This is a genomic window from Nonomuraea zeae (assembly GCF_005889725.1).
Taxonomy (GTDB): Bacteria; Actinomycetota; Actinomycetes; order Streptosporangiales; family Streptosporangiaceae; genus Nonomuraea; species Nonomuraea zeae.
This window is the reverse complement of record NZ_VCKX01000067.1, coordinates 1-47,094: the sequence shown is the minus strand read 5'-3', so window position 1 is coordinate 47,094 and position 47,094 is coordinate 1. Positions and strand designations below refer to the sequence as shown.

Annotated in this window: 45 protein-coding genes and 1 pseudogene; 13 read left to right on the top strand and 33 right to left on the bottom strand. The window is 71.1% G+C overall.

Translation table 11 applies throughout. The features are described from left to right. Nucleotides 1-689: 689 nt before the first annotated feature. Together ETD85_RS22390 and ETD85_RS22385 are read right to left on the bottom strand one after the other, a co-directional pair. Nucleotides 690-1,046, bottom strand: coding sequence for a VOC family protein (locus ETD85_RS22390; RefSeq protein WP_138691719.1), 357 nt, complete (start codon nt 1,044-1,046; stop codon nt 690-692). A 198-nt stretch (nt 1,047-1,244) separates the two neighbouring features. Then, nucleotides 1,245-1,703, bottom strand: a complete 459-nt coding sequence (locus ETD85_RS22385) for a helix-turn-helix transcriptional regulator (protein ID WP_449290110.1) — start codon at nt 1,701-1,703, stop codon at nt 1,245-1,247. Nucleotides 1,704-1,910: 207 nt separating this feature from the next. Here ETD85_RS22385 and ETD85_RS22380 point away from each other — a divergent pair, with 207 nt between their 5' ends. Further along, nucleotides 1,911-2,615 carry a DUF6879 family protein gene (locus tag ETD85_RS22380; protein ID WP_338087168.1) on the top strand — a complete coding sequence of 235 codons (705 nt, stop codon included), beginning with the start codon at nt 1,911-1,913 and terminating at the stop codon, nt 2,613-2,615. A 69-nt stretch (nt 2,616-2,684) separates the two neighbouring features. On the opposite strand, the gene ETD85_RS64745 is transcribed toward ETD85_RS22380, so the two are convergent. The 7 genes and pseudogenes from ETD85_RS64745 to ETD85_RS22350 form a co-directional block, all read right to left on the bottom strand. Further along, nucleotides 2,685-3,026, bottom strand: a complete 342-nt coding sequence (locus tag ETD85_RS64745; protein ID WP_206058458.1) for a hypothetical protein — start codon at nt 3,024-3,026, stop codon at nt 2,685-2,687. Nucleotides 3,027-3,042: 16 nt separating this feature from the next. Then, nucleotides 3,043-3,324 (bottom strand): annotated as a pseudogene (locus tag ETD85_RS67530) (tetratricopeptide repeat protein); the annotation flags it as partial. A 208-nt stretch (nt 3,325-3,532) separates the two neighbouring features. Further along, nucleotides 3,533-4,756, bottom strand: coding sequence for an acyl-CoA dehydrogenase family protein (locus ETD85_RS22370; protein ID WP_138691716.1), 1,224 nt, complete (start codon nt 4,754-4,756; stop codon nt 3,533-3,535). Nucleotides 4,757-4,783: 27 nt separating this feature from the next. After that, complete coding sequence (locus ETD85_RS22365) at nt 4,784-5,776, bottom strand: ABC transporter ATP-binding protein (RefSeq protein WP_138691715.1); 993 nt, start codon at nt 5,774-5,776, stop codon at nt 4,784-4,786. 6 nt (nt 5,777-5,782) lie between these two features. Then, entirely contained in the window at nt 5,783-7,795 is a 2,013-nt protein-coding gene (locus tag ETD85_RS65865; RefSeq protein ID WP_138691714.1) for a dipeptide/oligopeptide/nickel ABC transporter permease/ATP-binding protein, read from the bottom strand. Continuing rightward, nucleotides 7,788-8,726 carry an ABC transporter permease gene (locus ETD85_RS22355; protein WP_138691713.1) on the bottom strand — a complete coding sequence of 313 codons (939 nt, stop codon included), beginning with the start codon at nt 8,724-8,726 and terminating at the stop codon, nt 7,788-7,790. The genes ETD85_RS65865 and ETD85_RS22355 overlap by 8 nt, the downstream gene beginning before the upstream one ends. Further along, the gene (locus ETD85_RS22350; RefSeq protein WP_138691712.1) at nt 8,723-10,348 is read right to left on the bottom strand and encodes an ABC transporter substrate-binding protein; all 1,626 of its coding nucleotides are present in this window, start codon (nt 10,346-10,348) and stop codon (nt 8,723-8,725) included. The genes ETD85_RS22355 and ETD85_RS22350 overlap by 4 nt, the downstream gene beginning before the upstream one ends. A 108-nt stretch (nt 10,349-10,456) precedes the next feature. Between ETD85_RS22350 and ETD85_RS22345 the strand changes: the two genes are divergently transcribed. Next, complete coding sequence (locus tag ETD85_RS22345) at nt 10,457-11,116, top strand: TetR family transcriptional regulator (protein ID WP_138691711.1); 660 nt, start codon at nt 10,457-10,459, stop codon at nt 11,114-11,116. Between the two features lie 75 nt (nt 11,117-11,191). On the opposite strand, the gene ETD85_RS67305 is transcribed toward ETD85_RS22345, so the two are convergent. Genes ETD85_RS67305 through ETD85_RS22325 form a run of 4 tightly spaced genes read right to left on the bottom strand, consistent with a single transcriptional unit; the run spans nt 11,192 to nt 15,937 of the window. Then, the gene (locus ETD85_RS67305; RefSeq protein ID WP_138691710.1) at nt 11,192-13,129 is read right to left on the bottom strand and encodes a DUF6807 family protein; all 1,938 of its coding nucleotides are present in this window, start codon (nt 13,127-13,129) and stop codon (nt 11,192-11,194) included. Continuing rightward, on the bottom strand, nt 13,126-14,181 hold the full coding sequence (locus ETD85_RS22335; RefSeq protein ID WP_138691709.1) for a mandelate racemase/muconate lactonizing enzyme family protein: 1,056 nt from the start codon (nt 14,179-14,181) through the stop codon (nt 13,126-13,128). The genes ETD85_RS67305 and ETD85_RS22335 overlap by 4 nt, the downstream gene beginning before the upstream one ends. Further along, a complete protein-coding gene (locus tag ETD85_RS22330) occupies nt 14,178-15,050 on the bottom strand; it encodes a 5-dehydro-4-deoxyglucarate dehydratase (protein WP_138691708.1) in 873 nt (290 codons plus the stop codon). The genes ETD85_RS22335 and ETD85_RS22330 overlap by 4 nt, the downstream gene beginning before the upstream one ends. Next, nucleotides 15,047-15,937, bottom strand: coding sequence for an NAD-dependent epimerase/dehydratase family protein (locus ETD85_RS22325; protein WP_138691707.1), 891 nt, complete (start codon nt 15,935-15,937; stop codon nt 15,047-15,049). Before ETD85_RS22325 ends, ETD85_RS22330 begins: the two co-directional genes overlap by 4 nt. Before the next feature lie 192 nt (nt 15,938-16,129). Between ETD85_RS22325 and ETD85_RS22320 the strand changes: the two genes are divergently transcribed. From ETD85_RS22320 to ETD85_RS22295, 6 genes are all read left to right on the top strand, one after another. Beyond that, nucleotides 16,130-17,083, top strand: a complete 954-nt coding sequence (locus ETD85_RS22320) for a LacI family DNA-binding transcriptional regulator (RefSeq protein WP_138691706.1) — start codon at nt 16,130-16,132, stop codon at nt 17,081-17,083. A gap of 213 nt (nt 17,084-17,296) precedes the next feature. Further along, nucleotides 17,297-18,256 carry a carbohydrate ABC transporter permease gene (locus ETD85_RS22315; RefSeq protein ID WP_138691705.1) on the top strand — a complete coding sequence of 320 codons (960 nt, stop codon included), beginning with the start codon at nt 17,297-17,299 and terminating at the stop codon, nt 18,254-18,256. Between the two features lie 79 nt (nt 18,257-18,335). Next, nucleotides 18,336-19,106, top strand: a complete 771-nt coding sequence (locus ETD85_RS22310; protein WP_379507385.1) for a carbohydrate ABC transporter permease — start codon at nt 18,336-18,338, stop codon at nt 19,104-19,106. Between the two features lie 45 nt (nt 19,107-19,151). Then, entirely contained in the window at nt 19,152-20,435 is a 1,284-nt protein-coding gene (locus ETD85_RS22305) for an ABC transporter substrate-binding protein (protein WP_138691703.1), read from the top strand. Between the two features lie 9 nt (nt 20,436-20,444). Beyond that, on the top strand, nt 20,445-21,725 hold the full coding sequence (locus tag ETD85_RS22300) for a Gfo/Idh/MocA family protein (protein ID WP_138691702.1): 1,281 nt from the start codon (nt 20,445-20,447) through the stop codon (nt 21,723-21,725). Next, nucleotides 21,715-22,740, top strand: a complete 1,026-nt coding sequence (locus ETD85_RS22295) for a dienelactone hydrolase family protein (RefSeq protein ID WP_138691701.1) — start codon at nt 21,715-21,717, stop codon at nt 22,738-22,740. Before ETD85_RS22300 ends, ETD85_RS22295 begins: the two co-directional genes overlap by 11 nt. A 40-nt stretch (nt 22,741-22,780) precedes the next feature. Here ETD85_RS22295 and ETD85_RS22290 read toward each other — a convergent pair whose 3' ends face one another. The 7 genes from ETD85_RS22290 to ETD85_RS67525 form a co-directional block, all read right to left on the bottom strand. Next, nucleotides 22,781-24,550, bottom strand: coding sequence for an ABC transporter substrate-binding protein (locus ETD85_RS22290; protein WP_138691700.1), 1,770 nt, complete (start codon nt 24,548-24,550; stop codon nt 22,781-22,783). 19 nt (nt 24,551-24,569) lie between these two features. Further along, entirely contained in the window at nt 24,570-24,845 is a 276-nt protein-coding gene (locus tag ETD85_RS22285; RefSeq protein ID WP_138691699.1) for a DUF2160 domain-containing protein, read from the bottom strand. A 2-nt stretch (nt 24,846-24,847) separates the two neighbouring features. Next, nucleotides 24,848-25,600 (bottom strand): carbohydrate ABC transporter permease, encoded by a 753-nt coding sequence (locus tag ETD85_RS22280; RefSeq protein WP_240779301.1) that lies wholly within the window; start codon nt 25,598-25,600, stop codon nt 24,848-24,850. A 73-nt stretch (nt 25,601-25,673) separates the two neighbouring features. Beyond that, entirely contained in the window at nt 25,674-26,627 is a 954-nt protein-coding gene (locus ETD85_RS22275) for a carbohydrate ABC transporter permease (protein WP_206058457.1), read from the bottom strand. Next, nucleotides 26,624-27,718 carry an ABC transporter ATP-binding protein gene (locus tag ETD85_RS22270; RefSeq protein WP_138691697.1) on the bottom strand — a complete coding sequence of 365 codons (1,095 nt, stop codon included), beginning with the start codon at nt 27,716-27,718 and terminating at the stop codon, nt 26,624-26,626. Before ETD85_RS22270 ends, ETD85_RS22275 begins: the two co-directional genes overlap by 4 nt. Then, complete coding sequence (locus ETD85_RS22265) at nt 27,711-28,802, bottom strand: ABC transporter ATP-binding protein (protein WP_170246791.1); 1,092 nt, start codon at nt 28,800-28,802, stop codon at nt 27,711-27,713. Before ETD85_RS22265 ends, ETD85_RS22270 begins: the two co-directional genes overlap by 8 nt. 99 nt (nt 28,803-28,901) lie before the next feature. Beyond that, nucleotides 28,902-29,087 carry a TetR/AcrR family transcriptional regulator gene (locus ETD85_RS67525; protein WP_170246790.1) on the bottom strand — a complete coding sequence of 62 codons (186 nt, stop codon included), beginning with the start codon at nt 29,085-29,087 and terminating at the stop codon, nt 28,902-28,904. Nucleotides 29,088-29,273: 186 nt separating this feature from the next. On the opposite strand from ETD85_RS67525, the gene ETD85_RS22260 reads away from it, so the two are divergent. Next, a complete protein-coding gene (locus ETD85_RS22260) occupies nt 29,274-30,413 on the top strand; it encodes an FAD-dependent oxidoreductase (RefSeq protein ID WP_138691695.1) in 1,140 nt (379 codons plus the stop codon). A 9-nt stretch (nt 30,414-30,422) separates the two neighbouring features. Here the strand turns inward: ETD85_RS22260 and ETD85_RS22255 are convergent, their stop codons facing one another. Both ETD85_RS22255 and ETD85_RS22250 read right to left on the bottom strand, forming a co-directional pair. After that, nucleotides 30,423-32,093 carry an alpha/beta fold hydrolase gene (locus ETD85_RS22255; RefSeq protein WP_138691694.1) on the bottom strand — a complete coding sequence of 557 codons (1,671 nt, stop codon included), beginning with the start codon at nt 32,091-32,093 and terminating at the stop codon, nt 30,423-30,425. A gap of 66 nt (nt 32,094-32,159) precedes the next feature. Beyond that, the gene (locus ETD85_RS22250) at nt 32,160-32,960 is read right to left on the bottom strand and encodes an SDR family NAD(P)-dependent oxidoreductase (RefSeq protein WP_138691693.1); all 801 of its coding nucleotides are present in this window, start codon (nt 32,958-32,960) and stop codon (nt 32,160-32,162) included. Nucleotides 32,961-33,054: 94 nt separating this feature from the next. Here ETD85_RS22250 and ETD85_RS22245 point away from each other — a divergent pair, with 94 nt between their 5' ends. Continuing rightward, nucleotides 33,055-34,659, top strand: a complete 1,605-nt coding sequence (locus ETD85_RS22245) for a DUF4434 domain-containing protein (protein WP_138691692.1) — start codon at nt 33,055-33,057, stop codon at nt 34,657-34,659. 3 nt (nt 34,660-34,662) lie between these two features. Here ETD85_RS22245 and ETD85_RS22240 read toward each other — a convergent pair whose 3' ends face one another. The 6 genes from ETD85_RS22240 to ETD85_RS22220 all read right to left on the bottom strand — a co-directional run bounded on the left by ETD85_RS22240 (nt 34,663) and on the right by ETD85_RS22220 (nt 40,266). Beyond that, nucleotides 34,663-36,777 carry a peptidase domain-containing ABC transporter gene (locus tag ETD85_RS22240; protein WP_138691691.1) on the bottom strand — a complete coding sequence of 705 codons (2,115 nt, stop codon included), beginning with the start codon at nt 36,775-36,777 and terminating at the stop codon, nt 34,663-34,665. A gap of 20 nt (nt 36,778-36,797) precedes the next feature. Further along, nucleotides 36,798-36,986, bottom strand: a complete 189-nt coding sequence (locus ETD85_RS22235) for a hypothetical protein (RefSeq protein ID WP_138691690.1) — start codon at nt 36,984-36,986, stop codon at nt 36,798-36,800. After that, nucleotides 36,983-37,987, bottom strand: coding sequence for a TIGR04500 family putative peptide maturation system protein (locus ETD85_RS22230; protein ID WP_138691689.1), 1,005 nt, complete (start codon nt 37,985-37,987; stop codon nt 36,983-36,985). The genes ETD85_RS22235 and ETD85_RS22230 overlap by 4 nt, the downstream gene beginning before the upstream one ends. Continuing rightward, the gene (locus tag ETD85_RS22225; protein ID WP_206058456.1) at nt 37,984-39,033 is read right to left on the bottom strand and encodes an MvdC/MvdD family ATP grasp protein; all 1,050 of its coding nucleotides are present in this window, start codon (nt 39,031-39,033) and stop codon (nt 37,984-37,986) included. The genes ETD85_RS22230 and ETD85_RS22225 overlap by 4 nt, the downstream gene beginning before the upstream one ends. 48 nt (nt 39,034-39,081) lie before the next feature. After that, the gene (locus tag ETD85_RS63240; RefSeq protein ID WP_170246789.1) at nt 39,082-39,231 is read right to left on the bottom strand and encodes a hypothetical protein; all 150 of its coding nucleotides are present in this window, start codon (nt 39,229-39,231) and stop codon (nt 39,082-39,084) included. Nucleotides 39,232-39,333: 102 nt separating this feature from the next. Beyond that, nucleotides 39,334-40,266: an arginase family protein gene (locus ETD85_RS22220; RefSeq protein WP_138691688.1), complete on the bottom strand. Its 933-nt coding sequence runs from the start codon at nt 40,264-40,266 to the stop codon at nt 39,334-39,336. A 28-nt stretch (nt 40,267-40,294) separates the two neighbouring features. Here ETD85_RS22220 and ETD85_RS22215 point away from each other — a divergent pair, with 28 nt between their 5' ends. The 3 genes from ETD85_RS22215 (at nt 40,295) to ETD85_RS22205 (ending at nt 42,573) form a co-directional block, all read left to right on the top strand. Beyond that, nucleotides 40,295-40,825, top strand: a complete 531-nt coding sequence (locus tag ETD85_RS22215) for a CGNR zinc finger domain-containing protein (RefSeq protein ID WP_138691687.1) — start codon at nt 40,295-40,297, stop codon at nt 40,823-40,825. Between the two features lie 159 nt (nt 40,826-40,984). Further along, nucleotides 40,985-41,281, top strand: a complete 297-nt coding sequence (locus tag ETD85_RS22210; protein ID WP_138691686.1) for a hypothetical protein — start codon at nt 40,985-40,987, stop codon at nt 41,279-41,281. Further along, on the top strand, nt 41,281-42,573 hold the full coding sequence (locus ETD85_RS22205) for a DUF6745 domain-containing protein (protein ID WP_138691685.1): 1,293 nt from the start codon (nt 41,281-41,283) through the stop codon (nt 42,571-42,573). Before ETD85_RS22210 ends, ETD85_RS22205 begins: the two co-directional genes overlap by 1 nt. Before the next feature lie 25 nt (nt 42,574-42,598). Here the strand turns inward: ETD85_RS22205 and ETD85_RS22200 are convergent, their stop codons facing one another. From ETD85_RS22200 to ETD85_RS63235, 5 genes are all read right to left on the bottom strand, one after another. Next, nucleotides 42,599-43,429 (bottom strand): CPBP family intramembrane glutamic endopeptidase, encoded by an 831-nt coding sequence (locus ETD85_RS22200; RefSeq protein WP_138691684.1) that lies wholly within the window; start codon nt 43,427-43,429, stop codon nt 42,599-42,601. 107 nt (nt 43,430-43,536) lie between these two features. Beyond that, nucleotides 43,537-44,370 (bottom strand): STM4011 family radical SAM protein, encoded by an 834-nt coding sequence (locus tag ETD85_RS22195; RefSeq protein WP_138691683.1) that lies wholly within the window; start codon nt 44,368-44,370, stop codon nt 43,537-43,539. Then, nucleotides 44,364-45,635, bottom strand: coding sequence for an STM4012 family radical SAM protein (locus ETD85_RS22190; protein WP_138691682.1), 1,272 nt, complete (start codon nt 45,633-45,635; stop codon nt 44,364-44,366). Before ETD85_RS22190 ends, ETD85_RS22195 begins: the two co-directional genes overlap by 7 nt. Beyond that, the gene (locus ETD85_RS22185) at nt 45,622-46,458 is read right to left on the bottom strand and encodes an STM4013/SEN3800 family hydrolase (protein ID WP_449290108.1); all 837 of its coding nucleotides are present in this window, start codon (nt 46,456-46,458) and stop codon (nt 45,622-45,624) included. The genes ETD85_RS22190 and ETD85_RS22185 overlap by 14 nt, the downstream gene beginning before the upstream one ends. Next, on the bottom strand, nt 46,445-47,094 hold a 650-nt coding region (locus tag ETD85_RS63235), incomplete at its 5' end, for an STM4014 family protein (RefSeq protein ID WP_170246788.1). The genes ETD85_RS63235 and ETD85_RS22185, both read right to left, overlap by 14 nt.

The following is a 47,094-nucleotide window of genomic DNA, read 5'->3' as shown; positions in this document are numbered from 1 at the left end:
GGAGGGACGGAGTGCGCGTCCGGCTGACGTCGGCCGGACGGGTGAGTGCCTGTCCAGGTGACGCTGGCCGGGGTCGCGCATGATGTGAGCGACAAGGCGGTTGCGGTCCCTCGGGCCGGCCGTGGGGGCGCTGGGCTTCCGGTCGCATGGCCGCGTGGCGCACCCACCTGAACGAGCCGGTCGTCCGGGCGGCCGGCCTCCGACGTGCCGGCCTCCGACGTGCCGGTCTCCGACGTGTCGCGCTACGGATCAGCTGGCCGCAGGTCGGTCGGTGACCGTCCCGGTGTCGTCGGCTCGCGGCCGGGCAGCTCGACCCGTGGAGGTGCCGGTTCGCAGGGGCGTTGTTCGGGCAGGGTGCCGGTCCGCTGAGGCACTGGCGCCTCTCTGGGGTCCCGGCCCGAAGCGCCGCCCGAAGCGCCGCCCCCAAGGTGCCGCTCCAAGCACAGTCTCAAGGCGCCGGCGTGAGAGCCCCCTCAATACGCCGCTCAAGGCACCGGCCTGAGGGCCGCCTCAATAACCGTCTTACGGCACCGGTTCGAGGGCCGCCTCAGCACGCCGCCTCGCGGCACGGGCCCGAGCCGCCTCAATATGCCGCCTCACGGCACTGACAGATAGTCGTCGATGTCCGAGGCGGGCTGATGCTCGGGTGTCGCGACCCCGGGCCAGTGCCCCAGTTGGGGCGGCGGCGGTCACTGGTCCTGGAGGAGCCCGAGGATGTTGCCGTCAGGGTCGGTGAACGTGGCGACCAGACGGCCGCCGCCGACGTCGTGTGCGGCTTCCTTCACGGTGGCCCCCGCAGCGGTGACCTCGGCCAGCTTCGCCTCGATGTCCGATACGTGCCAGTACGCCACCGGGACGGTCATGCCCTGCGGCCCGCCGCCCGGCACCAGGCCGATGTGCTGGCCCTCGGCCTCGAAACCGACGTAGTAGGACGAGTCGGCCGTCGGCTCCACGCCGAGCAGGGCGGCGTACACCGCCTTGGCCTTCTCCAGGTCGGACACCGGGTGCAGGACGGTCTTGATGCCTTGGGTGGAAGAGCCGGTCATGGTCGCTCCTGAAGTCGTGGGTCGCGATCGACCCGATATGTCTAGCTGGATGGGAAGGGCTTCGGTGCATGGGTGTGCGCCATGGTTGAGCACGTCGGGCGTGGGCCGGTCGTGATTCGGCGCACCCCGGCGTCGTCGAAGACCGTGCAGGTCAGGGAGTCGTCCAGGGTGAAGCGTGAATGGCGATGCCCATGACGCTCAGACTAGGCGTGCCTCGGAGACCGGCGCTTCTCGATTCCTGCTCGGTCTGGTCACCTGTTTCACCACACACGACGGCATCCCTGCCGTCGTCCGCGCCGCCCGGCTCCGATAGACGCTGGGCGGCACCCCGACCAGCTCGGTGAAGCGCGTGCTGAAGGAGCCCAGTGACGAGCAGCCGACCGCGAAACAGACTTCGGTGACGCTGAGATCACCACGACGCAGCAACGCCATCGCACGCTCGATGCGCCGCGTCATCAGATAGCCGTACGGCGACTCGCCGTACGCCAGCCGGAACTCGCGGCTGAGGTGCCCCGCTGACATGTGCACCCCGCGAGCCAGCGCCTCCACATCCAGCGGCTGCGCGTAATCCCGGTCGATCCGGTCGCGGACCCGGCGCAGTCGCGCGAGGTCCCGCAAGCGCTGCGCCGCAGCGGGTCTGCTGGTCACTTTTGCGATCGTGTCACATCGCACCGGAGTTTGCCCAGCCGCCTGCCCGAGCCCCGGGGGGCCGCCACGCCTCCCGGGTCAGGCTTACGCAGGCGCGTCTCGTCGGCAGGCCGTTGGGTCGGGGGATCGATAGATGTCGGGCTTGATGGGGCAAAATTGCTGGTACATGCCCGACAACGGCGACTTCGCGGTGATAGGCAGGAATGACCTGCGAAGATGAGCGGCAAGCGTTGCTGGATGTGTCCGTCGGACAGGGCGAACGCCTGGTGGTTGTTTCGCGGAGCATGCTGTTGGCCGCCACAAGGGATATGCCTGATGCTCGACCGCATTCACGAAATACCGGGCGTTGTGTTGAGCGCGGATGGTTATCTCGATGATTTCTGGCCAAATTTCCGGAACATCGATGACGTGTTCTGGAAGCTGGAGCGGATCCAGAGCTTCCGCCAGGCCGGGGAGCCGAGCTGGGCCGCGATGATGGAGGGCGACTGGCACCGCTCGCTCAAGTTGGTCGATGCCAGGCCGGTCCCGGGAGGGAAGCCAGGCCGCCGGGCCGAGAGCGTCGTTCGCCGGCGGATCCGGGTCGTCGAGCAGCCGGTCACGCCTTACCTGCAGTGGGAGATGCATCTTCTGGCGCCGCGGGTGGCGGCGGCCGAGAAGGTGCGGGTGCTCGACTCGGCGGAGGTGGCCGATCTCGAGATCGACCGGCCCTTGCCGGAGCTGGTGGTGCTGGGCTCCCTGGTGATGTACGAGGTCACGTACGACTCGGCCGGTGCCCACAGCGGGGCCCGGCGGATCGATGACCGCGAGGTGATCGCGGCCTGCCGGGGCGAGCTCGACAAGCTGTACGCGGTGGGCGAGGACTTCAGGACCTACTACGAGCGGGAGATCGTGCCGCTGCCCGCCCCCAGGGTGACCGTCTGAGGCGGGCCTTCGCGTTCGCCCGCTCCCGGGTGACCGTCTGAGGCGGGGCGATTTCCGGGCGAATCCGGTCTACCCGCGCGTGATGGTGAGGTGCATGGCGGTGTAGTCGAAGGTGATCGCGTACGGTTTGAAGAACTCGTGGGTGAAGTTGGCGATCAGGTCGAAGCCGAACAGCGCCGACTGACCCGGGCCGGGGAAGCCGGGAAAGACCTTTTCGACCGCGTGGCCGCGGATGTTCCGCCCGACCGCTCGCCCCAGGCTGACGCGCTCGGCCGTGATCAGATAGAGCTTGTTGCCGCCGGGCTGCTCGACCGGGTGGTCGTAGTCCACGGTGATGCCGCCCGCCTGCTCGGCGATCGCCACCGTGGTGTCGAGGCCGCTGGCGATGCCGCCGGTGTCGATGGTGACCACCCTTCAGCAGCGGCACCGCCCGGCTGAGCCGATCTTGCCGGACGAAGCACTCGGCCAGCCGCTGGGTCGAGGCGACGTCGCCGGGTTGCAGGGCGCGGGCCTCGGAGAGCTGTCTCTCCGCCTCGTCGAAGCGGTTGGAGAGCAGGGCGATGTAGCCGATCTGGGCCAGGGCGTGCGCGTTCTTCGGATCCGTGCGCAGGAGCCGTCGATAGCCGCGTTCGGCGGAAGGGAACCTGCCCGCCTTGAACAGCTGGTCGGGGTCGTCCGCGGCGGCGGCGCTCGGGGCGGCGTCCAGCACGGGGAGGAGCGCGCCCGCGGTCAGGGCCAGTCTTGCCCGCTGGAGGAAGGCGCGCCGGTCGAGGAGGCGGGGAGCCGCGGCTCGCGGCCCACCACGGTCCCGGCGGGAGACCGTGGTGGGTGCCAGGTTACGGACAGGGGCCGGGGTACAGGTGCGGGGTCGCAAGGGCCGGGCACCAGGCCGCAGGGGTCGGGCTACAGGGGCCGGGCTACAGGGGGAGACCGCCGGTGGCCGAGCTGGTCGAGCCGGTGGCCTGGTAGGCGGCGATCGTGCGCTCGGCGATGCGCATCTGGTGGATCTCGTCGGCCCCGTCGGCGAAGCGGGCCCAGCGGGCGTGCTGGAACATGTTGGCCAGCGGCGTGTCCGTCGAGTAGCCGAGAGCCCCGTGCACCTGGATCGCCCGGTCCACGATCCGGTTGAGGCTGTTGGCGACGAAGTGCTTGGCCATCGACACCTCCGTACGGAAGTCCTCGCCCTTGTCGATCTTGGAGGCGGCGTGGAGGACCATGAGCTTGCACTGGTACAGCTCCATGGCCGAGTCGGCGATCAGCCACTGGACGCCCTGCTTCTCGGCCAGCAGGGAGCCGTGGCTGTAGCGGTTGAGCGCGCGGTCGACCATCATGTCCAGGGCCGTCTCGGCCTGCGAGATCCAGCGCATGCAGTGGGCGAGGCGGGCCGGGCCCAGGCGGTACTGCCCCAGGCGGTGGCCGTTGCCCCGGCCGCCGAGGATCTGGCTGTCGGGCAGGCGCAGGTCCTCGATGACGATCTCGCTGTGGCCCGTGGAGCCGTGCATCGTCTCGACCTCGCGTACGTCGTTCCAGCCCGGGTTGGGCAGGTCGACGAGGAAGGCGGTGTTGGCGCCGCGTGAGCCCTCCGGGACGTCCTCCTCCGTCCGCGCGATGAGGATGGCGAAGCTGGCGCGGCGGGCGTTGGAGATGAACCACTTGTGGCCGTTGATGACCCACTCGTCCCCGTCGCGGACGGCCGTCGTCCTGATCAGGGTGGGGTCGGAGCCGGCCACTTCCGGCTCGGTCATGGCGAAGCACGACATCTTGTGGCCGTCGAGAAGAGGACGGAGGTACTTCTCCTTCTGCTCGTCGGTGGCCCAGTGCAGCAGGGTGTGCGTGTTGCCCTCGTCGGGAGCGCTGCAGTTCAGGACCCACGGGCCGATCCGGGTCTTGGCCGCCTCCGACTGCACCATGGCCAGCTCCACGTGGCCCAAGCCCATCCCGCCCCACTCCTTGGGCATGTGGGGCAGCCACAGGCCCTCGGCCTTCGCCTGGGAGCGGAGGTGGAAGATGGTCTTGAGGTAGGCGTCGCGGTCGCTCTCCTTGACCTCCTCCATGGCGGGAGCGACCGTGCCCTGGATGAAGGCGCGGACCCGCTTGCGGATCTCCTCGTGCTCGGGGGCGAGGGTGAAGTCAATGGCCATGGACAGTGCTCCTTAGCAGCAAATCGGTCAAAGGGCTGCCCCGTCCTCCAGGGCGGGGTAATGGCAGGCGAGCCAGTGGTTCTCGCCGACCTGCCGGATCTGGGGCTCCTCGTCGGTGCACCGTGCCGCCGCCCGAGGGCAGCGGGTACGGAATCGGCACCCCGAGGGCGGGCTGACCGGCGACGGCGGCTCGCCGCTGATCAGCGTGTCGGCCGGGGGCAGGTCCAGGCCGCCACCGGGGATCGAGGCGATCAACGCCCGCGTGTACGGATGCGCCGGCCTGGAGATCAGGTCGGCACTGGGGGCGAGCTCGCACACCTTGCCGAGATACATCACCATGATCCGGTCGCTGATGTTCTTCACCACGGCCAGGTCGTGGGCGATGAAGACGAGAGTGAGGCGGTAACGATCCTTCAGGTCCTCCAGGAGGCCGAGGATCTGGGCCTGCACCGAGACGTCCAGCGCCGACACCGGCTCGTCGCAGATCACCACCTCCGGGTCGAGGATCAGGGCCCTGGCGATGGAGATGCGCTGGCACTGCCCGCCCGAGAACTCGTGCGGGCGCCGTACCGCGGCCGTCTTGGGGTCGAGCCCCACCGCCTCCAGCACCTCGTCCACCCGGTCGCCGGGGAGGCTCCACACGCGCGGGCCCTCCCCGACGATGTCGCGGACGCGGCGGCGCGGGTTGAGCGAGGAGATCGGGTCCTGGAAGATCATCTGGAGGCGGCGGCGGGTCCGGCGCAAGGACTCGCCGTGCAGGGTCGTCAGCTCCAGGCCGTCCAGCTGGACCGAGCCCGAGCGGGGCGGCGGGAGCTGGACGAGTGCCCTGGCCGCGCTCGACTTGCCGCAGCCGGACTCCCCGACGATGCCCAGCGTCTCGCCGCGCGCCAGGTCGAAGCTCACCCCGGAGACCGCCCTCACGGTGCGGCCACGTCCGGCGGGGAACTCCACGACCAGATCCTCCACCCGCAGCAGCACCTCGTCACGAGGACGGAGGTGAGCACTTCCGCTACCGGCCACTTGATCTCAGCTCCTCTTACGGCTTCTGCGAGGGGTGGTGACGGGGGTCGCCGGCTCGTCATCGAAGCCGGTGGCGGGCGCGGGCGTGGGTGCGGTCGCCGGCTCGTCCGCAGCGGGCGCCGGCTCGGCGGCGGGTTCGCGGGTGACGGGAAGGGGGATGGGCGAGGGAGCCCCGGTGCCGGGAGCCGAGCGGTCGCGGGGGTACCAGCAGGCGTACTGGTGGCCGTCCTCGAACAGCGGCGGCGCCTCGATCGCGCACCGCTCCTCCGCGTACGCGCACCGAGCCCGGAACGCGCACCCCTGCGGCAGGTCCACCAGATCCGGCGGCCGCCCGGGGATGACCCGCAGCCGGTGATGCACCGGATCCGTCAGCCGGGGCGCCGCCTGCAACAGCGCCTCCGTGTACGGCATCCGCGCCCGCGCGAACACCTCGGCGGCAGGCCCCCGCTCCACCACCTTCCCCGCGTACATGACGATCACCTCGTCCGCCCAGCGCGCCACCACGGACAGGTCGTGGCTGACCAGCACCACCGCCATGTCCCGCTCCTCGCGCAGCCGGTGCAGCAGCCGCAGCACCTGGTCCTGGATGGTCACGTCCAGCGCGGTCGTCGGCTCGTCGGCGAACAGCACGTCGGGCCCGCACGACAGCGCCATCGCGATCGTCACCCGCTGCCGCATCCCGCCCGAGAGCTGGTGCGGGTAGCGCCGCAGCATCCGCGCGGGATCGGGGATCCCGACGGAGGCCAGCAGCCGCACGGCCTCCGCGCGGGCCTGCCGCCGCCCCATGCCCAGGTGCACCCGCAGCGGCTCCGTCACCTGGGTGCCGATCGTCCGCACCGGGTTGAGCGCGGTCATCGGGTCCTGGAACACGGTCCCGAGCTTGGGTCCGAGGACCGAGCGCATCTCGACGGAGCTGTAGGTGGTCAGGTCGTCGCCGGACAGGTACACGTTCCCGCCACGGACCGAGGCGCCGGGCAGCAGCCCCAGGATCGAGCGGATCAGCATGGACTTGCCGGAGCCGGACTCGCCCACGATGGCCAGCGTCTTGCCGCGTTCGAGGGTGAAGGAGACCCCGTCCACGGCCTTGACGACCCCGCGCGGGGTGACGAAGTGCGTGCGCAGGTCCTCGACCTGGAGCAGGCAGTCGCGCACGGGGTGGGTCGTGGTGGGCAGGGAGAAGGCCGCCGCCTGCCGGGCCGGCTCCAGGCCGCTCTCGCGTACGTCCGCCAGGGACCTGAGCCGGTCGCCCACCAGGTTGAACGACAGCACGGTCAGGAACATGACCACCGAGGGCGCCAGGACCACGTGCGGCGCGGTCTCCATGAGCGTGCGGCCCTCGTTGATCAGCCCGCCCCAGGTCGGCGTGGGCGCCTGGACGGACAGGCCGAGGAAGGCCAGGCTGCCCTCGGCGACCACGACCACGGCCATGCCGATGAAGGCGTACGAAGCCGCGGGGACCGCCACGTTCGGCACGATCTCCCGCCACAGGATTCGCCCGTCGCGGGTGCCGAGCACGCGGGCGGCCAGCACGAACTCGCGCTCGGCGTAGGTGAGCGTGGCGCCCCTGATCAGCCGGACCCAGGAGGGGATGCCGAGCACGCCGAGGACGATGAGCACGTTGCGCAGGTTCGCCCCGGCGAAGGCGACCACGGCCAGCGCGAACACCAGCGCGGGGAACGCCTGCGCCACGTCGTTGACGGCCATGATGACCGCGTCCGCGGCCTTCCTGCGGTAACCGGCCAGGATGCCGAGCGGGGCGCCGATGCCCAGGCCGAGCAGCACGGCGCCGACGCCCACGCCGAGCGAGACGCGGGCGCCGTACACGACCCTGCTGAGCACGTCGCGGCCGAGGCCGTCGGTGCCGAACGGGTGCGCGAGGCTGGGCCCCGACTGGGGCGGCCCGGCGAGCGTCTCGTCGTAGCGGGCGAACGGCAGCACGTCGGCCAGGAGCGCGGCCAGCAGCACCAGGCCGATCCAGCAGGTCGCCGTCCAGAAGCCGAGCCCCAGGCGCCTACGCACGACGGATCCTGGGATCGACCGCGGCGTACACGAGATCCACCATGAAGTTGACGGCCACGTAACCGACCGAGATGAGCACGACGCCCCCCTGAACCGCCAGGTAGTCACGGGAGAAGATGGAGTCGACGATGAGCCGCCCGACGCCGGGCAGGCCGAAGAGGGTCTCGATGATCACGGTGCCGCCGATGAGCGCGCCCAGGTTCAGGCCGACGGCGGTGATCAGGGTGATCGCGGACGGCCGCAGCGCGTGCCGCCACAGGATGCGGCGCGGTGACAGGCCGCGGGCGCGCGCGAGCGTGATGTAGTCCTCCTGGAGGGTCGCGATCAGGTCGGTACGCAGCAGCCGCGCGTACACGGCGAGCTGCCCGCAGCCGAGCGTGATCGCGGGCAGGATCACCGAAGTGAGGTTCCAGCCCAGGTCGAGCGAGATGGGGGTCCAGCCGGTCGCCGGCACCACCCGCCAGGTGACGGCGAACACCAGGATCAGCAGCACGCCGAGCACGAACACGGGGGTGGACAGCAACGCGAAGCTGAGCGCGGTGAGCGCCTGGTCCAGGGCGCGGCCGGCGTGCCGGGCGGCCGCCACGCCCACCGGGATCGCCAGGCCGAGCGCGATGATCTGCGCGGCCACCAGCAGCTCCAGCGTGACGGGCAGCCGGTCGGCCAGCTCGGCCGCGACCGGCATCCTGGTGATGTAGGAGTTGCCGAAGTCGCCGGTGAGCAGCCCGCCGAGCCAGTCGAAATAGCGCACGAGCAGTGGCTGGTCCAGCCCGAGCTCCTGGCGGAGCTGCGCGCGGGCCTCCTCGGTCGCCGACAGGCCCAGGATCTGCGTGATCGGATCGCCGGGCAGCAGGTTGAGCAGGGCGTACGACAGGAAGGTCACCACGAGCAGCACTACCAGGAGCCGGACCAGCCGGTGGACGATGATCACCGCTGGGTGACCCAGATTCCCGAGAACGGGTGGTACGGAATGGGCGATCCGGTCAGCGGCAGCCCCTTCTCGCCGTCGGGCAGCACGTGCTCGCCGATGCCGCGCACCTTGGTCTTGGCCACGATGGCCCCGGTGTTGAGGTGGTCGATGAACACGAACGGCACCAGATCTCGCAGCCGCTCCTGCACGATGCCGTACGCCTGCTTGCGCGCGGCCTCGTCCGGGTTGCTCCGCCCGACGTCGAGCGCGTTGCTCAGCTTGGCGTCCTTGAGCCGGGTGAAGTTGAGCGAGATGGCGCCGACGGGCTTGGCGTACGCCTGGTGCATCCAGATGTACTCGCCGTCGGGGTCGGGGGCGGAGAACTGGGTCCACACGGTGGCCGCGAAGTTGCCGGTGACCGCCCGGTTGATCAGGTCGGCCTGGTCGGCCTGCTTGATGGACACCTCGATGCCGGCCTTGCGCCACATGTCCTGGGCCAGCTCGACGCCCTGCATGGTGTTCGGGTCGGGGGTGGAGATCAGCTCGAAGCGGATCGGGCCCTTCTCCGCCTCCACCTCCTTGACCAGGGCGGCGGCCTTGGCCGCGTCGTAGTCGGGGTAGCCGCCCCTGAGGTACCACTTGGAGTCCTCGGACCACGGCCCGTCGGCCGGCTTGGTGAGCCCGCCGCGCAGGGTCGAGATGACGGTCTTGCGGTCGGTGGCGTAGGCGAGCGCCTTGCGCACCCGTACGTCGTCGAGCGGGGCCACGGCGGTGTTGAGCATGAACATGTACTCGGGCACGGCCATGCCCTGCGCCCGGTGCACGGTGTAGGCGTCCTTCATGGCGCCGAACTTGGTCAGGTCCTCGTCACGGGAGGTGCCGATGACGTCCACGCCGCCGGATTCGAGCGTCTGCGCCCGTGTCTGGCTGTCGGGCAGGATCCGGAACTCGACCTCGTCCAGGTAGGGGAGCCCCTGGCGCCAGTAGCGCGGGTTCTTGGTGACGACCATGCGGTTGTCCGGCACGTACTCCTTGAAGATGAACGGGCCGGTGCCGACCGGCTTGAGGCTGCCCGCCTTGGGATCGGCGAGCGTGGCCGGCGGGACGATCATGCCGATCTGCGCGGCCAGGTAGTAGGGGAAGGCCACCCACGGCTGGTTGAGCTTCACCTTGACCGTCATGGGGTCGGCCAGTTCGAAGGACTTGATCGGGACGAACACGGCCGCGTTCAGCGGCGAGGCCTTCTGGGCGTCCAGATTGGCCTTGACGATGTCACCGGTCAGCGAGATGCCGTCGGAGAACGAGACCCCCGACCTGACCTTGATCGTCCATTCGTCGTACTTGTCACTGGGGGTGAGCGACTCGGCCAGGTACGGCTTCCAGTCGCCGTTGGCGTCCACGCTCACCAGCGGTTCGATGATCGTGCCCGCCATGCTGTAGCTCTGCGCCGCGAACTGGTCGGTGACCGGGTTGAACCCGTTGGCGTCCGCACTCAGCGCATAGATCAGGCGCCCGCCCTGCGCGGGTCCCGAGGTGTTCGTCGGTGAGCCGGCCTGCGGGGCGGCGACCGGCCGCTGGCCGCTACACGCCAGCATCACCACCGAGGCCAGCAGCAGAGTGGCCGGTGTTCTCCAGCGTTTCATTCACGCCTCCTCCCGGTTATCCCCCCGAGAGCAATTTCACCGATAGTACTATCGGTGAAAAAGCGCACAAGTCCCGCAGGACAATCGTTACGGGGAGGGGAGGGAGCAATGACGAACACGCCGCTCACCAGGAGTGAGGCCAAGGACCTGACCAGGCGCCGACTGATCAGGGCCGCCCTGGCGATCCTGGACGAGGAGGGCGAGGCCGGGCTGACTACGACCAAGGTCGCCAAGGCCGCCGGTCTCGCGCAGTCGAGCTTCTACGTGCACTTCAAGGACCGGCAGGAGCTGCTGCGGGTGCTCGCGGAGGAGGGCGGCGAGCGGCTGCGCCGCTCGATGCGGGAGGCGCGCCGCAAGGCCCGCGAGGCTCCGGACGACCTCGAACGCCACCGCGACACGTTCCGGATCCCCCTGGAGGCGATCTGCCGGCACCCGGAGCTGCTGCGCATCCAGCTACGCGCCCGGCACGACCCCTCTTCCTCGCTGCGCGACTTCGCCACGGAGACGGCGGCGGCCTACCGCGACCACCACGCCGCCGACCTGGCCGCCCTCGGCTACACGGCCGACGACGAGCGCGACCGGCGCCGCCTGGAGATGATCGCCGACGGCATCAACGCGGCCACCAACGCGCTGGCGATGGGCCATCTGGAAGGCCGCTACCCCGACCTGGAGGAGGCCGCCGACATCCTGGTGGCCCTGTCGCGCGGCGCGCTGCGGCTGCTCAGGTCCACCAAGCCGACCACCACCACGTCAGGCGGGCCCGCGTAGCGGGGTGCGGGCCCGCGACATGCGCGGCTCGGCCGCCCGGCGGAAGAGCGCGCGACGGGATCGTCCCCGGCGTCGCTACTCCTTCGCGATCAGCTCCGACACCTCGGCGGCCAGCGCGGCGGCCGACGCCGCGTCCAGCCGGCCGTCCGCGACGACGGTGACGACCCGCCTGGTCAGCGTGCCCTCCACGACCAGCGGCCGGTCCCAGGCCAGGGCCTGGCCCACGCCGGGATACTCCTCCACGCGCACGAACCAGGGGTCGCCGGCCGACTGGACGAAGACGAGCGTCCAGTCCCGGCCCTCCGGCGTGCGGCCGGACATGGCGACCCACGGGCTCGTGCTGCCGTGCACGGCCCGCTCGTCGCCGGGCAGCGTGGTCCTGGCGGACGAGGTCCCCGGCGCGCGCCAGAAGAAGCCGCCGTAGCCCGCGCCGGCCCGGCCCTTGGTGGCGGAGCTGTTGATCTCCACGGGCGCGCCGGTCAGGTTCGTGAGTGTGAAGGCGAAGTCCAGCGCCCAGGCGTCGCCGAGCGGCCGCGCGGCGACCGTGCGCTCCTCGCGCGCCATCAGCCGCCCACCGGGTCCCGTCCACTCCAGGAGCTCGGTGAAACCGCCGTCGTCGAGCCGGGAGAACTCCCGGTGCCGCTGCGCGCCGTGGTCGTCCAGCCAGGCCGGCCCCTGGTCCTTGACGTAGGTGCGGCCGCCCCAGAAGTTCGCGCCGCCGAGGTCGGAGATCGCCACGCCGACCCCGAGGTGGTGCACGTGGTCCGCCGGGCGCACCTCGGTGACCTCGACGCCGCCGAGCGTGCGCACCCGGTGCAGGTACGGCCGGGGCGAGTCGGTGGCCGGCAGGTCGGGACGGATCTCGTACGCGGCCACCTCCCGGCTGTTGACCCGCAGCTCCACCTGCGCCCACGGGGGCTCCAGCTCGGAGTAGAGCGCCAGATCCTCCGCGCTGCGGGCCGTCAGCGCGGCGATGCCGGGCAGGACCCTGCTGACCACCTCGCCCGACTCGTCCGTGGTGAGGACCTGGTGCCGCGCCGGGATCGGCAGCGGCTCGGGCGCGAGCCGGACCGCGTCCAGGACCTGCGTGAACGTCTCAGTGCGGGCCAGCGGCACCAGCAGCTCGGCGCCCGTCCTGATGTGGTCGATCAGGTTCACCAGCAGGTCGGCGCGGTCGTGGACGGTGGTCGTGACCGTGCCGTCGGCCAGCTCGACCCTGAGCCGGTCCTGCGTGTAGACGAGCGTGGCCCGGCCCGCGTCCCCGTGCACGACCAGGTACGGCTCGTGCCGCTCGGGCGCGCACAGCGACACGGCGATCGTGATCACGAGACCGTCGGCCATCCGGACCCGCAGGCAGGACGTGTCGTCGGACTCGATCGGATAGGCGTGGTACAGCTCGGTCTCGATCTCCGCGATCGGCCCGTCCACCAGGGCCAGCGCGGTCGCCACGGCGTGCGCGAAGGGGTTGGTCAGCGCGCCGTCCACCACGTCCACGCCGTCCAGTCGGCGCCGGCCCGCCCAGGCCGCCCGGGTGAAGTAGGCCGTGGACCGGTCCCAGGCCCCCGCGCCGCCGATGCCGCGCACCCGCCCGAGCGTCCCGTCCGCGATCAGCCGGCGCAGCTCAGGTACGGCCGCCGAGCCGAGCGACTGGAAACCGACCTGGCAGGCCAGCCCCGTCTCCGCCACCACGGCGGCGATCCGCTCCTGCTCGGCCGGGCTCGGCGCGGGCGGCTTCTCCAGCAGCACGTGCGACCCGGCGCGCAGCGCGGTCACCGCGAGGTCCGCGTGCGTGTGGATCGGCGTGCAGATGATCGTGATCTCCGCGCCGGTCTTCTCGATCAGCCGGCCCAGGTCGGGCGACTGCAGCGGCGCGCAGAAGTCCACCTCGGCGGGCCGCACGTCGCAGATCCCGGCCAGCTCGATCAGGCCCTGGTCCGTCAGCCTGCGCAGGTTGCCCAGGTGGTGCTGCCCGTGCCCGTGCGCGCCCGCCAGGATGACCCTGACCGCTGTCATTCCGACCACCTCAAACCCAGTCCGGTGTGCTCTCCCGCGCGCAGCATGCCACCCGACACCCGCACCGGGTAGGGCTCAGCCAGCAGCCCGAGTGCCGCGAACGAGGCGTCCTCCACGTCCTCCGCCATGACCGGCAGCGGCAGGGCCAGCGCGAGCTGCCCGGAGACCTCGCTCAGCAGGTGCGGGTAGACCGGCACGTCGTACGTCCTGGCCAGCTCCGCGATCCGCAGGAAGGGCGTGATGCCGCCGACCCGCACCACGTTCGGCTGGACGACGTCGCACGCGCCCGCCGCCAGCAGGTCGCGGAAGCCGTAGGAGGTGTAGACGTTCTCGCCGACCGCGACCGGCACGTCGGTCGAGCGGCGCAGCTCCACGTGCGCGGCCACGTCGTCGGCCGGCAGCGGCTCCTCGATCCAGTGCAGGTCGAACTCGCGCAGCGCGGCCAGCGCCCGCCGCGCCCTGTGCAGGTCCCACCGCTGGTTCGCGTCGATCATCAGCAGCCGGTCGGGACCGATCACCTCGCGGACCGCGGCCACCCGCGCCACGTCCTGCGCCAGCTCCGGCCGGCCCACCTTGATCTTGACGCCCCGGTAGCCCGCCGCCACCCAGCGCCGGGCCTGCTCGACCAGCTCGTCCAGGGAGTAGTGCAGGTTGACGCCGCTGCCGTAGACCGGCACCTCGTCGCGCCGCCGCCCCAGCACGTCGGCCAGGCCCTCGCCGCCGCAGCGCAGGTCCCACAGCGCCAGGTCGATCCCGGCGAGCGCGACCGTGGTGATCCCGCCGGGGCCGGCCTCGCGCAGGTGCCGCCACAGCCGGTCCCAGACCACCTCGGGGTGCGCGGGCAGCCCGATCAGCGCCTCGCGCAGGTCGTGGTCGAGCAGCGCCTGTACGGCGTGCGCCCCGATCTGCGGCGTCCACGAGAAGCCGGTCCCGGTGCGCCCGTCCTTCAGCGTCACGTGGGTGACGATCACATGGTTGGCCGGCACGTCCGCGCCCCAGGGCCGGGGCAGCGGCGCCGTGCGCAGCTCCGTGCGCAGGTCGGCGATCGTCATGACGCGGCCAGCCCGAGACCGGTCTTGATCAGCGCCTCCAGCTCTTCCAGGTGCTCGCCGGTGACCTCCACCAGCGGCGGGCGGACGGTGCCCACGTCCAGGCCGCGCAGCCGGACCCCGGCCTTGACCAGGGAGACGGGGTAGCCGGGGACCTTGCCGCGCAGCCGTACGAGCGGGGCGTAGAACTCGGTGAGCAGCCGCTCGTCGCCCTTCAGGTAGGCCAGCGCGATCTCCGGCGCGAAGGCGAACACCGCGCTGGAGTAGAGCTCCACGCCGATGCCCCGGTAGGCGGGCATGGTCAGCTCGGCCGTCGGCAGCCCGTTGAAGAACAGGAAGTCCGGATAGACCTCGCGCACTGCCAGCACGGTCCGCTGCATCCGGTCGATGTCGCCCAGGCCGTCCTTGAGCCCGATCACCCCGGGGAGCCCGGCCAGCTCGACCACGGCCTCCGGTTCGAGCACCACCGCGCCGCGCTGGTAGACGATCACCGGCAGCTCGGCCGCCACCGCCGCCACGTAGGCGGCGAAGCCGTGCGCCGGACCCTGCGCCAGGTAGGGAGGCATGAGCAGCAGCCCGTCAGTGCCGGCCTCCCGCGCGGCCCTGGCCTGGTTCAGCGCCGTGCCGATCGGTCCGCCCGCGCCCGCGAACACCGGCACCCGCCCGGCCACGACCTCGGCCGCCACCCGCACGGCGCGGGCGTGCTCGGCCTCGGACAGCGCGGAGAACTCGCCGGTGCCGCAGGCCACGAACACGCCGCCCGGACCATGCTCCATGCCCTGCCTGATGTGCTCGGCCAGCACCTCTTCGGCGAGCGTGCCGTCGGCGCCGAAGGGGGTCACGGGGAAGAACAGCACACCGCTGAGATTCATGAAGCTTCCTTGAGTTCGTCGCGCCAGCTCCGCTTGGGCTGCCAGCCGAGCAGGCGCTCTGCCTTGGTGGTCGAGAAGGCGGGGGTGGTGCCGGTCAGCCCGGCCGCGAAGGGCTCGGTGCCCGGGATGACCTGGGGCAGCAGGTCGGCGAGCGGCTTCCTGGCCAGCGCGTCCGCCGCCCCGGCGAAGAACACCTCGCCGTTCGGCAGCTCGGGCAGCGCCTCGCTCAACACGGCGATCATGTCGGCCGCGTCGCGGGCGTCGATGTAGTTGAACAGCGACACCCCGCCCAGCTCGGGCCGGTCCAGCCGCTCGCGCACGGTGTGGCCCGACTGGGTGGGCGCGCCCGCCCACTCCTCGGGCGGAATGACGAAGCACGGCCGGACGGCGGCCAGCTTCGTCGTCCCGGCCACGGCGAACGCCTTCATGGTCTGCTCGGCCACGACCTTGGACAGGTTGTAGGCGTTCCAGGGGCGGACCGGGTGCTCCTCGTCGATCGGCAGATAGGCGGGCGCCCACCCGCCGGGCGCGCCGTACCCGATCACAGTGGGGCTGCTGGCCACCACCACGCCCGGCACGCCGAAGGCCACCGACGCCTCGCAGACGTTGAACGCGAGCTGGGTGTTGACCTTGTAGATCACCGATTCCGGGAAGCTGAACGGGGTCGCGATCGCGGCCAGGTGGATCACCGATTCCGGCCGGAACCTGGCGATCACCTCGAAAGCCTCGCCCGTGTCCGTGAGGTCGGCCGGTAAGGCGACCGCGGCCTCGGGCGGCGTGCCTGGGACGCGGTCGACGCCGATGACCTCGTGCCCGGCCGCCGCGAGCGTGCTGACCACGCTGCGGCCGAGGCGTCCGGCGCTTCCGGTGACGAGGACTCTGCTCACCGTGAGGGGCTCCTTCAAGACTGCAAACAGTTGCACTAAACCTTTGTGTCCGGAGGGGCGGGGCGTCAAGAGGGGATTTCTGTACCGGCCTTCTAGCTGGGGCTTCCCGGCAGTCCGGGGGTTAGGATGGTTCGGCAAGCGCTTTCAGCGTACTCAGGGTGTCTGCAAGCGGTTGCGTTAGGGTGGGCGACTGTGACAGTGACGATTCGTGATGTGGCCCGGGCCTCCGGCGTGCATGTGTCGACCGTGTCGCGGACGTTCTCCGCTCCGCACATGGTGAACGCCGCCACCCGCACGAGGGTTCTGACAGTGGCAGAGGAGCTCGGTTACCGCCCCAACCGGGCGGCGCGGGCCCTCACGACCGGGCGGACCCACAACCTCGGGCTGATCGTGGCGGACATCGCCAACCCGTTCTTCCCGCCGCTGATCAAGGCCGCCCACGCGGCCGCCAGGCAGCGCGACTACCACCTGTTCGTGGCCGACACCGACGAGGAGCCGGCCGCGGAGGAGGAGCTGGTGCAGGCCTTCTCCAAACAGGTGGACGGCGTGGTGCTGTGCAGCCCGCGCTCCTCCAACAAAGCACTCGAACGGCTGGCGGAGCGGGTGCCGTTCGTGGTGATCAACCGGCGGTTGCGCGGCGCTGCCACGGTGCTCATGGACGTCGGTCACGGGGCGAAGCTGGCGGTTGAGCATCTCGCCGGGCTCGGGCACCGCCGCGTGGGGCTCGTGTCCGGGCCGGCCGGGTCGTGGACGAGCGCCGAGATCCGTACGGCCGCCGAAGAGGTGGCGGGCGTCGAGCTCGTCGTCGTCGGCCCCAACGCGCCCACCGAGCGCGGCGGGTTCGCGGCGGCGGCCAGGGTGCGCGACTCCGGCGTGACCGGCGTGCTGGCCTACAACGACCTGGTGGCGATCGGGCTGATCGAGGGCCTCGGGGACCTGGGGCTGAGCGTGCCGGCGGACATCAGCGTCGTGGGGATCGACGATATCGTTTCCGGACGGCTGAACCGCCCCAAGCTCACCACGGTCGCCATGCCCACCGCCGCCGCCGGGCGGCTGGCGGTCGATCTGCTCATCCAGGAGGTGATGGCCACCACCTCGTTGGAGACCCGGCTGGTGGTCAGGGACTCCACAGCTCCGCCACCGTAACCGCATCGCTGCAAACGGTTGTACTAAACAGAAGAAAAATTCGTCTGACTTATCGGGCGGTCACGCTTGCTACCTGGGGAAACGCGTCACCGATATATCGGTAACGGCTATGTAACGCCTGCAAAGGGTTGACGTAACTTTCCCGCCAGCTATAGGAAAGCGCTATCCATTCACATCTCGCCGGAAGGTCCGTGATGACGAATGAGTTCCGTCATGGCTGACTCGGTGGCGGTGAAGCCCCGAGGCGCGGTGACCGAACCCGCACACGGCGGCCACCGCTCCACCAAGCGTTCCCGCCGCGAGGCGCGGGCCGCCTATCTCTTTCTGGCGCCCTGGTTCGCGGGCCTGCTCGTCATCACGATCGGCCCGATCCTCGCCTCTCTGTACCTGTCGTTCACCGACTACAGCCTCCTGGAGGAGGCCAAGTGGGTCGGCTTCGACAACTACGTCAAGATGTTCACCGAGGACTCGCGGTTCATCAACTCGTTGAAGGTGACCACGATCTACGTGGTCGTCTCGGTCCCGCTGCAGCTGGCCTTCGCTCTCGGGCTGGCTCTGGTGCTCGACCGGGGGCTGCGCGGCCTGTCGTTCTACCGCTCGATCTTCTACCTGCCCTCGCTGCTCGGCGGCAGCGTCGCGATCGCGATCCTCTGGCGCAAGGTCTTCGGCGCCGAGGGCCTGGTCAACGCGATCCTGTCGGTCGTCGGCATCCAGGGGCCGGGCTGGGTGGGCGACCCGGACTACGCGCTGGGCACGCTGATCCTGCTGCACGTGTGGACGTTCGGCGCACCCATGATCATCTTCCTGGCCGGGCTCCGTCAGATCCCCAGCAGCTATTACGAGGCTGCCGCGGTGGACGGCGCCGGGGCGCTGCGCCAGTTCAAGTCGATCACGCTGCCGCTGCTGACGCCGATCATCTTCTTCAACCTGGTGCTGGAGATCATCAAGTCGTTCCAGTCGTTCACGCAGTCGTTCATCGTGAGCAGTGGCAGCGGCGGTCCCGCCGACTCCACTCTCTTCTACACGCTCTACCTCTACCTGAAGGGGTTCAAGAGCTACGACATGGGCTACGCGGCAGCGATGGCCTGGGTCCTGTTGCTGATCATCGCCGGGTTGACCGGGGTGAACTTCCTCGCTTCCAAGTATTGGGTCTTCTATGGCGACACGAAGTAGGCCGATCCCCGTCCTGTTCCGCCCCCTCAAGGGCGGGCCGGTGGTCAAGCATGTGCTGCTGATCGGCTTCGGCCTGGTCATGCTCTATCCGCTGCTCTGGATGATCTCCAGCTCGCTCAAGCCGGAGGAGCTCATCTTCCGGCAGTCCGGCCTGTGGCCGAGCGAGATCACGTTCGAGAACTACACCGACGGCTGGAACGCGCTGAAGCATCCCTTCGGCTACTACCTGTGGAACTCCGCGGTGGTCACCGGCCTGTCCGTGGTGGCGAACCTGGTGGCCTGCTCGCTGGCCGCCTACGCCTTCGCCCGGCTGAACTTCCCGCTGAAGAAGCTCTGGTTCGCGCTCATGCTGGGCACGATCATGCTGCCCCACCACGTGACGATCGTGCCGCAGTACATCATGTTCTCGAAGCTGGACCTGATCAACACGATCTGGCCGCTGGTGATGCCGAAGGTCCTGGCCACCGACGCGTTCTTCATCTTCCTCATGGTGCAGTTCATCCGCACGCTGCCGCGCGAGCTGGACGAGGCGGCCGAGATCGACGGCGCGGGTTACTGGCGCATCTTCATCAGGGTGGTCATGCCGCTCTGCCTGCCCGCGCTGGCGACGACGGCGATCTTCACGTTCATCTGGACCTGGAACGACTTCCTCAGCCAGCTCCTTTATCTCAACAACCCCGACAATTTCACCGTACCGGTAGCCTTGCGCACATTCTTGGACGCCAGCAGTGACTCGTCGTGGGGCCCGATGTTCGCGATGTCGATCATCGCGCTCGGTCCCATCTTCGGGTTCTTCCTGGCCGGCCAGAAATACCTGATCCGTGGTGTCGCCACCACGGGCTTGAAGTAGTTCCTCCACCCCCCAACAGAAGAACACCCCCTAGGAGGTAGAGCCGTGAGCTCTGGCAAGAAGATGTGGTCGGCGGCCTTGCTCGCCACCGCTGTGCTGGCGGTCACCGCGGCCTGCGGCAGCGGCAGCGGCGGAGAGAGCGCCGACGGCAAGGTCAAGCTGCGCTTCTCCTACTGGGGTAGCGACGCCCGGCAGAAGATGACCGAGGAGGTCATCAAGAAGTTCGAGGCGAAGAACCCGACCATCGACGTCGAGGGCGAGTTCTCCGACTTCGCCAGCTACTACGAGACGCTGTCCACGAAGGTGGCCGGCAGCGACGCCCCCGACGTCATCACCCTGGAGATCCGCGGCCTGCGCGAGTACGCCGACCGCGGCACGCTCGCCGACCTGGCCAGCAAGGTCAACACCGCCGACATCGACGGCAAGGTGCTGTCCACCGGCGCCATCGACGGCAAGCAGTTCGCCATCCCCACCGGCGTCAACGCCTTCTCCCTGGTCGTCAACCCGGCCCTGGTGGAGAGCAACGGGCAGAAGCTGCCCGACGACACCAAGTGGACCTGGGAGGAGTACGTCGACCTGGCCTCCAAGATCTCCGCCAAGAGCGGCGGCAAGGTCACCGGCACCCAGCTGAGCTGGAACCCGGCCTACCTCCAGATCTACGCCGCGCAGAAGGGCGAGCCCTTCTATCAGGGCAACAAGCTCGGCCTGACCCCCGCGACGATCAAGGAGTGGTGGGCGGTCATGCAGAACCTGGTCAAGACCAAGGGCTCGCCCGACGCCGCGAAGAGCTCCGAGATCGGCGCGTCCGCCATCGACCAGTCGCTGCTGGCCACCAACGCCGGCGCGATGGGCATGTGGTGGAGCAACCAGCTCGGCGCGGTCGTGAAGGCGTCGGGGCAGAACATGGACCTGCTGCGGATGCCGAAGACGGCGGGCGCGACCAGCGGCGGCATGTTCCTGCAGCCGGCCATGTTCTACACGGCCTCGTCGAAGTCGGAGCACGCGGCCGAGGCGGCCAAGTTCATCGACTACCTGATCAACGACCCCGAGGCGGGCGGGATCATCCTCAGCGACCGCGGCCTGCCGGCCAGCTCCAAGGTGCTGGCGGCGGTCAAGGACAAGCTGCCCGACGCGGACAAGAAGACGCTGGACTTCCTCGACGAGGTCAAGAGCGAGCTGTCCGACCCGCCGGCCGCTCCGCCGAAGGGCGCCAGCGCCATGGAGGACATCCTCAAGCGCTACACCGAGGAAGTGCTGTTCGCCCGGATGACCCCCGACGACGCGGCACAGAAGTTCATCACGGAGGCGAACGCCTCCATCGCAGGCTAGAGGAGAGACATGAAGTACGCGTTCGTCGGGCTCGGGCACCGCGCGCAGATGTACGTCGACGCGCTGCTCGGGGAGTGGCGCGACGCCGGCACCATCGTCGCCCTGTGCGACTCGAACCGGACCCGCATGGACTACTACGTCGAGCGGATCGGTCACGAGGTGCCGCGTTTCGCACCTGATGAGTTCGGCAAAGTGCTTGAGCTCGCCGACGCGGTCATCGTCACGACCGTCGACGCCACGCACGCGAAATACGTGTGCGCGGCGCTCGACGCCGGACTCGACGTCATCGTGGAGAAGCCGCTCACGGTAGACGCCGACGGCTGCGCGGCCATCGCCGCGGCGGCCGAGCGCAGCAGCGGCAAGCTGATCGTCACCTTCAACTACCGCTACTCGCCGCGCAACTCCGCCGTACGCCGCCTGCTGCAGGAGGGCGTCATCGGCGAGATCACCTCGGTGCACTTCGAGTGGACGCTGGACACGATCCACGGCGCCGACTACTTCCGCCGCTGGCACCGCGACCGGGCCAACTCCGGCGGCCTGCTCGTGCACAAGTCCACCCACCACTTCGACCTGGTCAACTGGTGGCTCGGCTCGGCTCCCGAGCTCGTCTTCGCCCAGACCGACCTGCGTTTCTACGGCGCCGAGAACGCCAGGAAGCGCGGCCTGGCGGACCGTCCCGAGCGCGCCCACGGCGCCCCGGGGCTGGGCACGGACCCGTTCCTGCTGGACATCGCCGCCGACGAGCGGCTCAAGCGGCTCTACCTGGACGCCGAGCACGAGGACGGCTACATCCGCGACCAGGACGTCTTCGCCGAGGGCGTCAACATCGACGACAACATGTCCGTCATGGTGCGCTACGCGAACCGGGCGGTTCTGACGTACTCGCTGCACGCCCACGCCCCGTGGGAGGGCTACCGGGTGGCCTTCAACGGCACGGCCGGGCGGCTGGAGCTGGACGTGGTCGAGCGCGAGTGGACGCCGCCGCACGCCGCCATCGACCCCAGCGCGGCCTCCAAGGAGCACGCGACCGGCTCCTGGGAGCGGCTGCTGGTGCGCCGCCACTGGAGCGAGCCGGAGGAGGTGCCGATCGAGTCGGGGGCCGGCGGGCACGGCGGCGGGGACCGCCTGCTGCTGAACGACGTCTTCCGCGGCCCGGACAACGACCCCCTGGCCCGGCAGGCCGGCTACCGCGACGGCATCCGCAGCGTGCTGACCGGCCACGCGGCCAACGTCTCGGCCGCGACGGGCGTTCCCGTGCACCTGGTGGACGACGGCACGCGTGTTCGCTGAGCTGGCCGCGGTCGCGGAGGCGCAGCTCAAGGCCGGGGCGGGGCCCCGGCTGCGGGTGGCGGCGCGCGAGGCCATGGGAGTGCTCGACCTGACCGCCGGCGACGTCCGCGTGGAGCGGACGTGGACCGACGGCGACCTCGCCGGCGAGGAGCTGTCCTGGTCGGTGGGGTTCGGGCCGCGCACCCGCGCCTTCCTGCTGCGGCCCAGGGACGCCGATGGGCCGCTGCCCGGGGTGGTGGCGCTGCACTGCCACGCCGGCATGAAGTGGGCCGGCAAGGAGAAGATCGCCGACGGCCCGGAAGGACCGTCGCCCGAGGTGCTGCGGCTGCGCGAGTCGATCTACGGCGGGCGGGCGTTCGCGAACGAGCTGGCCCGCCGTGGCTTCGCCGTGCTGGCGCACGACGTGTTCGTCTGGGGGAGCAGGCGCTTCCCGCTGGAGACCGCCGACGGGCCGCTCAGCGAGGCCGACCGCTACGACCTGGCGGCCAGGGAGCACGAGCACGTGGTGGCCAAGCACTGCGCGGCGCTCGGGACGTCGTTCGCGGGCGTGGTCGCGGGGGAGGACCTGGCGGCGGCGGCGTACCTGCGCTCGCGCCCGGACGTCGGCCCCGTCGGGTGCGCCGGGCTGTCCGGCGGCGGCCTGCGGGCCGGGCTGCTGGGCGCGTTCGACCCGGCCATGCGCGCGGTCGTGATCGCCGCGATGGTCTCCACCTACCGCGAGATGATCGGCACGCACGTCCCCCGGCACACCTGGATGCTCTACCCGCCCGGCCTGCCGCGCCTGGGCGACTGGCCCGACCTGGTGGCCGCCCGCGCCCCCGAGCCGCTCATGGTCCAGTACGCCCTGCGCGACGAGCTGTTCCCCGAGGCGGGCATGCGCCGGGCGCACGACCTGATCGGCGAGCACTACCGCGAGGCCCCCGAGGGCTACGAGGCGGTGTTCGCCGACGTGCCGCACAGCTTCGACGTGCCCATGCAGGAGCGGGCCTTCGACTGGCTGGCCCGGCACCTGTGAGACGACCGCCGCCCGGCCTGCCACGGGCGGCGGTCCCTCCTCAGTTGCCCTGCTTCCAGGTGGCGATCAGCTTGTCGTAGTCCAGCGTCTCCGGCTTGCCGCGCTCGTCGGCCAGCTTCGGCGCGGGCGCGCCCGGCTGGTCGAGCCAGTACTGGGCGGGGCGCTCCTGGTTCAGCTTGGGCGCGCAGTTGCCGCCGTAGCCGCGCCGCTCCAGCCTGGACAGGATGTCGTCCTGCTGCTTGGCCAGGTTGTCCATCGACTGCTGGGCCGTCGTCTCGCCGGTCACGGCGGTGGCCACGTTCTGCCACCAGAGCTGGGCGAGCTTCGGGTAGTCCGGCACGTTCGTCCCGGTCGGGGTCCACTGCTTGCGGGCGGGCGAGCCGTAGAACTCGATGAGGCCGCCGTACTTCTTGGCGTTCTGGGCGAAGTAGTCGCTCCTGATGTCGGAGTCGCGGATGAAGGTCAGGCCGGTGATCGACTTCTTCAGCGACACCGTCTTCGAGGTGACGAACTGCGCGTACAGCCAGGCCGCCGCCCTGCGGTCCTGCGGCGTGTTCTTCAGCAGCGTCCACGAGCCGGCGTCCTGGTAGCCGAGCTTGTTGCCGGTCTTCCAGTACGAGCCGTGCGGGCTCGGCGCGATGCGCCACTTGGGCGTGCCGTCGGCGTTGACGACCGGCAGCCCCGCCTTGGTCATGTCGGCCGTGAACGTGGTGTACCAGAAGATCTGCTGGGCGATGTTGCCCTGCGCGGGGACCGGGCCCGCCTCGCTGAAGTTCATGCCCGCCGCCTCCTTGGGGGCGTACTTCTTCAGCCAGTCCACGTACTTGGTGAGCGCGTAGACCGAGGCGGGGCCGTTGGTGTCGCCGCCGCGGGTGACGGACGAGCCGACCGGGCGGCAGTTCTCGACCCTGATGCCCCACTCGTCCACCGGCAGGCCGTTGGGGATGCCGGGGTCGCCGTTGCCCGCCATGGACAGCCACGCGTCGGTGAAGCGCCAGCCCAGCGACGGGTCCTTCCTGCCGTAGTCCATGTGGCCGTAGACCTTCTTGCCGTCCACGGTCCCGTTGCCGTTGACCTTGTTGGTGAAGAAGTCGGCGATGTCCTCGTAGGCCGCCCAGTTGACCGGGACGCCGAGGTCGTAGCCGTAGGCGTCCTTGAACTGCTTCTTGATCGCCGGGTCGGTGAACCAGTCGTAGCGGAACCAGTAGAGGTTGGCGAACTGCTGGTCGGGCAGCTGGTAGATCTTCTTGTCCGGGCCGGTGGTGAAGCTGATGCCGATGAAGTCGTTCAGGTCGAGCGTGGGCGAGGTGACGGACTTGCCCTCGCCCGCCATGTAGTCCGACAGCGGGACCACGTAGTCGCCGCGCGAGTGCGTGCCGATGAGGTCGGAGTCGTTGACGTACGCGTCGTAGATGTTCTGGTTGCCCTGGATCTGGGTCTGGAGCTTCTCGATGACGTCACCTTCCTGGATCAGGTCATGCTTGATCTTGATCCCGGTGATCTCGGTGAACGCCTTGGCCAGCTGCTGCGACTCGTACTCGTGCGTGGTGATCGTCTCGGAGACCACGTTGATCTGCATCCCCCGGTAGGGGGCCGCGGCCTTGGTGAACCAGTCCATCTCCGCGAGCTGCTGATCCTTGGACAGGGTGCTCGGCGTGAACTCCTCCGAGACCCATCGCTGTGCCGCGGCCTTGCCGTCGGACTCCTTGAAATCGCTCGTGGGCTTCTCCGCACTCTGCGTGCAACCGGCCACTGTCAGGACGAGCACGGTCAGACCTACGGCCGCGGACCTGCCTGCGCGATGCCTCATCGACTTGGCTCCTCTTCTGTTAGCCCCATATCCCGATCACGACCGCCACCAGCAGCGCGCAGCCGAGCGCGAGCCACATGGACAGGTCGGTGACTGCGATCCAGCCGGCCAGTACGACGGCGGCGCTGATCAGGCCGATGTACAGCCGATCCCCTCGATCGGTCTCGATGCGCAGGAAGCCGCGCCTGGCCACGGGAGGGGAGACCCGGGCCCAGACCGCCATGACGACCAGCAGCAGGGCGAGCCCGGCGAACACCAGGGCCGTGGGGGCGGTCCACACCATCCACTCGAGCATGGTCAGACCCTTCCCAGGGCGAAGCCCTTGGCGATGTAATTCCGGACGAACCAAATGACGATCGCGCCCGGAACGATGGTCAGAACTCCGGCCGCCGCCAGCAGGCCCCAGTCCACGCCGGCCGCGCTGACCGTTCTGGTCATGGTCGCGGCTATCGGCTTGGCGTTGACCGAGGTGATCGTCCTGGCGATCAGCAGCTCGACCCAGCTGAACATGAAGCAGAAGAACGCGGTCACGCCGAGCGCGGAGCGGATCATCGGCAGGAAGATGCGGATGAAGAACCGGGGCAGCGAATATCCGTCGATCGCCGCGGTCTCGTCAATTTCCCGGGGAATTCCCGACATGAATCCTTCGAGTATCCACACGGCCAGCGGGACGTTGAAGAGCATGTGCGCGATGGCCACGCCGAGATGCGTGTCGAAGAGCCCCACGCTCTGATAAATCTGGAAGAACGGCAGCAGGAAAACCGCCGGCGGCGCCATGCGATTGGTCAGCAACCAGAAGAACAGATGTTTGTCCCCGGCGAATCTGAAACGCGAGAACGCGTATGCGGCGGGGAGTGCCACGATGAGCGACATGACGGCGTTCATCGACGTGTAGATGATGCTGTTCAGATAGCTCGAATACCAGGCGGAGTCCGTGAAGAAGGTGACGTAGTTGTCGAATGTGACGCGCTGCGGCACGAGCGCGAAACTGCCGAGGATGTCCTCGTTGGGGCGGATCGACATGCCGAACATCCACAGCAGCGGCAGCATGAGCGTGACCACGTAGAGCCAGAAGACCGTGCGGGCCCAGGGGAGCCGCCGGCCGGTGTGCCTGGCCATCACCTCACCTCCCCGACCTGGTCAGCACGGTGAAGAAGACGTAACAGAGGATCTGCACGAACAGGAAGTAGAGCAACGAGAACGCCCCCGCGGGCCCGAGGTCGAACTGGCCGACCGCGATCTTCGACAGCAGGATGCTCAGGAACGAGGTCGCGTTGCCCGGCCCGCCGCCGGTCACCACGAACGGCTCGGTGTAGATCATGAAGCTGTCCATGAACCTGAGCAGGATCGCGATCGTCAGCACACCGCGCAGCCTGGGGAGCTGGATGTGCCGGAACGTGGCCCACGCCGAAGCGCCGTCGATCTGCGCGGCCTGGAAGTACGGCTCCGGGATCGAGCGCAGCCCCGCGTACGCCAGCAGCGCCACCAGCGGCGTCCAGTGCCACACGTCCATGACCAGGACCGTGATCCAGGCGTCCGTGGAGTCCAGCGTGTAGTTGAAGTTGATCCCGAGGACGTTGTTGATCGTCCAGCCGCCGAGGCCGATGTCGCCGCGGGCGAAGATCTGCCAGATCGTGCCCACCACGTTCCAGGGGATGAGCAGCGGCAGAGCGACCAGCACCAGCGCCACCGACACCCAGAAGCCGCGGCGCGGCATCGAGACCGCGAGCGCCACCCCGAGCGGGATCTCCAGCAGCAGCACCTGGGCCGAGAACAGCAGCGTGCGCACGAACGCCGCCCTGACCTCGGGATCGCGGGCGATCGAGCGGAACCACTCCAGCCCGACGAAGATCCGGTCGCTGGGGCTGAAGACGTCCTGCACGGAGAAGTTCACGACGGTCATCAGCGGGATCACCGCGGTGAACGCCACCGACACGACCACCGGCAGGACCAGCCACCAGGCCCGGTTGTTCTTGCGCTTCGGCTCTGGGCGCGGCTCCGTGGCGGCCTCGCCCGGGGCGGCCGTGACGACCTCGCCGCCCACCTGGCTGCCCGCGACGGTCGTCTGCTCGCTCACTCCTGGCCCCTTCCGTTCAGGGGTGCGAGCGAGCCGCACCGGACCTCGTCACGGAACAGGAACGTCCGATCCGCGGGGAAGTGCAGGAACTCGACGGTGTCCGGCGCGTAGGCGGAGCCCGCCTCCGCCTTGGCGATCAGCGGGTGCCCGCTGACCTGCGCGTGCACGAGGTCGTACGCGCCCATCCGGTCGATCCCGGTCACCCGGGCGGCCACGCCGGGGCTGGTGCGCGCGCCGCTGATCCGGACGAACTCCGGGCGCACCCCGATCCGGACGGGACCCGGCGGCAGCTCGCCCGCGACGCTGCCCACGTCCGCCTGCCCGACCCGGACGACGTCGCCGACGATCTCGGCGGGCAGCATGTTCATGCCCGGCGAGCCGATGAAGTGCCCGACGAACTCGTGCGCGGGCGACAGGAACAGCTCGGCCGGCTCGCCCGCCTGCACGATCGCCCCGTCGTTGAGTACCACGACCTCGTCGGCGAACGTCAGCGCCTCGGTCTGGTCGTGGGTGACGTAGATGAGCGTGTGGCCGGTGTCGCGGTGGATCTCCTTGAGCTTGCTGCGCAGCGTCCACTTCAGCGCCGGGTCCACCACCGTGAGCGGCTCGTCCAGCAGGACCGCCGCGACCTGGGAGCGGACGAGGCCGCGGCCCAGGCTGACGATCTGCTGCCGGCCCGGGTCGAGGCGGCGTGACCTGCGGCGGAGCACCTGGTCGAGGCCCAGGAGCTCCGAGACCTGGCGGACGCGGCGGTCGATCTCCTCTTTCGGATATCTCCGGTTGCGGAGGGGGAAGGCGAGGTTGTCGTAGACCGACATCTCCTCGTACAGGACCGGGAACTGGAAGACCTGCGCGATGTTGCGGCCCGCGGTGGGCACGTCGGTGACCTCGCGGTCGTCGAACCAGATCCGGCCGACCGTGGGGGTCAGGAGGCCCGAGATGATGTTCAGCAGCGTGGTCTTGCCGCAGCCGCTGGGGCCGAGCAGCGCGTACGCCCTGGCGCTGCGCCAGGTCCACGTCATCGGCTTGAGCGCCCAGGTCGCGCCCCCGTCGTAGCTGTGGCCCACGCCTTCCAGCCGGATGTCAGCCATGCAGGTCGACCTCCGCCGCGCTGGTGGCCAGCAGCCGTCCGCCGGCCTCGTCGAAGACGAAGATGTGGGCGGGGTCCACGTACGCGACCGTGGACTCGCCGGGGGTGAAGAGCTGGGTCCCCGGCAGGTGGGCGACCAGGTGGCGGCTGCCCTCCAGCAGCAGGTGCAGGAAGGTCGCGCTGCCGGTGACCTCCGCCAGCCGGATCTCGGCGGGCAGCTCCAGCGCGCCCGGGGTGTCGCGGGCGATCGTCACCTGGTGCGGGCGCACGGCGAGCATGACGTTGTGTCCCGACGCGTGCGCGCGCGGGGCGGGGAACGAGGTGCCGAGGCACTCGATGCGGCCGTCGCGCACGACGCCGGGCAGCAGGTTGAGCGGCGGGTCGCTGAGCGTGGCGGCCACGGCCAGCGAAGGAGGGCGGGCGTACATGTCCGCGGCGTCGCCGACGCTCTGGATCCGGCCCTCGCCGAGGACCACGGTGGGCGCGGCGAAGGTCAGGGCCTCGTTCGGATCGGCGGTGGAGTAGAGGACCACGCCGCGCGAGCCGGCGAACATGGTCTTGAGGTCGGCCCTGAGCTGCTCGCGGAGCTTGAAGTCCAGGTTGGCCAGCGGCTCGTCGAGCAGCAGCACGTCCACGGGCCTGGCCAGGGCGCGGGCGATGGCGGTGCGCTGCTGCTGGCCGCCCGACAGCTCGGCGGGCCGTCGGTCGAGCAGGCCGGAGATCCCCATGAGCTCGGCCACCTCGCGGACCCGCCGGTCGATGCCCTCGCGGTGGAAGGCCGGATCGAGGCGGAGCGGGGAGGCGATGTTCTCATAGACGCTCAGCGACGGATAATTAATGAATTGCTGATAGACGAATGCGACCGAGCGCTTTCGCACGGGAATCGCGGTGACATCTTTTCCGTCGACCACCACGCGGCCCGAATCCGGCGGCAGCAATCCGGCGGCGACGCGCATCAACGTCGTCTTTCCCGCGGTCATGGGGCCGACGAGGGTGGTCATTCCATTCGATAATTCGAGGCGAATGTCGTCGAGCCAGGTCTCCCCGCGCTGCCGTACGGAGACGCCATCGAGAATCAGCGTCACTGTGGCCGGTCCTTTCTTGTCCCCTCCATCTAACATGATCTGAATGTGTGTGCAAAGAGGGCATGTGGTGCGCCAGTGAATGGTGGGACCGGTGTTTCATCACAATTCGAGATCGAGATGACGGTGAATGGCCGGGGCTATCGCCTCGACGGCTTCTTCCCTGTTCATGGCGGTCCAGGGCGGCAATCTCACGACATATAGGTATAGGGCGGTTCCGAGTATTTGCGTGGACACCAGCCCGGCCCGCGTCGGCGCCCGCGCCCGATCCTGTGACGGCGCGGTCACGACGGACAGGAGTTGCGGTCGTGACCCCCTCGTGCGGCGAACCGCGCGCGGGCCGTGACCTGGCCGCCCGCGTCCCCGATGCTCGTGTCAACGGCTGTAGGCCAACGCATGTTGACATTTAGAGGAGGCCTGTTTAGTGTCAACAGGTGTTGGCCTACGGACGTTGGCCTGAATCGAGGAGGAGACATGATCCACACCGGGGTGCTCATCGTCGGCGCCGGCCCCGTGGGGCTCACGACCGCCGTCGTCCTGACCCGGCTCGGCCACGAGGTCGTCGTCGTGGACGGTCAGGCCGAGGGGACGAACACCTCCAGGGCCGCCGTCGTCCACTCCAGGACGCTGGAGCTGCTGGAGCCGTACGGGGTCTCGGCCGCGCTGGCCGCCCGCGGGGTGCACACGCCGCGCTTCACGATCCGCGACCGCGACCGGCTGCTGGTGCCCGTGCCCTTCGACGGGCTGCCGACGCGGTACCCGTACACGCTGATGATCTCCCAGGCGGACACGGAGGCGTACCTGCTGGCCCGGCTGGAGGAGCTGGGCGGCAAGGTGGTGCGGCCCGCGCGGGTGACCGCGATCGCGCAGGACGGTTCGGGCGTCACGGCCACTCTCGACGACGGGCGCGAGCTGCGGGCGTCCTACCTGGTGGGCGCCGACGGCATGCACAGCCTCGTACGCGAGCAGTCCGGGATCCCCTTCGGCGGCGGCACGTACGCCGAGTCGTTCGCCCTGGCCGACGTCCGGCTCAGCGGCGGGGTGCCGGACGACGAGGTCATCCTGTACTTCTCGCCCGACGGCCTGGTGGTCATGGCGCCCCTGCCCGGAGGGCTCTACCGGATCGTGGCCACCGCGGACGACGCGCCCAAGGAGCCGGACGCGGCGTTCGTGCAGCGGCTGCTCGACACCCGCGGTCCCAAGGCCGTGCCCGCCGTGGTCGAGGACGTGGTCTGGGGGTCGAGGTTCCGCGTGCACCACCGCATCGCCGGCACCTACCGGGACCGGCGCGTCCTGCTCGCCGGCGACGCGGCCCACGTGCACTCGCCCGCCGGCGGCCAGGGCATGAACCTCGGCATCGAGGACGCCGTCACCCTCGGCGAGACGCTGGCGAAGGTGCTCGGCGGCGGGTCGCAGGACCTGCTGGACGCCTACGCCGCCGCCCGCCGCCCGGTGGCCGAGAAGGTCGTCGGGCTGGCGAGCAGGCTCACGGCCCTGGCCACCGCGAGCGCGGCCCGCCGCCCGCTGCGCAACCTGGTGCTCGGGCTGGCGGGCCGGATCCCGGCCGTACGCCGCCGGCTGGCCTGGCAGCTGTCCGGCCTGGACCGTCGCTGAACCGGCGGCTCAGCCGGGGAGCCCGGCCACAGTGGGGAACGCGGTCCCAGCGGAGAGCCCGGCCACAGTGGGGAACGCGGCCCCAGCGGGGAGCCCGGCCACAGTGGGGAACGCGGTCGCAGCCGGGAGCGTGGCCTCAGCCGGGGAGCCCGGCGACGGCTGGAGCTCGGTGGAGTCCGGCACCGGCACCCCCGGGCACGTGCTGGTCCGCCGCCCCTTCTCGAAGTAGTCGATCATCTTGGTCACGCAGCCGGGCACCCGGAGCGCCGAGGCGTGCATGTCGTCGTCCACGGTCACCACGCTCCCGCCGATGGCCGCCCGCGTCTGGAGCGTCCACTCGTACGGCGACGGGCTCTCGTGCAGGTGGCCGGAGAGCATGAGCGAGCCGCCCGAGTGCCGCAGGCGCGTGGTCTGCACCGGCAGCGGCCACCCGGCGCACCGGGGGAAGAACATGCCGGCCTCGCCGGTCACCGGGAAGCGCACCAGCCGCCGCTGATATGCGTTCCAGGCCGACTCGAACGTACGCGGCCCCGAGTCCTCGTTGCAGAAGAACGCGAGGTTCGCCGCCGGGTTGTTCCGCTCAGGCGCGTCGGCGGGCGGGGGCGGCGGCTGCTCGCCGAAGATCCGCTTGATCGTCGGCGGCGCCTCCGGTCCGGTGGCGTCCTTCAGCTCCTTCAGCACCGGGCCCAGCTCCGGCCAGGCCACGCTGGGCTGGCTCCCTATGTCGGCGATCAGCCGCCCATCCACGGTGAGGTCCACGTCGGTGAAGGTGAGAGGCTCGGCGTCGTACGACGTCCGCATCTCGGTGAGCGTGGCGACCACCTCGTCCTTGGACGAGCCGAGCCCGTAGGCGGCGTCCCGCTCGGCGAGCCACGCCGCCATCCGCTGGAAGTCGCGGTCGGCGGCCTCCGCGCGTCCCTGCGTGAAGACGTCGAGCCTGGGCACGGGCAGCGCCACGCTGTCCAGCCACATGCGGTGGACCCGGTCGGGGAAGAGGCTGCGGTAGACCGTCCCCAGCCAGGTGCCCCAGGACACGCCGACGTAGCTCAGCCGGCTTTCGCCCAGCGCGGCGCGGATCCGGTCGAGGTCGCGGGCCACGTTCGCGGTCGTGAGCGCGCCGAAGAAGCCGGGGTTCGAGCTCGCGCACGCCTGGTTGTCCTTGATCACGTTGCTGTAGACGGCTCTGGCCAGCTCCTCCGTGACCGGCCCCGGTGGCGGTCGCTCCACAGTGCCGGCCGGGCACTTCGCCTTCGTGCTGTAGCCGACGCCGCGCGGGTCGAAACCGATCAGGTCGTAGCGGCCGTTCAGCCCGACACCGGTCATGACCAGGTCGATCGGCATCAGGTAGCCGCTGCTGCCCGGACCGCCGGGATTGATCGCCAGGCTGCCCAGCCTGCCCTCGGGGCCGGTGGCCTTGAGCCTGGTCAGCGCGATGGTGAGCTGCTTGCCCGCCGGATCGCCGTAGCTCTGGGGCACGCTGAGCGTCCCGCACTCCGTACGCCCGAGCAGGCGTCTGAACTCGGCGAAGTCCGCGTCTCTGAGCCCACGCGCGCGCAGCACGTCGTCGGAGTAGCCGGGGCACTTCTGCCAGGTGATGGCCGGCCGCGCGGTCTCCGCGTGCGCGGTGGCGGCCGGTGCGCCGAGCGCCAGCGCGCTCATCAGGAGCGTTCGTAAGATCATGCACCCAAGGCTCGCCGCGGGCGGGCCCGTCCACATCCCCCGGGAGTGGGGGGCGGCGGCGCGCGTTCAGGGGAGGATCGAGTCCACGTACCCGCCGTCCACCCGCAATGCCCCACCGGTCGTCGCGGAGGCGAGGGGCGAGCTGAGGTAGACGACCATGTTCGCGATCTCCTCGGGCTCGATCAGCCGCTGGAGCAGGGACTGCGGACGGTGCTCGCGCATGAACGCCCGCTGCGCCTCCTCCCACGGCAGCTCCTTGTCCACGAGCTGGTAGACGAACTCCTCGACGCCCCCGGTGTGCGTCGGCCCCGCGATCACCGAGTTGACCGTGACCCCGGTCCCCGCGGCCTCCTTCGCGAACCCCCTGGAGACGGCCAGCAGCGCGGTCTTCGTCATGCCGTAGTGGATCATCTCGGCGGGGATGACGACGGCGGAGTCGCTGGCGATGTACTGCACGCGTCCCCAGCCGCGCTCGATCATGCCGGGCAGGCAGGCGCGGGTCAGGCGGACCGCCGCCAGCACGTTGACCTCGAAGTAGCGCCGCCACTCGTCGTCGTCGATCTCCAGCGCCGGCCTGGCGCCGAAGATGCCGAGGTTGTTGACCAGGATGTCCACCTGCGGGAGGCGGCCCAGCACCTCCTCGCACCCCTCGGCCGTGGCCAGGTCGCCGGGGGCCGCGACCAGCTCGCCGGCGGACGCGGCCAGGTCGCCGCCGATGGTCTCCACGGCCGCGGCCACCGAGCCCGCGCTGCGGCCGTTGATCGCGACCCGGGCCCCGGCCCGCGCCAGCCCGGTGGCGATGGCCGCCCCGATTCCCTGGGTCGAGCCGGTGACCAGCGCGGTCTTGCCGCTGAGATCGATGCGCACGATGTATCCCCCCTGTAGGCCATTGTCGGTGACCGGCGCGCGGCCGGTCACGGCGGGGTCTCGAGAGCGCCGCCACGCCCCCGGACGCGATCGGGTGCGTAGGCTGGAGGCCGGCGTGGAAGGGGCGTGGGTGCACCGGATCCTGTGGCTGGTCGTGGCGGTGGCCCTCGTGGTGGGTGCGGTCGTGCCGGATGGTCCCGAGGTCATGGAGGAGTGCCCGGCCAGGGACCCGCGGGTGGTGGCCCCCTACGCGGTGACCGGCTACTGGGTGATCCCGCGAGCCGACTCGTGCGTGACGCGGCGCATGGTCGAGGCGGTCCACGCGATCGGGGGCGACACGCTCATCACGTTCGGGCCGCGCTTCGACGTGGGCGAGGAGCCCGGCTTCGAGGGCTGCCGCGTGGACGGGCACCCGTGCGCGCGCGTGCCGGGGAAGCAGATCAGGCAGGTCTACTCGTACGTGACCAGCGAGGAGTTCGGGCCCGGGCTGCTGCGCTGCCAGGGGATCGACCGGCGAATCGAGAGCGAGGGCCGGGTCTTCTACCGGGTGTCGCTGGCCGACTCCTGCGACGACAGAGTGCACGACCTGGTCCTCGTCTCGACGGACGGCGACGGGCTGGGCAACCTGATGACGGAGGCGGCGGCGTACGGGATGGCGGTCTATCCCGGGCTGCCCGCGGCGGCGCAGCAGGAGGGCAAGCCGTGGGAGCCCGACCACGCGCACACCGCCGCACTCAACGCCTTCACGGCGCGGGTGCTGGCCGACTACCGGGCGCGGTTCGGGGCGTCGAAGGCGTTCGGCGGGGTGTACCAGTCGTTCGAGCTGGCCCTGCGGGACCGCTCGGACCAGGACCCGATCATCGAGCTGTACGCCGCCCAGCACGCCGTCGTCGCCGCCGCGCTGCCCGGCAAGAAGATCGTGGTCAGCCCCTACATCGACGCGCGCAGGGGACGCGGGTTCCCGCCCGGCCAGGTGGCCGACGGGCTCGCGGACATCGCGGCCACGCGGGCCGGCCTGCCCATGGCCGTCGCCGTCCAGGACGGGCGGGGGACGGGGAAGGTGCCGGTGTACGGGGTGCACGAGGCCGAGTCGAGGGTCGCGCCGCGCCTGACGCCCGTCGTGGGCGACGTGACCAACGCGCAGGCGTACTACGGGGCCACGCGCGACTACGTGGAGGCGGCGGCCCGGCGGGTGCCCGGCGGGGTCGAGCTGTGGGTGAACGTGGAGGGCTTCGAGCCCACGCCGGTCGCCGGGGAGTGCGGGCGGGTGGAGCCGGGGCCGTTGCGCGGCCGCACCTCGAAGAGCCGCCTGGACCAGCAGGTCATGGCGGCGGGCACCGCCCCCGTGAAGATCATCTCGTACGGGTGGGAGCCGTTCTTCACCTGCCAGGCCCGCTACGACACGCCGTCGCTGGCCGACGACATCGCCGGCGGGTGGCGGCAGCCGATCATCGTCGGGGCGTCGCGCAAGGAGCTCAACGGGCGGGCGGGGATCATGGTGCAGGGCTACAACCTGCACGGCGGCACCCTGCGCTTCGCGCCGCAGGGCGTGGGGGAGGTGTCCGTGGCCGTGGAGTGGAACGGGCGCGATCGTCTGGAGTCCGCCTGGGCCCCCTACGTCCCCTCGGGTCCCTGGACCGCCGTCACCGCCACGAACGAGGCCGGCCACTCCAGCACGAGCGCCTACGTGCTGCGCTAGAGGTCAGGCCCGCCACGGCCGGGTCAGGTCGGACAGGGCCGCGTACCGCCCGCCGGACCGCATCAGCTCGTCGTGCGTCCCGCGCTCGGCCACCCGGCCCGCCTCGATGACGAGGATCTGGTCGGCGTCGCGCACGGTGCTCAGCCGGTGCGCGATCACGACGCGGGTCAGCGGCAGGGCCGCGAGGTTGTGCTCGATGGCCGCCTCCGCCACGGTGTCGAGATGGCTGGTGGCCTCGTCGAGCAGCAGGATCCGGGGCTCGGGCAGCAGGGCCCGCGCGAGGGCGATCCGCTGCCGCTGGCCGCCGGACAGGCCGCCGCCCTCGGGGAGCATCGTCTCGTACCCCATGGGCATCGCCATGATGTCGTCGTGGACGTGCGCCAGCCTGGCGGCCGCCACGATCCGCTCCAGCGCCGCGCCGGGGACGGCCAGGCCGATGTTCTCCCTGACGGTCCCGGTGAACAGGTGCGGGTCCTGGGTGACCACGCCGAACCGGCCGCGCAGCCAGCCCGGGTCGAGGTCGCGCGCGGGCGTCCCGTCGTAGCGCAGCTCGCCCTCGACCGGCTCGTACAGGCCGAGCAGCACCCTGCCCAGCGTGCTCTTGCCCGAGCCCGAGCTGCCCACCAGCGCGACCTTCTGGCCCGGCTCGATCCTGAGCGTGACGTCCCTGAGCGTCCAGGGGGAGCGCGGGTCGAAGCGGAACCCGACGCCGCTCAGCGCCACCTCCCCGCGCAGCCGGGGCCGGGCCCCGCCCGTGCGCTCGGGCTCGGCCTCGACGATGTCGGCGAGCCGCTCGAAGTGCGCGCCGGCCTCCTGGAGCTCCTGGAGGCTGGTCAGCAGCGAGGTCAGCGGGGTGAGCGCGGAGACGGCGAGCGCGTTGAGCGCGAGCATCGTCCCCAGGCTCGGCCCGCCGTCGAGCACCCGGACCGCGCCCACGAGCAGCAGCAGCGCGGGAGCGAGGAGCCTGATGCCGGAAAGGGCCGAGTCCAGGAACCCCCGGGCCAGGCCGAGTCGCAGGTCGGCGTTCATCTGGGCGGTGAACATCGCCGACCACCGCTCGACCGCACGCCGTTCGGAGCTGGACGCCTTGATCGACTCGATGCCCCTGATGGACTCGATGAGCCGGCCCTGGGTCGTGGCGGCGGCCGTGAGCCCGCGCCCGGTGAGGTCGGCGATCCGCCGCCGGGTGAGGAGCAGCAGGACGACCTGTACGGCCGCCAGCACGGCCAGGCACCCGCCGAGCACGGGATCGCCCGCCAGCACGAGGACCATGAGCACCACGGTCAGCGGGCCGTCGAGGAGCGCGGACAGCACCTGGCCGGACAGCATGGCCCGCAGGCTGGCCGCGCTCTGCGTGCTCATGACCAGGTCGCTCGTCCCGCGCAGGGTGAAATACCGGTAGGGCAGCGCGAACAGCCGGCCGACCACCCCGCCCGTGAACTCCGTGTCGGCCCGCGCCCGCAGCATGAGCAGCACGGCCGTGCGCAGGTAGCTGAGGATCCCCTGGATCAGCACCACGAACGGCAGGCCGACGACGAGGACGCGCAGCAGGTACCGGTCGCCGCCGGGCAGCACCTCGTCGACGACGAGCCCGGAGAGCAGCGGCAGCACGAGCGCGGCCACCTGGAGGAGGAGGGACGCGATCAGCGCCTGGACCAGCAGGCCGCGGTGGCGGATGAGCAGGGCGCGCAGCAGGTTCGCCCGCCACGGGCGCCGCTCGGGCCCCTGGACGCTGAAGTCCGGACCCGGCTCGAAGACCAGCACGACCCCGGTGAACCCGAGGTCGAACTCCTCCGGCGTGAGCCGGCGCCGCCCGGAGGCCGGATCCACGACCTCGACGGCGTCCGGGTGCCAGCGCTCGACGACCAGGAAGTGGTTGAACTCCCAGTGCACGACGAACGGTCCCGGCACCGAGCCGAGCCGCTCGGGCGCGACCGAGAGCGCCTTGGCGCGCAGGCCGTACGACCTGGCGGCCTCGACGATCGCGTGGGCGGTCAGCCCGTCCCTGGACACCTGGACGTCCACGGCGACCTCGCGCACGCTCGCCCGGCGCCCGTGGTGCCCGAGCACCATCGCCAGGCACGCCGCGCCGCAGTCGGCCATCGTGTTCTGCCGCATCACGCGCACCCGGGCCCGCCTCAACGCGCATCCCCCAGCGCGGGCAGGACGCCGAGCAGCACCACGATCGCCAGCGACAGCGCCAGCAGGCCCACGTAGATCCACAGCCAGGCGACGAGCGTCCTGGAGACGCGGTAGGGGCGCTCGACGCGCCGCCGGACGCCCAGATGGTGGTGAACCACCTTCTCCCGGTACGGAAGCGGCTTCACCTGCCCCTGCCCGCCGTCCGCTCCGCGAGGCCCCAGAACCACTCGATCTTGGCCGTGCTCCTGCGCCGCTCGATCCAGTCGCGGAAGATCCGGCGTTCGACGAGGTCGCGTACGGTCTCGTCGAGCACGGCCGGCTCCACTGCCAGGACCTTGACCAGCAGGTGCCCGTGCTCCGACTTGAACGGCCCGGCCACCGTCCCCGGCGGGGCCGTGAAGATCCGCTCCGCCATCTCCTCGCCGAGGTCGCCCCGGCGGAGGGTGGCGAACACCTCGCCGGGACGGGCCGTGCCGTCGGCGAAGGCCCGCTCGACGGCGTCGAGGAACCCGGCCGGGTCGGGCACGACCGGCTCGGTGACGAACTCCGCCCGCGCGACGCGGGCGACGTCGAGCTGGCGGCCGTGTTCGGCGAACCAGCTCTCCACCCGTCCCGCGGCGACCCGCGAGCGGAGCGCGGCCACGGCGGCCTCAAGGGCGACCAGCTCCTCCAGCTCGTGGTGGGAGATGCGGTGCCGCTCCATCCAGGCCCGGGTCGCCGCTCCGGTCAGCAGGCCGCGGGCGCGGCGGAAGGCGTCCATCGCCTCCTGCAGCGCGGCGTCGCTCAGCGGTTCCCGCGCCTGCGCCAGCTCCTCGCGTACCAGGCTGTCGGAGACGAGCCGGTCGGCGAGCGCGGACTCGTCCCAGATGAAGTCCAGGCAGGCGATCGCCCTGGCCACCGGGGTGTCGATCCCGTTGACCCGGAGCAGCAGGTGCTCGCCCGCCCGGTGCACGCCGCGCAACGGCCAGGGCAGGGCCCGGTCGGGGCACCAGGACAGGGAGATCGCGGCGCCGGCGCCGTCCTTGATGAGCAGGGCGTGGTGCAGCGACCCGTCGAACTCCTCGCGCTGGGCGACCAGCCGCGTCCTGGCGTGCGGGTACGCCGCCCTGAACGCCTCCAGGCCGTGCGCGGGCGTGCCCGAGCTGAGCAGGCCGACCGCGTCGGCGAGCATCGGCCCGTCCGTCATCGCCGCACTCCGCTCTTGCGCGGTGCGCCGGTCTTGAGTGGATCGCCACTTTTGAGCAGTTCACCACTTTTGAGCAGTTCACCGCTCTTCAGCAGCTCGCCGCTCTTCAGCAGCTCGCCGATCGCGGCGCTGATCGGCAGCCCGGTCGCCTCTTCGATCCACCGGAACTGGCCGTTCGGATTGATCTCCAGGAAGACGTGGCGGCCGTCCGGCGTGTGGATCAGGTCGATCGCGCCGTAGCACAGCCCGAGCCGCTCGACGAGCTCCAGGCAGCGCCGGGAGACCTCGTCCGGCAGGTCGTGCGGCAGCACGGGGGTGGCGCCCGGGTCGTAGTGCCGCCAGTCGTATCGCGTGTGGTTGCTGACCTGCGAGTGGATCTCCGCCGCGAAGAGCTCGCCGCCCACCACCGTCACCCGCACCTCGACCCGCTTGGGGACGTAGGCCTGGACGATGACCGGGCACAGGCGCAGGGCGTCGGCATGGCCGAGGTCCGCCGGAGTCACGTGCGCCGCGAACCGCCCGAACCGCTCACCGCCCGCCTCCAGCTGGTTGCCGTGCACGGGCTTGGTGATCACCCGGCCCTCGTGCCGCCCGTAGAAGTCGAGAAAGCTCTCGGGATCGTTCGTGATCAGCGTCGCGGGCAGGTCGAAGCCCAGCCGCCTGGCCACTTCGAGCTGGTACGGCTTGCGCGCCGCGCGGTCGATGACCGGCCTGGAGGCGGGGACCTTGAGGCACCCCAGGGCGTCCCACAGGCTCTCGGCCAGGACGCGGCACTCCTCCTCGACGTGGTCGCGGGCGACGGTCCCGGGATGGGCCACCGGATTCCCCGGGCGGCGGTACCAGATCGCGGTCAGCTCGTCGAGGACGAGACGGCGTCCGTCACGGCCGAGCGTCCGGACGGTCGAGCCGTCTCCCGGATGGCCGATCTCCAGAGTGGCGGCGGCGGGGAAGTCCGCGGGATCGAAGACGGTGACGTCCGTCCCGGCGAGCGCCTCCACGACGCGTTCGGCGTGCTCGTCTCCGGCGGAGGTCAGTACGAGGATCATCAGCGTGGTCCCGGTCGGGGGCGCGACGTGGTCGCGCCCCCGCGGCTACTAGTTGCTGTCGCCGGAGGTGTGCGTGTGGTTGCCGTGGATCACGATCACCTGGCTCTTCGCGCCACCGCTCACCTGGAGCAGCTGGCCCTCGTCGAGCTCGGCGCCCAGGGCCGCGATGTCGTCGAGGCTGGTACGCGGCTTGCTCATGTTCATTCCCCGTCTTTTGTCCGCGCGGGGAGCCGGATGCGCCCCGTCGCGTCGAACACGCTAGAGAGGCGGAACCTGCGGGGGCGTCCGCCGCGTGGATGATCAGATGTCACCCTGGGGACGGAGGATCTTCCCCTGATCGGGCACCGGGCCGCCGGCCAGCGCCGACACGAGGATGTCCGCCAGCAGGGCGGCCTGGCTGCCGTCGGGGTCCAGGTCGGGGTCCAGGATCGTCACCTCCAGCCCGGCGGCTCCCGGCAGCGCGAGCAGCCCGCGCAGCAGCTCGGTGAGCTGGGCGGCGTCGAGCCCGCCGGGGGTGGGGGAGTCGACGGCGGACAGCACGGACGGGTCGAGCACGTCGGCGTCCACGTGGATCCAGAAGCCGTCGAGGTCGTCGCGTACGAGCACCTCCTCGGCCCGCTTCAGCGAGATGTCGTTCCCGGGCACGTAGGCCAGGCCGCTGTCCGCGATGTCGCGTAGATCCTCCTCATCGCGGACACCGAGCACGATCGCGTCCTCGTCCCTGACGTACGGGCGCAGGCCCCCGATGTCGGTCAGGTAGTCGTCACCGCGCCCGGTCACCAGCGCCAGGTCCTCACCGGCCGCCGACCCGACATGCGGGGAGTTGCCCAGGTGCCGGAAGTCGGCGTGCGCGTCCAGGTACGCCAGCCCGTACCGGCCGGCCTCGCGCAGGGCCAGCGCCGGGCCGAGCAGGATCGAGCAGTCACCGCCGAGCAGGACGGGGAACCCGCCCGACGCCCTGATCCCGGCCACGCGATCCGCCAGCGCGCGGGCGTAGGCGGCGATGGCCGGGCCGTTGCGCACGCCGTCGCCGGGCTCCCAGGTGGCCACGTAGCGGGGCGGCACGAGGACGCCCGCGTCGGCCGCGCCCAGGCGTTCGACCAGGCCGGCGTTGCGCAGCGCCCAGGGCGCCTTGTAGCAGCCGGGGGAGACGCCGGGCGCGGGCGGCCGCAGGCCGAGGTTCGAGGGGGCGTCCAGGATTGTCAGCTTTGCGTCAGTGGTTATTCTTGTCATACTCGTGACGCTAACAGGAGGAGAGCGAATGCGCCAGTTCGACGAGACGGGTCTGGTGGCGATCGATCTGGCCAACACGTGGGACGACTACCAGGACGACCCCGAGCGGTTGCCGGACGTGGGGGAGCTCGCCCGCTTCTGCCGCGAGTTGGGGGTGCGGGCGGAGGCCCTGGACGCTGTGGACCTTGACGCGGTGCGGGCGGTGCGGGCGCGGCTGCGGGCCGTGCTGATGTGCGAGCCCGCCGAGCGGACGCGGGCTCTGGCGCGGTGGGCGGACGAGCTGCCGGTGCAGGTGAGCGTGGAGGAGTCCGGCGGGGTGCCGCGCTCGCGGCTCGTCGCGCCGCCGGGCGCCGCCCTGCCGGTACGGCTGGCCGTGCGGGCGGTGGCCGAGCTGCTGGACATCGCCGCCGCGGACGACTGGGAACGGCTGCGCCTGTGCGCCGCGGGGCCTTGCCGGGACGCGTTCATCGACCGCAGCCGTCCGGGACGCCGCCAGTTCTGCTCGACCCGCTGCGCCAACCGCGCCCACGCCGCCGCCTCCCGCGCCCGCCACCGCTGAGTCACCGGGTGGCGGACTCGGGGAGGTCCCATCCATGGCGCGTTCGGGTCGCCGACAGGCGCGCGGCAGAAGGTCGGGCCGTCCGCTGACCTGCGGGCCGGGAATTGTCGGTCGGCGTCGGTAGCTTCCGATCATCCCCCCGATGATGGAGGTTGGTCGATGTACCGACAGGGCGACATCCTGATCATGCCCGTGCCGGAGGAGTCCGCGCCGCGCGTCCTGCGTCCCGAGCCGCGCGACGCTCGCGGGCGGCTGGTCCTGGCCTATGGCGAGGCCACCGGGCACTGCCACGCCATCCCCGGCCCCGGCACCCTTTCCGGCGGCTTCCTGCACCTGCCGGAAGGCGGGCGGCTCGTGCACGACGAGCACGACACGATCTTGCTGCCGAAGGGCTGGTATCGCGTGATCAGGCAGCGCGAATACGTGCCCGGCTCCTACCGGGTGGTGGCCGACTGATGGCGGTCCTGACGTGGGAGCGGGTCGCCGTGGCCACCGGCCGAGGCGAGGATCCCGAGCCGGCCGTGCGCCAGGCGTACGCGGAGGCGGGGCTGGCCGAGCCCGAGCGGGTCGTCGTGCTGGCCTCACCGGCCGCCGGAGCCGTCGCGGCGGCCTGGCTGACCGGCGGCGATGACGTGCGCCGGGTCCTGGAGGAGGCCGGCCTCGGGCTGACCTCGCGGCACGAGGGCGGGCTGGAGGTGCTGGGCCTGACGGATGAGGTGGCGTCAGGAGGACGGAGGACCGGCAATGAGCCGGTGGCGTCCGGGCTGGGGACCGGCAACGAACGGGGGCCGTCCGGGCTGGGGGCCGTGGGCGGTGGGCCCGGGTTGCGGGTGTTGGAGGCGTTCGGGGAGCCGGGGCGGTCGGTGCGGGAGGCGGTCCGTACGGCTCCGTGGGCGCGGGCCAGGGCTGCGGCTGAGGCGGAGCTCGGTCCCGAGGGCTGGCCGGCGTTGTGGGCGGCCACCGGTGAGCGGCTCTGGCCGCAGGTCGACCGGATCGTCGGCGACCTTCGCCGGGCCATCGGGGCCCTTGGCAGCGAACCTGGCACCGGTCTCGGCAGTGGCACCGGTCTCGGCAGCGGCCGTGATCTCGGTGGTGGCCGGGGTGGTGGCCGAAGTGGTGAGGTGTTGCGGCTGGCGACGCTTGATGCCGTGCTCGGCCAGCACGACGCCCCCTGGCTGTCGGCGTTCGACGGGATCGACGGGATCGGCGGGCTCGACGGGCTCAAGCGGGTGGCGGCGAGCGCCGGCTGGTGGTGGCCGTTCGAGCGGCTGGCGATCGTCACCGCGCGGCCCACCGAGCTGCACCTCGACGCGGAAGGGAGGTTGCATCGCGCGAAGGGGCCCGCGATGTCCTACTCCGATGGGTTCGCGCTGCACGCCTGGCATGGGATGCCCGTTCCGGCCGGGTTCGCGGCCTCGATGAGCACGATCACCCCTGAGCGCATCCGCGCCGAGGAGAACGCCGAGTTGCGCCGCGTCATGCTGGAGCACTTCGGGTTCGCCCGCTTCCTGGCCGAGGCGGGTGCGCGGCGCATGCAGTCCGACGCGGCCGGGATCCTGTGGCGGGTCGAGCTGCCCGATGACGAGCCGCTCACCATGGTGGAGGTGGTCAACTCCACGCCCGAGCCCGACGGCTCCCGCCGTACCTACTTCCTGCGGGTGCCGCCATGGGTGCAGCGGGCTCGGGAGGGGGTCGCGTGGACGTTCGGGGTCGAGGAGGAGGACTATCGGCCGCAGCGCGAGACCTGAGCAACATCGTCAACACGGCATCGTCTCAGCGAACGGGGTCCGGTTCGAGGGCGTGCCAGCTCAGGCGGTCGCGCCGCAGATGCAGCATGGCCAGCCAGCCGAGCGAGAACGGCAGGCCGCCCAGGGCGACGAGTCTCAAGGTGTCGAGGCCGGTCACCTCGAAGACGGCCCCCGTGCTGTCGAACAGCTGGGCGACGGTCTGGAAGGCGAGGTGGAAGCCGATCCCCGCCCAGATGTCGCCGGTGGCGACGCGGAAGCCGCCGAGCAGCAGGGCGAAGACGAAGAAGATGAGGATCCGGTCCAGGGAGACCGCGGCACCGACGAGAAACCCGAACAGGGTGAACAACCCGGCCTGCGCGATGACCGCCTGCCAGGCCGGCGACACGGTGGCGAGGTTGTGCTGCAGGTAACCCCGGAAGACCAGCTCTTCGGGCAGCGCCTCGTACAGCAGGACGAGCACGGTCAGGAGCGCGGCCCCGCGCACGACGTCGGCGGCCGATGTGCGCAGGCCGATCTCGACCCAGCCGAGGCCGAGGCAGAGCGCGAACCCGGCAGCGGCGGGGACGAGCCAGCAGGCCAGGCCGAGCAGCAGGCTCCGCAGGCCGGCCCGCAGCGAGGGCAGCCCGAGGCCGGTCCAGGGACGGCGGTCGAGGAGCCGGCGGGCGGCGATGACCATGGGGACGACGAGAACGGTCGTGAGGACCGCTCTGGCGGCATGGGTGAGACGGGTGTACTCGTAGCCCAGCGGGGTGCCGTGATAGACGAACAGCCAGAGCAGGACGGCGGCGGCGAACACGATGAGGGCTCGCCAGAGCACCGGAAGGCGGGAGCCGGGGGCAGCCTGGGGACCGGACACGTCAGGCTCGCTCTCGGTGGAAGGGCCTGGCTGTGGATCTCGACTCCACTCTAGGGCGGCGGGGCGCGCTGCGCGGGGGCCGGACGGCCCCCGCGAGTCCGCCTGGGTCAGCGCGGCCAGGCGGCGGGGATGCGCTCCAGGATGCCGCCGGCGAAGACGTCGTAGAGGCCGAGCGGTTCCAGGTGGACATATCCGATGTGGCAGTCGCAAGCCGTCGCGGGGCAGACCCGGGGCCGCAACGCCGCCCGGTACGAGCCGTCGTACAGGTTGCCCAGAGTCTCCGGGACGAAGTGGCAGCGGCGGACCGTGCCGTCACCGTTCACCGAGATGACGTCATCCCCGGTGCGGCACGGCAGCCCCGCGCTCGGGTGCGCGAGCCGGCTGTGGTGGAAGAGCGGGTCGATCCGCGACCATTCGGCGGCCTCCGCGTCGGTGTAGCGGCGGCCTTCCTCGGCGTTGACCCACAGGTACGTCTCAGCGGGCAGATCGGCCCGCAGCCGCCGCGCGTCCGCCAGGTGGGCCGGGTCGCCGACGATGCCGACGCTGTGCCGGACCGGGAGCGAGCGCAGCTTGCCGAGAAAGCGGTCGTAGGGGACCTGCGTCGGGTGGTAGGTGACCCACAGCGCGGCCCGGTCCGACGCCTCGGAGAGCCAGCCGGTACGGCAGCTCAGGTTCGTCTGGATGGCGACCCTGGCGACGTTCGGCAGCCATGACAGCTCCACCAGCGCCCGCCGGTACCAGGACCTGACCAGGCCCTCGCCCCACGGCGTGAACAGCACCGACACCTCGCCCTCGTAGGCTCCCACCCACCCGGCGAACCGCTCCAGCGCCGCCCGGTCGGCCCGCAACTGCTCGGGCGTGTCGCGCCGCTTGGCGAACGGGCAGTAGGAACAGTCGTAGTCGCAGCTCGCCAGCGGGCCGCGGTAGAGGATGGTCAGCATGCCGCGTACGCGTCCATGAGCCGCCCGACCTCGGGCGAGAACAGGGCGGGGCCGATCGCGTCCGAGTACGCCAGCCCTTCGGGCGTCAGCCCGACCGTCGAGGGCGAGACGGACAGCCATTCGCCGAACCGGTCGAGGAGGACGGGGAAGTCCGCCAGCACGTCGGTCCCGAACCGCTGGGCGTAGTGCTCGCGCGCCAGCCCTCCGGCCTGGAGCAGCGACTGGATGAGGTGCCGCCGCCTGCGCTCGCCGGGCGAGAGCGCGAAGCCCACGTTGGCCGTGCCGAAGTCGGTCCTGCCCACGTAGTCGTCGATGATCGACCGCACGTGCCTGGCCTCCACGGCGTACTCGAAGGAGTAGTGCAGCCGGCTCGTGTACGACCGCGCGCCGCACCCGAGCCCCACCATGCCGTCGGTCTGGCAGCAGTACTCGGTGGCCGTCCCCGAGCCGGGCAGGCGGAACATCCGCATCGACACCTGCTCGTAGCCCGCCGCCAGCAGGTGGTCGCGGCCCGCCCGGTAGAGCTCCAGCCGCTGGTCGTCCCAGGCCCGCCCCTGCCGGCCGAGCCCGGTCAGCGGCCGGACGTAGAGCGGGTAGAGATAGAGCTCCTCGGGCCGCCAGCCGAGCGCGGTGTCCAGCGAGTACAGCCACGACCGCGGCGTCTGGCCGTCGATGCCGTAGATGAGGTCGATGTTCAGCACGGGCACGCCGGCGGCGCGGATCGCGTCGAGCGCGGCGTCCACCTCGGCCCGCTTCTGGGGGCGTACGGCGGAGCGGGCCTCGGCGTCGACGAAGCTCTGCACGCCGATCGAGATCCGCGCGGTCCCGCGCTCGGCCAGGACGGACAGGCGGTCGGGGGTGGCGGTGGCGGGCGAGGTCTCCACCGACAGCGGGATCCGCGCGAGGTCCACGCCCATCGCCCGCTCCGTCAGGTCGAACAGCCTGGTCAGCTCGCCGGCGCTGAGGTAGGTCGGCGTGCCCCCGCCGAACGCGGCCGTGCTGAAGCCGCTGTCCTCCAGGGCCTCGCGCACCTGCTCCGCCTGGCGTTCCAGGGTGCCGAGGTAGGCGGAGACCAGCTCCTCCGGGGCGCCGGTGCGGGTGAACAGGTTGCAGAAGCCGCAGCGCATCTCGCAGAACGGGATGTGCACGTACAGCGCTCCCGGCCGCTCGCCCGCCCAGACTTCCTTGAGGTACGGGCGCGGCGCCAGCGGCCGGTACGCGGTCTTGTGCGGATAGGCGTAGACATATCCCTCATATGGCCGCATGGCGCTGCTCCAGGATGAAATGGGTGTAGGGAACCGTCCAGACGACCTCGTGGCCGATCCGGTGGCCGGCGTGCCCGTCCTCGCCGTACGCCGTGCCGTGGTCGGAGCAGACGATCACCAGGCAGGGGCGGCGCATGAGGGCGTACAGCCGCCCGATGTGCCGGTCCACGTAGCGCAGGGCCGCCGCGTGGCTCTCCGGCGAGTCGCCGGTGGCGCCGGGCAGGTAGAAGTGGTTCGGCTGGTGCATGGCCGACACGTTGACGAACAGGAAGACCGGCGCGGTCCGGTCGCGCAGCACCTCGGCGGCGCGGTCGATCTGGCGCTCCAGCGAGGCGGGGTTCGTGACGCCGAACTCCGGCTCCCAATGGCTCTCGGCGAACAGGCCGGGCAGCGCGGACCCGAGCGGGGTCAGCTTGTTGAAGAAGCCGACGCCCCCGATGCACACCGTGTGGTATCCGGCTTTCGCCAGGCCCGCGGGCAGGTCGGGCGCGTCGAACACCCAGGTCCCGTCCGCCGTGCTCTCGCTTCCCGGGAACGTGGCCGCGAACAGCCGGGGATGCGGGCCCGGCGTGACCGGCGTGGGCAGGAACCCGGCGAACATGGCGGCGTGGGCGGCGTAGGTGAAGCTGCCCGGGCTGTGCCTGCGCTCCCAGCGGACGCCGGGCGGCAGGAGGTTCGGCAGCAGTCCGGCGTCCGCCAGCGCGGCCGCGACGTCGTAGCGGAGGGTGTCGAGCGTGACCAGGAGGAGGTCGTGATCGCCGACGATCGCGTTCATGTCGACGGCCTGGCAGGACGCCGAGGCCGCCGGCTCAGCGCCGCCCATCGACGACCGCCCTGACCTGCTCGGCATAGGTGTCCCGCCCATTTCCTGAAATATCCATCAAACCGGGTAGCAGGTCGCCGAACGCGTTCACCTCCGCCACCGCCACCGACCGCCAGTCCGCGCCCACCATCACATCGACCCCCGTGCTCAGGCTCCGCGGGAAGCAGGCCGCCGCCCGCGTACAGACGTCCAGCACCCGCTCCCACAACCCGCCGCCCCGCCCCCGCACCAGCTCCAGATCGCCGCGCGAGCCGCCGAGGTGCAGGTTCGTCATCGGGCCGACGCCCATCCGCACCACCGCGTGCGTCGGCGTCCCCGCCACGGTCACCACCCGCAGGTCGAACGGCGCGCCGTCGGCCGACGCCTTGGGGAACCAGCGCTCCACCTGCAGCCCGTCGGCCCCGAGGACGTCCACCAGCCGGCGCACCTCGCCCTCGTCGGTGACGGTCCGCACGTCCAGCGAGTTGCGCAGCACCCCGCCGGACCACCGGGCCGACGTGACGGCCTGGACGCGACCCGCGTGCGCCTGGAACGCGATCACCCCGGAGGCCGACGAGCCGTGGACCGGCTTCACGAACACCCTGGCCCACCCCCGATCGGCCATCCCGTCCCGCACCTGCGCGTACGACCCGGCCC

Bases quoted from the DNA above. Each gene is read 5' to 3' on its own strand.
- ETD85_RS22390 (WP_138691719.1), bottom strand. From the start codon at position 1,046: ATGACCGGCTCTTCCACCCAAGGCATCAAGACCGTCCTGCACCCGGTG.
- ETD85_RS22380 (WP_338087168.1), top strand. From the start codon at position 1,911: ATGAGCGGCAAGCGTTGCTGGATGTGTCCGTCGGACAGGGCGAACGCC.
- ETD85_RS22370 (WP_138691716.1), bottom strand. From the start codon at position 4,756: ATGGCCATTGACTTCACCCTCGCCCCCGAGCACGAGGAGATCCGCAAG.
- ETD85_RS22350 (WP_138691712.1), bottom strand. From the start codon at position 10,348: ATGAAACGCTGGAGAACACCGGCCACTCTGCTGCTGGCCTCGGTGGTG.
- ETD85_RS22345 (WP_138691711.1), top strand. From the start codon at position 10,457: ATGACGAACACGCCGCTCACCAGGAGTGAGGCCAAGGACCTGACCAGG.
- ETD85_RS67305 (WP_138691710.1), bottom strand. From the start codon at position 13,129: ATGACAGCGGTCAGGGTCATCCTGGCGGGCGCGCACGGGCACGGGCAG.
- ETD85_RS22335 (WP_138691709.1), bottom strand. From the start codon at position 14,181: ATGACGATCGCCGACCTGCGCACGGAGCTGCGCACGGCGCCGCTGCCC.
- ETD85_RS22330 (WP_138691708.1), bottom strand. From the start codon at position 15,050: ATGAATCTCAGCGGTGTGCTGTTCTTCCCCGTGACCCCCTTCGGCGCC.
- ETD85_RS22315 (WP_138691705.1), top strand. From the start codon at position 17,297: ATGGCTGACTCGGTGGCGGTGAAGCCCCGAGGCGCGGTGACCGAACCC.
- ETD85_RS22310 (WP_379507385.1), top strand. From the start codon at position 18,336: ATGCTCTATCCGCTGCTCTGGATGATCTCCAGCTCGCTCAAGCCGGAG.
- ETD85_RS22300 (WP_138691702.1), top strand. From the start codon at position 20,445: ATGAAGTACGCGTTCGTCGGGCTCGGGCACCGCGCGCAGATGTACGTC.
- ETD85_RS22290 (WP_138691700.1), bottom strand. From the start codon at position 24,550: ATGAGGCATCGCGCAGGCAGGTCCGCGGCCGTAGGTCTGACCGTGCTC.
- ETD85_RS22285 (WP_138691699.1), bottom strand. From the start codon at position 24,845: ATGCTCGAGTGGATGGTGTGGACCGCCCCCACGGCCCTGGTGTTCGCC.
- ETD85_RS22280 (WP_240779301.1), bottom strand. From the start codon at position 25,600: ATGCTGCCGCTGCTGTGGATGTTCGGCATGTCGATCCGCCCCAACGAG.
- ETD85_RS22270 (WP_138691697.1), bottom strand. From the start codon at position 27,718: ATGGCTGACATCCGGCTGGAAGGCGTGGGCCACAGCTACGACGGGGGC.
- ETD85_RS22260 (WP_138691695.1), top strand. From the start codon at position 29,274: ATGATCCACACCGGGGTGCTCATCGTCGGCGCCGGCCCCGTGGGGCTC.
- ETD85_RS22255 (WP_138691694.1), bottom strand. From the start codon at position 32,093: ATGATCTTACGAACGCTCCTGATGAGCGCGCTGGCGCTCGGCGCACCG.
- ETD85_RS22240 (WP_138691691.1), bottom strand. From the start codon at position 36,777: ATGCGGCAGAACACGATGGCCGACTGCGGCGCGGCGTGCCTGGCGATG.
- ETD85_RS22230 (WP_138691689.1), bottom strand. From the start codon at position 37,987: ATGACGGACGGGCCGATGCTCGCCGACGCGGTCGGCCTGCTCAGCTCG.
- ETD85_RS22225 (WP_206058456.1), bottom strand. From the start codon at position 39,033: ATGATCCTCGTACTGACCTCCGCCGGAGACGAGCACGCCGAACGCGTC.
- ETD85_RS63240 (WP_170246789.1), bottom strand. From the start codon at position 39,231: ATGAGCAAGCCGCGTACCAGCCTCGACGACATCGCGGCCCTGGGCGCC.
- ETD85_RS22220 (WP_138691688.1), bottom strand. From the start codon at position 40,266: ATGACAAGAATAACCACTGACGCAAAGCTGACAATCCTGGACGCCCCC.
- ETD85_RS22215 (WP_138691687.1), top strand. From the start codon at position 40,295: ATGCGCCAGTTCGACGAGACGGGTCTGGTGGCGATCGATCTGGCCAAC.
- ETD85_RS22210 (WP_138691686.1), top strand. From the start codon at position 40,985: ATGTACCGACAGGGCGACATCCTGATCATGCCCGTGCCGGAGGAGTCC.
- ETD85_RS22205 (WP_138691685.1), top strand. From the start codon at position 41,281: ATGGCGGTCCTGACGTGGGAGCGGGTCGCCGTGGCCACCGGCCGAGGC.
- ETD85_RS22195 (WP_138691683.1), bottom strand. From the start codon at position 44,370: ATGCTGACCATCCTCTACCGCGGCCCGCTGGCGAGCTGCGACTACGAC.
- ETD85_RS22190 (WP_138691682.1), bottom strand. From the start codon at position 45,635: ATGCGGCCATATGAGGGATATGTCTACGCCTATCCGCACAAGACCGCG.
- ETD85_RS22185 (WP_449290108.1), bottom strand. From the start codon at position 46,458: ATGGGCGGCGCTGAGCCGGCGGCCTCGGCGTCCTGCCAGGCCGTCGAC.